At 69.7% G+C, this 54,478-nt stretch carries 58 protein-coding genes and 1 tRNA gene (2 of these 59 only partly in view); 36 read left to right on the forward strand and 23 right to left on the reverse strand.

Going from position 1 to position 54,478, the window contains the following annotated elements:
• The 5 genes in view from cyoA to ASG59_RS19055 are tightly spaced (at most 39 nt apart) and all read left to right on the forward strand, a layout consistent with a single transcriptional unit that may run on beyond the window.
• Nucleotides 1-410, forward strand: the 3' portion of a protein-coding gene (cyoA, locus tag ASG59_RS19035; RefSeq protein WP_056410874.1) for a ubiquinol oxidase subunit II. The gene continues 814 nt to the left of window position 1, outside the view; only the last 410 of its 1,224 coding nucleotides appear in the window; its start codon lies beyond the left edge, outside the window; its stop codon occupies nucleotides 408-410.
• Nucleotides 411-446: 36 nt separating this feature from the next.
• Nucleotides 447-2,450, forward strand: coding sequence for a cytochrome o ubiquinol oxidase subunit I (gene cyoB / locus ASG59_RS19040; protein ID WP_055889759.1), 2,004 nt, complete (start codon nucleotides 447-449; stop codon nucleotides 2,448-2,450).
• Between the two features lie 5 nt (nucleotides 2,451-2,455).
• Entirely contained in the window at nucleotides 2,456-3,088 is a 633-nt protein-coding gene (gene cyoC / locus ASG59_RS19045) for a cytochrome o ubiquinol oxidase subunit III (protein ID WP_056410877.1), read from the forward strand.
• Complete coding sequence (gene cyoD, locus ASG59_RS19050; RefSeq protein WP_055889755.1) at nucleotides 3,085-3,501, forward strand: cytochrome o ubiquinol oxidase subunit IV; 417 nt, start codon at nucleotides 3,085-3,087, stop codon at nucleotides 3,499-3,501. The genes cyoC and cyoD overlap by 4 nt, the downstream gene beginning before the upstream one ends.
• A 39-nt stretch (nucleotides 3,502-3,540) precedes the next feature.
• Nucleotides 3,541-4,266 (forward strand): SURF1 family protein, encoded by a 726-nt coding sequence (locus tag ASG59_RS19055; protein ID WP_056411052.1) that lies wholly within the window; start codon nucleotides 3,541-3,543, stop codon nucleotides 4,264-4,266.
• A 6-nt stretch (nucleotides 4,267-4,272) separates the two neighbouring features.
• On the opposite strand, the gene ASG59_RS19060 is transcribed toward ASG59_RS19055, so the two are convergent.
• From ASG59_RS19060 to ftsE, 3 genes are all read right to left on the reverse strand, one after another.
• Nucleotides 4,273-5,061, reverse strand: a complete 789-nt coding sequence (locus ASG59_RS19060) for a YdcF family protein (RefSeq protein WP_082528857.1) — start codon at nucleotides 5,059-5,061, stop codon at nucleotides 4,273-4,275.
• A gap of 271 nt (nucleotides 5,062-5,332) precedes the next feature.
• The gene (locus ASG59_RS19065; protein WP_056410880.1) at nucleotides 5,333-6,340 is read right to left on the reverse strand and encodes an ABC transporter permease; all 1,008 of its coding nucleotides are present in this window, start codon (nucleotides 6,338-6,340) and stop codon (nucleotides 5,333-5,335) included.
• A complete protein-coding gene (gene ftsE / locus ASG59_RS19070; RefSeq protein ID WP_082494679.1) occupies nucleotides 6,340-7,041 on the reverse strand; it encodes a cell division ATP-binding protein FtsE in 702 nt (233 codons plus the stop codon). The genes ASG59_RS19065 and ftsE overlap by 1 nt, the downstream gene beginning before the upstream one ends.
• Nucleotides 7,042-7,222: 181 nt before the next feature.
• Here ftsE and ASG59_RS19075 point away from each other — a divergent pair, with 181 nt between their 5' ends.
• The 19 genes from ASG59_RS19075 to ASG59_RS19160 all read left to right on the forward strand — a co-directional run bounded on the left by ASG59_RS19075 (nucleotide 7,223) and on the right by ASG59_RS19160 (nucleotide 25,940).
• Entirely contained in the window at nucleotides 7,223-8,062 is an 840-nt protein-coding gene (locus ASG59_RS19075) for a zinc-ribbon domain-containing protein (protein ID WP_056410885.1), read from the forward strand.
• A gap of 13 nt (nucleotides 8,063-8,075) precedes the next feature.
• Nucleotides 8,076-8,648, forward strand: a complete 573-nt coding sequence (gene hpt / locus ASG59_RS19080) for a hypoxanthine phosphoribosyltransferase (protein WP_056411057.1) — start codon at nucleotides 8,076-8,078, stop codon at nucleotides 8,646-8,648.
• 153 nt (nucleotides 8,649-8,801) lie between these two features.
• Nucleotides 8,802-9,167 (forward strand): response regulator, encoded by a 366-nt coding sequence (locus ASG59_RS19085; protein ID WP_055889744.1) that lies wholly within the window; start codon nucleotides 8,802-8,804, stop codon nucleotides 9,165-9,167.
• A gap of 122 nt (nucleotides 9,168-9,289) precedes the next feature.
• Nucleotides 9,290-10,279, forward strand: a complete 990-nt coding sequence (locus ASG59_RS19090) for a GTP-binding protein (RefSeq protein ID WP_056286663.1) — start codon at nucleotides 9,290-9,292, stop codon at nucleotides 10,277-10,279.
• Nucleotides 10,280-10,433: 154 nt separating this feature from the next.
• On the forward strand, nucleotides 10,434-11,600 hold the full coding sequence (locus ASG59_RS19095; RefSeq protein WP_056286659.1) for a putative peptidoglycan glycosyltransferase FtsW: 1,167 nt from the start codon (nucleotides 10,434-10,436) through the stop codon (nucleotides 11,598-11,600).
• Nucleotides 11,597-12,703, forward strand: coding sequence for an undecaprenyldiphospho-muramoylpentapeptide beta-N-acetylglucosaminyltransferase (murG, locus tag ASG59_RS19100; RefSeq protein ID WP_055889736.1), 1,107 nt, complete (start codon nucleotides 11,597-11,599; stop codon nucleotides 12,701-12,703). The genes ASG59_RS19095 and murG overlap by 4 nt, the downstream gene beginning before the upstream one ends.
• Before the next feature lie 55 nt (nucleotides 12,704-12,758).
• A complete protein-coding gene (gene murC, locus ASG59_RS19105; RefSeq protein WP_055889732.1) occupies nucleotides 12,759-14,165 on the forward strand; it encodes a UDP-N-acetylmuramate--L-alanine ligase in 1,407 nt (468 codons plus the stop codon).
• 4 nt (nucleotides 14,166-14,169) lie between these two features.
• Nucleotides 14,170-14,709 carry a DUF559 domain-containing protein gene (locus tag ASG59_RS20160; RefSeq protein WP_082528858.1) on the forward strand — a complete coding sequence of 180 codons (540 nt, stop codon included), beginning with the start codon at nucleotides 14,170-14,172 and terminating at the stop codon, nucleotides 14,707-14,709.
• Nucleotides 14,706-15,638 (forward strand): UDP-N-acetylmuramate dehydrogenase, encoded by a 933-nt coding sequence (murB, locus tag ASG59_RS19110; protein ID WP_056410888.1) that lies wholly within the window; start codon nucleotides 14,706-14,708, stop codon nucleotides 15,636-15,638. The genes ASG59_RS20160 and murB overlap by 4 nt, the downstream gene beginning before the upstream one ends.
• Before the next feature lie 54 nt (nucleotides 15,639-15,692).
• Entirely contained in the window at nucleotides 15,693-15,908 is a 216-nt protein-coding gene (locus ASG59_RS19115) for an AbrB/MazE/SpoVT family DNA-binding domain-containing protein (protein WP_244472465.1), read from the forward strand.
• Nucleotides 15,895-16,269 (forward strand): type II toxin-antitoxin system PemK/MazF family toxin, encoded by a 375-nt coding sequence (locus ASG59_RS19120; RefSeq protein WP_056410897.1) that lies wholly within the window; start codon nucleotides 15,895-15,897, stop codon nucleotides 16,267-16,269. The genes ASG59_RS19115 and ASG59_RS19120 overlap by 14 nt, the downstream gene beginning before the upstream one ends.
• 37 nt (nucleotides 16,270-16,306) lie before the next feature.
• Entirely contained in the window at nucleotides 16,307-17,230 is a 924-nt protein-coding gene (locus ASG59_RS19125) for a D-alanine--D-alanine ligase (RefSeq protein WP_055889717.1), read from the forward strand.
• A complete protein-coding gene (locus ASG59_RS19130; protein WP_056286643.1) occupies nucleotides 17,197-18,165 on the forward strand; it encodes a cell division protein FtsQ/DivIB in 969 nt (322 codons plus the stop codon). Before ASG59_RS19125 ends, ASG59_RS19130 begins: the two co-directional genes overlap by 34 nt.
• Nucleotides 18,166-18,229: 64 nt before the next feature.
• Nucleotides 18,230-19,552 carry a cell division protein FtsA gene (gene ftsA, locus ASG59_RS19135; RefSeq protein WP_055889707.1) on the forward strand — a complete coding sequence of 441 codons (1,323 nt, stop codon included), beginning with the start codon at nucleotides 18,230-18,232 and terminating at the stop codon, nucleotides 19,550-19,552.
• Nucleotides 19,553-19,678: 126 nt separating this feature from the next.
• Entirely contained in the window at nucleotides 19,679-21,421 is a 1,743-nt protein-coding gene (gene ftsZ / locus ASG59_RS19140; protein WP_056410899.1) for a cell division protein FtsZ, read from the forward strand.
• A 314-nt stretch (nucleotides 21,422-21,735) separates the two neighbouring features.
• Nucleotides 21,736-22,683 carry a UDP-3-O-acyl-N-acetylglucosamine deacetylase gene (gene lpxC / locus ASG59_RS19145; protein WP_055889702.1) on the forward strand — a complete coding sequence of 316 codons (948 nt, stop codon included), beginning with the start codon at nucleotides 21,736-21,738 and terminating at the stop codon, nucleotides 22,681-22,683.
• Nucleotides 22,684-22,900: 217 nt separating this feature from the next.
• Nucleotides 22,901-23,779 (forward strand): outer membrane protein assembly factor BamD, encoded by an 879-nt coding sequence (locus tag ASG59_RS19150; protein ID WP_055889925.1) that lies wholly within the window; start codon nucleotides 22,901-22,903, stop codon nucleotides 23,777-23,779.
• 132 nt (nucleotides 23,780-23,911) lie between these two features.
• On the forward strand, nucleotides 23,912-25,585 hold the full coding sequence (gene recN, locus ASG59_RS19155; protein ID WP_056410902.1) for a DNA repair protein RecN: 1,674 nt from the start codon (nucleotides 23,912-23,914) through the stop codon (nucleotides 25,583-25,585).
• A gap of 133 nt (nucleotides 25,586-25,718) precedes the next feature.
• Nucleotides 25,719-25,940, forward strand: coding sequence for a hypothetical protein (locus tag ASG59_RS19160; protein WP_055889698.1), 222 nt, complete (start codon nucleotides 25,719-25,721; stop codon nucleotides 25,938-25,940).
• Nucleotides 25,941-25,952: 12 nt separating this feature from the next.
• Here ASG59_RS19160 and ASG59_RS19165 read toward each other — a convergent pair whose 3' ends face one another.
• Entirely contained in the window at nucleotides 25,953-26,204 is a 252-nt protein-coding gene (locus ASG59_RS19165; RefSeq protein ID WP_200944286.1) for a hypothetical protein, read from the reverse strand.
• A gap of 347 nt (nucleotides 26,205-26,551) precedes the next feature.
• Here ASG59_RS19165 and pstS point away from each other — a divergent pair, with 347 nt between their 5' ends.
• The 6 genes from pstS (at nucleotide 26,552) to phoB (ending at nucleotide 32,066) form a co-directional block, all read left to right on the forward strand.
• Nucleotides 26,552-27,586, forward strand: a complete 1,035-nt coding sequence (pstS, locus tag ASG59_RS19170) for a phosphate ABC transporter substrate-binding protein PstS (RefSeq protein WP_055889695.1) — start codon at nucleotides 26,552-26,554, stop codon at nucleotides 27,584-27,586.
• Between the two features lie 120 nt (nucleotides 27,587-27,706).
• Nucleotides 27,707-28,687, forward strand: a complete 981-nt coding sequence (gene pstC, locus ASG59_RS19175) for a phosphate ABC transporter permease subunit PstC (protein ID WP_055889693.1) — start codon at nucleotides 27,707-27,709, stop codon at nucleotides 28,685-28,687.
• A 19-nt stretch (nucleotides 28,688-28,706) separates the two neighbouring features.
• The gene (gene pstA, locus ASG59_RS19180; protein WP_055889690.1) at nucleotides 28,707-29,612 is read left to right on the forward strand and encodes a phosphate ABC transporter permease PstA; all 906 of its coding nucleotides are present in this window, start codon (nucleotides 28,707-28,709) and stop codon (nucleotides 29,610-29,612) included.
• A gap of 53 nt (nucleotides 29,613-29,665) precedes the next feature.
• A complete protein-coding gene (gene pstB / locus ASG59_RS19185) occupies nucleotides 29,666-30,484 on the forward strand; it encodes a phosphate ABC transporter ATP-binding protein PstB (RefSeq protein WP_055889688.1) in 819 nt (272 codons plus the stop codon).
• A 128-nt stretch (nucleotides 30,485-30,612) separates the two neighbouring features.
• On the forward strand, nucleotides 30,613-31,332 hold the full coding sequence (phoU, locus tag ASG59_RS19190) for a phosphate signaling complex protein PhoU (protein WP_055889685.1): 720 nt from the start codon (nucleotides 30,613-30,615) through the stop codon (nucleotides 31,330-31,332).
• A 32-nt stretch (nucleotides 31,333-31,364) separates the two neighbouring features.
• Entirely contained in the window at nucleotides 31,365-32,066 is a 702-nt protein-coding gene (gene phoB / locus ASG59_RS19195; protein ID WP_056410904.1) for a phosphate regulon transcriptional regulator PhoB, read from the forward strand.
• Nucleotides 32,067-32,136: 70 nt separating this feature from the next.
• On the opposite strand, the gene ASG59_RS19200 is transcribed toward phoB, so the two are convergent.
• A complete protein-coding gene (locus ASG59_RS19200) occupies nucleotides 32,137-32,670 on the reverse strand; it encodes a GcrA family cell cycle regulator (protein WP_056410908.1) in 534 nt (177 codons plus the stop codon).
• Nucleotides 32,671-33,216: 546 nt separating this feature from the next.
• Between ASG59_RS19200 and ASG59_RS19205 the strand changes: the two genes are divergently transcribed.
• Complete coding sequence (locus ASG59_RS19205; RefSeq protein ID WP_056410911.1) at nucleotides 33,217-34,062, forward strand: cell envelope integrity EipB family protein; 846 nt, start codon at nucleotides 33,217-33,219, stop codon at nucleotides 34,060-34,062.
• Nucleotides 34,063-34,098: 36 nt separating this feature from the next.
• On the opposite strand, the gene ASG59_RS19210 is transcribed toward ASG59_RS19205, so the two are convergent.
• Nucleotides 34,099-35,397 carry a DNA polymerase IV gene (locus ASG59_RS19210; RefSeq protein WP_056411060.1) on the reverse strand — a complete coding sequence of 433 codons (1,299 nt, stop codon included), beginning with the start codon at nucleotides 35,395-35,397 and terminating at the stop codon, nucleotides 34,099-34,101.
• A 37-nt stretch (nucleotides 35,398-35,434) separates the two neighbouring features.
• A complete protein-coding gene (locus ASG59_RS19215; protein ID WP_055889917.1) occupies nucleotides 35,435-35,734 on the reverse strand; it encodes a DUF3572 domain-containing protein in 300 nt (99 codons plus the stop codon).
• Between the two features lie 80 nt (nucleotides 35,735-35,814).
• Here ASG59_RS19215 and ASG59_RS19220 point away from each other — a divergent pair, with 80 nt between their 5' ends.
• The gene (locus tag ASG59_RS19220; RefSeq protein ID WP_055889675.1) at nucleotides 35,815-36,195 is read left to right on the forward strand and encodes a response regulator; all 381 of its coding nucleotides are present in this window, start codon (nucleotides 35,815-35,817) and stop codon (nucleotides 36,193-36,195) included.
• A 118-nt stretch (nucleotides 36,196-36,313) separates the two neighbouring features.
• Complete coding sequence (locus ASG59_RS19225) at nucleotides 36,314-37,687, forward strand: PleD family two-component system response regulator (protein ID WP_055889672.1); 1,374 nt, start codon at nucleotides 36,314-36,316, stop codon at nucleotides 37,685-37,687.
• Here ASG59_RS19225 and ASG59_RS19230 read toward each other — a convergent pair.
• The 4 genes from ASG59_RS19230 to ASG59_RS19245 all read right to left on the reverse strand — a co-directional run bounded on the left by ASG59_RS19230 (nucleotide 37,636) and on the right by ASG59_RS19245 (nucleotide 40,927).
• Nucleotides 37,636-38,880 carry an O-antigen ligase family protein gene (locus ASG59_RS19230; protein WP_056410915.1) on the reverse strand — a complete coding sequence of 415 codons (1,245 nt, stop codon included), beginning with the start codon at nucleotides 38,878-38,880 and terminating at the stop codon, nucleotides 37,636-37,638. The two genes, ASG59_RS19225 and ASG59_RS19230, sit on opposite strands and share 52 nt — an antisense overlap.
• Before the next feature lie 4 nt (nucleotides 38,881-38,884).
• The gene (locus tag ASG59_RS19235) at nucleotides 38,885-39,487 is read right to left on the reverse strand and encodes a DUF2059 domain-containing protein (protein WP_082528860.1); all 603 of its coding nucleotides are present in this window, start codon (nucleotides 39,485-39,487) and stop codon (nucleotides 38,885-38,887) included.
• 73 nt (nucleotides 39,488-39,560) lie between these two features.
• On the reverse strand, nucleotides 39,561-40,271 hold the full coding sequence (gene rpiA / locus ASG59_RS19240) for a ribose-5-phosphate isomerase RpiA (protein ID WP_056286632.1): 711 nt from the start codon (nucleotides 40,269-40,271) through the stop codon (nucleotides 39,561-39,563).
• 137 nt (nucleotides 40,272-40,408) lie between these two features.
• Nucleotides 40,409-40,927 (reverse strand): hypothetical protein, encoded by a 519-nt coding sequence (locus tag ASG59_RS19245; protein WP_244475769.1) that lies wholly within the window; start codon nucleotides 40,925-40,927, stop codon nucleotides 40,409-40,411.
• A 144-nt stretch (nucleotides 40,928-41,071) separates the two neighbouring features.
• Here ASG59_RS19245 and gph point away from each other — a divergent pair, with 144 nt between their 5' ends.
• Nucleotides 41,072-41,761: a phosphoglycolate phosphatase gene (gene gph, locus ASG59_RS19250; protein ID WP_056410918.1), complete on the forward strand. Its 690-nt coding sequence runs from the start codon at nucleotides 41,072-41,074 to the stop codon at nucleotides 41,759-41,761.
• Between the two features lie 7 nt (nucleotides 41,762-41,768).
• Here the strand turns inward: gph and ASG59_RS19255 are convergent.
• The 5 genes from ASG59_RS19255 to ASG59_RS19275 form a co-directional block, all read right to left on the reverse strand.
• A tRNA-Val gene (locus tag ASG59_RS19255) sits at nucleotides 41,769-41,843 on the reverse strand.
• Between the two features lie 54 nt (nucleotides 41,844-41,897).
• Complete coding sequence (locus tag ASG59_RS19260; protein WP_056411066.1) at nucleotides 41,898-43,547, reverse strand: iron ABC transporter permease; 1,650 nt, start codon at nucleotides 43,545-43,547, stop codon at nucleotides 41,898-41,900.
• Between the two features lie 80 nt (nucleotides 43,548-43,627).
• Nucleotides 43,628-44,656 (reverse strand): extracellular solute-binding protein, encoded by a 1,029-nt coding sequence (locus ASG59_RS19265; RefSeq protein WP_055889658.1) that lies wholly within the window; start codon nucleotides 44,654-44,656, stop codon nucleotides 43,628-43,630.
• Between the two features lie 160 nt (nucleotides 44,657-44,816).
• The gene (locus ASG59_RS19270) at nucleotides 44,817-45,902 is read right to left on the reverse strand and encodes an ABC transporter ATP-binding protein (RefSeq protein ID WP_244475770.1); all 1,086 of its coding nucleotides are present in this window, start codon (nucleotides 45,900-45,902) and stop codon (nucleotides 44,817-44,819) included.
• Nucleotides 45,884-46,600, reverse strand: a complete 717-nt coding sequence (locus ASG59_RS19275; protein WP_056410919.1) for an alpha/beta hydrolase — start codon at nucleotides 46,598-46,600, stop codon at nucleotides 45,884-45,886. The genes ASG59_RS19270 and ASG59_RS19275 overlap by 19 nt, the downstream gene beginning before the upstream one ends.
• Nucleotides 46,601-46,637: 37 nt before the next feature.
• Here ASG59_RS19275 and ASG59_RS19280 point away from each other — a divergent pair, with 37 nt between their 5' ends.
• Together ASG59_RS19280 and ASG59_RS19285 are read left to right on the forward strand one after the other, a co-directional pair.
• Nucleotides 46,638-48,902 (forward strand): primosomal protein N', encoded by a 2,265-nt coding sequence (locus ASG59_RS19280; RefSeq protein ID WP_277996126.1) that lies wholly within the window; start codon nucleotides 46,638-46,640, stop codon nucleotides 48,900-48,902.
• A 59-nt stretch (nucleotides 48,903-48,961) separates the two neighbouring features.
• Nucleotides 48,962-49,324, forward strand: a complete 363-nt coding sequence (locus tag ASG59_RS19285; RefSeq protein ID WP_055889651.1) for an STAS/SEC14 domain-containing protein — start codon at nucleotides 48,962-48,964, stop codon at nucleotides 49,322-49,324.
• A gap of 27 nt (nucleotides 49,325-49,351) precedes the next feature.
• Here the strand turns inward: ASG59_RS19285 and ASG59_RS19290 are convergent, their stop codons facing one another.
• The 7 genes from ASG59_RS19290 to ASG59_RS19320 all read right to left on the reverse strand — a co-directional run.
• Nucleotides 49,352-49,741, reverse strand: a complete 390-nt coding sequence (locus ASG59_RS19290) for a hypothetical protein (protein WP_056410925.1) — start codon at nucleotides 49,739-49,741, stop codon at nucleotides 49,352-49,354.
• Nucleotides 49,742-50,135: 394 nt separating this feature from the next.
• Nucleotides 50,136-50,342, reverse strand: a complete 207-nt coding sequence (locus ASG59_RS19295; protein ID WP_056286613.1) for a Trm112 family protein — start codon at nucleotides 50,340-50,342, stop codon at nucleotides 50,136-50,138.
• A gap of 26 nt (nucleotides 50,343-50,368) precedes the next feature.
• The gene (locus tag ASG59_RS19300; protein WP_055889641.1) at nucleotides 50,369-51,037 is read right to left on the reverse strand and encodes an LON peptidase substrate-binding domain-containing protein; all 669 of its coding nucleotides are present in this window, start codon (nucleotides 51,035-51,037) and stop codon (nucleotides 50,369-50,371) included.
• A gap of 98 nt (nucleotides 51,038-51,135) precedes the next feature.
• Entirely contained in the window at nucleotides 51,136-52,053 is a 918-nt protein-coding gene (trxA, locus tag ASG59_RS19305) for a thioredoxin (protein ID WP_056410926.1), read from the reverse strand.
• A 263-nt stretch (nucleotides 52,054-52,316) separates the two neighbouring features.
• Nucleotides 52,317-52,799 carry a hypothetical protein gene (locus ASG59_RS19310; RefSeq protein WP_056410929.1) on the reverse strand — a complete coding sequence of 161 codons (483 nt, stop codon included), beginning with the start codon at nucleotides 52,797-52,799 and terminating at the stop codon, nucleotides 52,317-52,319.
• Nucleotides 52,800-52,860: 61 nt separating this feature from the next.
• Nucleotides 52,861-53,838, reverse strand: a complete 978-nt coding sequence (locus ASG59_RS19315; protein ID WP_056410933.1) for a glutathione S-transferase family protein — start codon at nucleotides 53,836-53,838, stop codon at nucleotides 52,861-52,863.
• 129 nt (nucleotides 53,839-53,967) lie between these two features.
• Nucleotides 53,968-54,478: the 3' portion of a hypothetical protein gene (locus tag ASG59_RS19320; RefSeq protein ID WP_055889633.1), read on the reverse strand. 443 nt of this gene lie beyond the right edge of the window; the window shows 511 of its 954 coding nt (coding positions 444-954); its start codon lies beyond the right edge, outside the window; it ends in the stop codon at nucleotides 53,968-53,970.

Genomic DNA, 54,478 nt, shown 5'->3' on the forward strand with positions numbered 1-54,478 from the left:
CCGAGCCGGTCCGCTATTTCGCGTCCGTCGAGGACGGGCTCTACAAGGCTGCGCTCAACATGTGCGTGCTGCCGGGCAAGATGTGCATGCACGAGATGATGCACATCGACGCCATGGGCGGCGCCGGCAAGGACAGCCAGGCCAACCGCGACCGCCTGCGCTACGACAACCGCCACGCCGAGCAGGGCGACGAGGCCGTGGGCGCCACCTTCCCCGCCTCCGGGCGCGAATCGCGCGACGGTCACAAGCCCCAGGGCGTGACCTCGGGCGGCTCGCGCGACGGCTCAGGCAAGGACGAGCCCGGCCAGGACAAGTTGGAAAAGACCAATCCGCATCAGGGTCACTCACCTGGCATGAACCATGGCGGCCACAACCACGGCGGCTCCGCCCCCGCCCAGTTGAACAACTGACCACACGTCGCGGACACCAGCGAGCGAGACGATCGCATGTTCTCCAATCCGGACCTTCAGACGCTCGTCTTCGGGCGACTGACCTGGGACGCCATTCCGCTCCACGACCCGATCTTGATCGTGACCTTCGCCATGGTCGCGCTCGGCGGCGCGGCGCTTCTGGGCATCATGACCTACTTCCGCTGGTGGGGGCCGCTGTGGCGCGACTGGCTGACATCCGTCGACCACAAGAAGATCGGCATCATGTACATCGTGATGGCGCTCGTGATGTTGCTGCGCGGATTCTCCGACGCGCTCCTGATGCGCAGCCAGCAGGCGCTGGCCTCCGGTGGCGGCGAGGGCTACCTGCCGCCGCACCATTACGACCAGATCTTCACGGCCCATGGCGTGATCATGATCTTCTTCGTGGCGATGCCGCTGGTCACGGGCCTGATGAATTACGTCATCCCGCTTCAGATCGGCGCGCGCGACGTCGCCTTCCCCTTCCTCAACAACCTCAGCTTCTGGATGACGGCGAGCGGGGCGGCCACCGTGATGGCCTCGCTGTTCGTGGGTGAATTCGCCCGCACCGGCTGGCTCGCCATGCCGCCGCTGTCGGGGGCCGATTCCAGTCCCGGCGTCGGGGTCGACTACTACATCTGGGCGCTGCAGATCGCCGGCGTCGGGACGCTCCTGTCGGGCATCAACCTGATCGCCACCATCGTGAAGATGCGCGCGCCCGGCATGACCATGATGAAGCTGCCGATCTTCGTGTGGTCCTCGCTCTGCACCAACGTGCTGATCGTGGCCGCCTTCCCGATCCTCACCGCCGTCCTGGCGCTGCTCTCCCTCGACCGCTACGTCGGCACGCACTTCTTCACGAACGATCTCGGCGGCAACCCGATGATGTACGTGAACCTGATCTGGATCTGGGGTCACCCGGAAGTCTACATCCTGATCCTGCCGGCCTTCGGCGTGTTCTCCGAGATCGTTTCGACATATTCGTCCAAGCGCCTGTTCGGCTACGCCTCGATGGTCTACGCGCTGGTGGTCATCACCATCCTCGCCTACCTCGTTTGGTTGCACCACTTCTTCACGATGGGCTCGGGCGCGTCGGTGAATTCGTTCTTCGGCATCACGACGATGATCATCTCGATCCCGACGGGGGCCAAGATCTTCAACTGGCTGTTCACGATGTACCGCGGCCGCATCCGGTTCGAGGTGCCGATGCTGTGGACGCTCGGGTTCATGGTGACCTTCGTCATCGGCGGCATGACCGGCGTGCTGCTGGCGGTGCCTCCGGCCGACTTCGTGCTCCACAACAGCCTGTTCCTGGTGGCGCATTTCCACAACGTCATCATCGGCGGCGTCGTGTTCGGCATGTTCGCCGGTATCACCTACTGGTTCCCCAAGGCATTCGGGTACAAGCTCGATCCGTTCTGGGGGAAGATGTCGTTCTGGTTCTGGCTGACCGGCTTCTACGTTGCCTTCATGCCACTCTACCTGCTGGGCCTGATGGGCGTCACGCGCCGCCTCAACCGGATCGAGGACCCCTCGCTCCAGATCTGGTTCGTGGTCGCGGCGATCGGCTCGGTGCTGATCCTGCTCGGCATCCTCTCGTTCATCGTCCAGCTCGTCGTCAGCTACCGCCGGCGCGACGAACTGCGCGACCTCACCGGCGATCCGTGGGGCGGCCGCACGCTCGAATGGTCGACGGCCTCGCCGCCGCCGGACTACAACTTCGCCTTCACGCCGGTCATCCACGACCACGATGCGTGGTCGGACATGAAGCGGCGCGGCTACAGCCGTCCGCTTACCGGGTTCAAGGCGATCCACATGCCGCGCAACACCGCGACCGGCGTGATCCTCGGCGGCCTCAGCACCGTCTTCTCGTTCGCGATGATCTGGTACATGTGGCCGCTGGCGGCGGTCAGCTTCGTCGCGATCCTCGTGGTCTCCATCGCCCACACCTTCAACTATGACCGCGACTTCGACATCCCCGCCGACGCCGTCGTGCGGGCCGAGGGCGAGCGGACGCGGCTGATGGCAAGACAGGCCTGATCGACATGGCGACCCAGGCCGACACCGCGACCTCCGGCGAGGAGGAAGCCCTCCGGTTCTACGAGACCGAGGACCATCCCCATGCGCCCGCGACCCTGATCGGGTTCTGGCTCTACCTGATGAGCGACTGCCTCATCTTCGCGGTCCTGTTCGCGACGCATGCGGTGTTGGGGCGCAACTACGCCGCCGGCCCGTCGCCGGCGGACCTGTTCGACCTCAAGCTCGTGGCGCTCAACACCGCCATGCTGCTGTTCTCCTCCATCACCTACGGCTTCGCCATGCTGGAGATGCAGAAGGACCGACGGGCCGCGACGCTCCTGTGGCTCGGCCTCACCGGCCTGTTCGCCATCGTCTTCGTCTGTCTCGAGATCTACGAGTTCGCCCACCTGATCCACGAGGGGGCGACGCCCCAGCGCAGCGCCTTCCTGTCCTCCTTCTTCGTGCTGGTCGGGACGCACGGGCTGCACGTCTCCCTCGGCATCGTCTGGCTCGCCGTCCTCATGATCCAGGTCGGGGTGCGCGGGCTCGAGGTCGACAACAAGCGCCGGCTGATGTGCCTGTCGATGTTCTGGCACTTCCTCGACGTGATCTGGATCGGCGTCTTCACCTTTGTCTACCTGATGGGGACCCTGAAATGAGCTCGGCGACGCGCGCGAATTCGGCGGCGGATGCCGCGCAGACCAAGGACGGCCACGGCCACGACAGCGTCGAGGGCGAACCCCACGGCTCGGTCCGGGGCTACGTCACCGGCTTCGTGCTGTCGGCGATCCTGACGGCGATCCCGTTCTGGCTGGTGATGGGCGACGTCATCGGCAACGCGCGCATCACCGGCTTCGTAGTCATGGCCTTCGCCATGGTCCAGGTCGTGGTCCACATGATCTACTTCTTGCACATGGACACTCGCTCGGAGGGTGGCTGGACGGTGCTGGCGCTGATCTTCACCGCGACCCTCGTGGTGATCACCCTGGTCGGGTCGCTGTGGGTGATGCACCACCTCAACGCCAACATGATGCCGATGTCGGCCGAGGATATGAAGCAGCACATGCCCTGACCGGCCGTGGCGGGCATCCCCCACTGTCGCCGCGGTTCGCTGCGAACCCTGGCGACCCTCGGGCTGCTGGCGGCGACGGTGTGCGCGGTCTGCGTCGCGCTGGGAACCTGGCAACTCCAGCGCCGGGTCTGGAAACTGGACCTGATCGCCCGCGTGGAGGCCCGCATCCGGGCCGAGCCGGCGACGGCGCCCGCTCCCGACGACCTGCCTGCGCCGACGCGGGCGAGCGACGAGTACCGCCGCGTTCGCGCCGAGGGTGTGTTCCTCCACGCTCGCGAGACGCTGGTCCAGGCGGTGACGGACCGCGGCCCCGGCTTCTGGGTGGTGACGCCGCTGCGCCGAGCCGACGGGACGACCATCCTGATCAACCGCGGCTTCGTGCCTCCGGACCGGCGCGCGCCGGCGAGCCGGGAGCCGGGACCGGACGAGGCCCGGGTGACCGGTCTCCTGCGCCTGAGCGAACCGGGCGGAGCCTTCCTGCGGGCGAACGATCCGGTGGCCGAGCGCTGGTATTCCCGCGACGTGGCGGCCATCGCCGCCGCTCGTGGGCTCACACTCGTCGCGCCCTATTTCGTCGATGCCGATGCGAAGCCCAATCCCGGTGGGCTGCCGGTGGGAGGGCTGACGGTGGTCGCCTTCCGCAACGACCACCTCGTCTACGCCGTCACCTGGTACGTGCTGGCACTGATGGCGGCGGGGGGAGGGTGGATCGTCCTGCGCGAGGCGCGGCGTAGGCACGAGCGATCGGAGCCGTCGTCCGACTGAAGGACGTCAGTCGTTCTCGCGCATCAGCGTCTCGGACACGACCCGCACGGGCTTGCGCCGGCCGATCAGGACCGCAGCGCGCGAGGTTTCCGGGTCGTGTTCGAAACGGGTGCGGACCCAGGCCACCAGGAACTTCACGTATTCCGAGGCGAGCAGCCGGGTCGAGGCCGGGCTCTGCCACCAATGCGGGCCGACGCCCTCGGCGACGACGGGATGGGGCACCACCCGGTCGCGGCCGGCCAGAGCATGGTCGAGTTCGATCAGCGTGCGGGGCATGTGATAGTTCGAGGTCACCACCGCCACGGTGTTGAAGCGGTGCAGCCGCATCCAGCGCCGGGTCTCGATGGCGTTCCCGATGGTGTTGCGGGCCCGGTAGTCGAGGTCGACGCAGCACTCGATCCAGTGGCGCTGGCTCGGGTTCAGGCGGGTGATCTCGTCGCGGCTGGTGCGCTCGTTGACCCCGGTGATGAGCAGGCGCCGGCCATAGCCGCTGGCCAGGAGATCGATGGCGTCGCCGATGCGTTGGGCGCCGCCGGTGAGGGCGACGATGGCGTCGGGCCGCTCGGAAAGCGCGCGTTCGTCGCGGTCGATGCAGGCGACGAAGCTCAGAAAACCACCCAGCAGCGCCGCGACGCCGATGCCGCCCACGACCGCCACCCCCCTCAGGGCGCGACCCTGGACCGACGGCGGCCGGCTGCGCACGGGCGGCGCTGACAGGGCCGGGCCGCGCGGAGGCGCCTCGTCCCAGGCCCAACCGAAGGCGCCGCGCGGGCTGATGGTGGTGTCGCCAGACATCCGAGTGGTCATTCTCCCGGAGGATAGCCGCGATTGCGGCGTTGCAGAGGCGCCACTCTCTGCCGCAAAAGCTTCACGCCTCGTTAACGCTCACCCGAAGGAAGGGTGTGGGTCAAGGCGTCGGCGCGAGCGGGCGCTCCTGCACCGGATGGGGGATGAGACCCCGCCGCCGGGCCGACGATCGGCGCCTGGCGAGAACTGGGGCTCGCGGACGGGCGCTTCAAGCCAAAACCCGGCTCATGCCAAAACCCGGCTCATGCCAAAACCGGGCTCAGGCCAGGAAGCGACGCACGGTCAGGCGCGAGACCAGCCCGGTGACCACCGAGGCGATGACGCCGATCAGGAGCACGCTGGCATAGCCGCGCCAGCCGACGTGGAACGCACCGAAGAGGGCGTCGAGTTCCTCGCCCGCCGGTCCGGTGCGCCAGGCGCGGGCGACGACGCCGGCGGCCGCGAAAGCCGCGAGGGCGGCGACCGATCCGACGATGCCGCCGCGCAGGCCCAGCCCGAAGAAGCGGCGCTGAAAGGCACGGGCGATGAAGTCGTCGTCGGCGCCTACGAAGTGCAGCACCTCCACCACCTCGCGGTTGCCCGCCATGGCGCCCCGGGTCGCGAAGGCCACCGCGAGCCCGGTGGCGATGAGCACCAGGGCGACGATGCCGACCCCGACCCCGACGAAGGTGTTGGCCATGGTCGAGAGCCGGCGCAGCCACAGGGCATGGTCGTCGAGGCTGGCGACACCCGGCAGCGCCTCGGCCAGGGAAGCCCGGAGCGGCTTGAGGTCGGGGCTCGGTCCCGGCGCCAGGGTGAGGGTGACGAGACGGGGCACCGGCAGGTCCGACAGGTCGAGGCCGCTGCCGAGCCAGGGTTCGAGCAGGCGCTCGGCCTCCGCCTTCGAGAAGACGCGGGTGGTGGCGATCCCCGGCGTCGCCTTGGCCAGGGCCTCGGCCCGGGCGACGTCCGCGTCGATGGCGCGGCCGGGGCTCGGCCTCACCTGGATCGTCACCTCCTGCGCCACCGCGCCTTGCCACTGGTCGGCGCTGGAGGCCACCATCTCGGCGGCCCCCGCGCACAGCGCGGCGAGGAAGGTGAGGATGGCGATCACCGCCGCCAGCGAGCGGCTGGCGGCCGAATCGGTCGGGACCAGGGGCGCGTTGCGCCGCAGGGTCGGCGGCAGCGGCGGCTCGGCCGCGGCGGCGTCGCCCGCACCTGGCCGCGCCCCGGACCGGGTCGCGTCCGTCCTGGCCGTCTTGCGGGAGAGGGGAGCGGTGTCGCCCATCACGGCGTCTCCACGCGCAGCCGGCCCTCGCCCAACACGAGCCGGCGGGCGTCGACGAGGTCCATCAACGCGAAATCGTGGGTGGCGATCAGCACCGAGGTGCCGAGCCGGTTGAGTTCGATGAACAGGCGCAGCAGGCGCCGCCCGAGGCCGGGATCGACGTTGCCGGTGGGTTCGTCGGCCAGGAGCAGTTCGGGCCGCGCGATCAGCGCCCGTGCAATGGCCGCGCGCTGCTTCTCGCCACCCGACAGCAGGGGAGGGAGCACGTGCATGCGCTCGCCGAGGCCGACCCAGCGCAGCAGTTCGACCACCTCGGCCCGGTAGCTCGACTCCGCCCGGCCCTGGACGCGCAGGGGCAGGGCGACGTTCTCGTAGGTGGTGAGGTGGTCGAGCAGCCGGAAATCCTGGAACACGACGCCCATGCGCCGGCGCAGGGAGGTGAGGGTGTCGCTGGCGATGCCGCTGACCTCCTCGCCGAACACCGAGACCAGCCCGCGCGTCGGCCGCACCGACAAGAGGATGAGACGCAAGAGGGTGGTCTTCCCCGCCCCCGAGGGACCGGTGAGGAACTGGAAGGAATGGGGTGCGATCTCGAAGCTCACGTCGCTCAGGACCTCCGGTCCGAGGCCGTAGCGCATCCCGACGTTCTCGAACTGGACCACGGGTCCCTCGGCCCCCGCGAGCAGGCTCTCCCCCCTCACGCGGTCCGCCACGGTTCACCCGTTCCGTCGGCGCCCATGGGCCGGCCTGGTCTGCGATGCCTCAAGGCGTCCGTTCCTCCCGCCCCACCTTCACACGCGGTTAACCGCGTTCCGCGACAACCATGTCTGTCTTTTTGCACGACGCGGCAACCGCCGACCGACCTGGAAGCGCCGATTCGCCATGCAGATCGTCTGCCCCGCCTGCGCCAGCGAATACGAGATTCCCACCGATCGGGTCGGAGCGGAAGGCCGCTCGGTGCGCTGCGCCGCCTGCCGCGAGACCTGGTTCATCGGGCCCGACGACGTCGCCACCGCGCAGATCGCCGAAGCCATGGCGGCGATGGACGACGGCACCCGCAACCGCTCCGAGGACCAAGCCGCCCTCGACGCCTGGGAAGCGGCCCTGGCGGAGGAGGGCATCGCCCCCGACGCCGCCCCGTCGTCCACTCCTTCGGAACCCGCGTCCGTCGAGCCACCGCCACGGAAGGCGGCCAAGCGGCCCTCGCGGCCGGCAAAGCCCGGCCGGTCGTGGTCCGCCTTCGCCACGGCGGCGGGCCTGTGGCTGGCGATCGTCGCGGTGGGGGGTGGCGCCCTCGTCGCCCGCACCACGGTCGTACGGGCGATGCCCCAGAGTGCCGGGCTCTATGCCGCCATCGGCCTGCCCGTGAACCTGCGCGGCATCGACCTGCGCGACGTCGCCGCCTTCCAGGCCGCTGGCGAGGCGGGCCTGACGCAGCTCGTGGTGGAGGGCGATCTCGTTGGCGTCTCGCGGGAGGCCGTCGCCGTGCCGGCCATCGAGATCGAGGTGCGCGACGAGCGGGACCAGCCGCTCTACCGCTGGACCGTTCCCTCCCCGCGCCCGTCCCTGGAGGACCGCGAGACCGCCCGCTTCCGGGCCAGCCTGTCGGCGCCGCCGGCCCAGGGGCGGTCGGTGCAGGTGCGCTTCGCGGGCACCGGGCAGATGCGTGCCGATGCCGCCGCGAGCGAGCCCAAGGCCGATGCCAGCCGGCGGAACCCATGATATGGACTGCGTGATGAACACCACGCCTTCCCGACGCGTCCGCGTCCTGTTCGACGAATCCGCCATCGCCCGGCGCAACGAGGAACTGGCCGGCGAGATCGCGTCGGCCAAGCTCGAAGACCTCCTCGTGGTCGCGGTGCTCAAGGGCAGCTTCATGTTCGCCGCCGACCTGTTGCGCGCGCTGCACCGGTCCGGCCTCGCGCCGCAGGTCGAGTTCGTCCACCTGTCGAGCTACCGCACCGGCACCGTCTCCACCGGTCAGGTCGAGATCCTGCGCGACGTCCAGAGCGAGGTGCGGGGCCGCGACGTGCTCCTCGTCGACGACATCCTCGAATCGGGCCGGACCCTGGTCTTCGCCAAGGATCTGCTGATGGCGCGCGGCGCCAAGCGCGTGATGACGGCGGTGCTGCTCGAGAAGCCCGGCAAGCGCGCCGTGACCATCGACGCGGATTTCGTCGGCTTCCCCTGTCCCGATGCCTTCGTGGTCGGTTACGGCATGGATGCCGCCCACGCCTACCGCCAGTTGCCCTTCGTCGGCCTGGTCGACTTCGAGAGCAGCGAGCCCGACCTCTTCGGCGGCACCTGACCGGCTTCATTCGCTTGGCCACCGGTGGCATTTGCGCGCAGAGATGACAAATTCGTCCGGCCGCTCTGCCATTTTTGCTTGACATGCGATCTTGGCGCTTGCGTCTCTGGCACCGGCGGCGACACGCCCGCGATCACATACGAAACGGTGTTTATGGCTCGCATCCTGCTAGTGGATGACGAAGAGACGATCCGCGGCTTCCTGAAGCGCGGCCTCGAGATCGACGGGCATGCCGTGGTCACCGCCAGCGATGGCAGCGACGGGCTGGACCGGCTGATCGAGGCGGCCGGCGATTTCGACCTGCTGCTCACCGACATCCGCATGCCGTTGATGGACGGCATCGCCCTGGCGCTCGCGGCCAAGCGCGACTTCCCCGACCTGACCATCCTGCTGATGACCGGCTTTGCCGATCAGCGCGAGCGCGCCCGCGGCCTCGACGCCATCGTGACCGACGTCCTGACCAAGCCCTTCTCCCTGGCCGACCTGCGCTCGACGGTGAACCGCGCTTTGGCGGCCTGAGCGGACCGACGCTGGCTCCGGTTCCCGGCGTGCCTTCCATCGCACGCGGGTGACACACTATATCATCGGACGAAGACCAGCGCGGGCCCTCCCGCGCCGCGCGCCCCCATGAGACCGTTCCCATGTCCGACACCTCCGGCAATATCTCCGACTCTGGCAAGATTCCCGTCACCGTGCTCACCGGCTATCTCGGTGCGGGCAAGACGACCCTCCTCAACCGCATCCTCACCGAGAACCACGGCAAGCGCTACGCCGTGATCGTCAACGAGTTCGGCGAGATCGGCATCGACAACGACCTCGTGGTCGGCGCCGACGAGGAGGTGTTCGAGATGAACAACGGCTGCGTCTGCTGCACCGTGCGCGGCGACCTCATCCGCATCATGGACGGGCTCGTGAAGCGGCGCGGCAAGTTCGACGCGATCATCGTCGAAACCACGGGGCTGGCCGACCCCGCCCCCGTCGCCCAGACCTTCTTCGTCGACCAGGACGTGGGCGATGCCGCCCGCCTCGACGCCGTGGTCACGGTGGCCGACGCCAAGTGGCTGTCCGACCGCCTGAAGGACGCCCCCGAGGCCAAGAACCAGATCGCCTTCGCCGACGTCATCCTCCTCAACAAGGCCGATCTCGTGGAGCCGGGCGACCTCGACCGGGTCGAGGGCCAGATCCGCGCGATCAATCCCTACGCCACGATCCACCGCACCAGCCGCTGCGACGTGCCCCTCGATGCGGTGCTCGACCGCAACGCCTTCGACCTCGGCCGCATCCTCGACATCGAGCCGGCGTTCCTGGAGGAGGGCCACCACCATCACCACGACGACGAGATGCAGTCGGTCTCGGCCAGGATCGACGGCCCGGTGGACCCGGAAAAATTCATGCCGTGGATCTCGAACCTGACCCAGGTGCAGGGGCCGGACATCCTGCGCTGCAAGGGCATCGTCGCCTTCCCGAACGAGCCGCAGCGCTTCGTCTTCCAGGGCGTCCACATGATCCTCGACGGCGACCTCCAGGGCCCGTGGAAGGACGACGAGGCCCGGGTCTCGCGGGTGGTGTTCATCGGGCGCAACCTCGACCCGGAGACGATCCGGGCCGGCTTCTTCGACTGCAAGGCATAGGCGCTGCGTTCCTTCCCCCCGCGCGGGGGGAAGGAACTTGGCGAGCCATCGTCTCCGGTGGGACGGGACACGGGTGTCCGCAAGGATTGGTTTACCATTCCGTCCCAGGATCGCGCCGCGCCGCCATCCGCCGGCGCGCGAGAGAGCGCCATCCATGATGTCCCGCGCGGAACGCACGCCCCTCACCGATTGGTGGTGGACGGTCGACAAAGGCCTCCTGGCCGGCCTCGCCGCGCTGATGGTGGCGGGCCTCGTCTTCCTCATGGGCGGCGGCCCGCCGGTGGCCGAAAAGATCGGCCTGCCGACCTTCTACTTCCTCAACCGGCAGGCGCTCTATCTGGCGCCGACGCTGCTGATCATCGTGGCGGTCTCGTTCCTGTCCCTGCGCCACATCCGGCGTGTGGCGCTCGCCACGTGGATCGTCGGCGTGGCCCTGTGCATCCTGGCCGGCAAGTTCGGGCCCGAGATCAAGGGCGCCCACCGCTGGATCCAGTTCGGCGCCTTCGGCCTGCAGCCGTCCGAGTTCGTGAAGCCCGCCTTCGTGGTGGTGGCGGCCTGGGCGTTCTCGGAGGGCGCGCAACGGCGCGACATGCCCGGCGGCCTTCTCGCCATCCTGCTACTGCCCATCACGATCGTGCCGCTGATCCTGCAGCCGGATTTCGGCCAGACCATGCTGATCACCATCGTCTGGTGCTCGCTGTTCTTCGTGGCGGGCCTGCACTGGTTCTGGGTCGCGGGCCTGGGCGTCGGCGGCCTCCTCGGGGTCGCGGTGGCCTATCGTTTCCTGCATCACGTCCGCGAGCGCATCACCCGCTTCATGGACAAGGATTCCGGCGACAGCTTCCAAGAGTTCTGGGCGCGCGAATCGTTCAACTCCGGCGGCTGGCTCGGCACCGGCCCCGGTGAGGGCGTCGCCAAGCGCCACCTGCCCGACGCGCACACCGACTTCATCTTCTCCGTCACCGGGGAGGAGTTCGGTGCGCTCGTCTGCCTCGGCCTCGTCTGCCTGTTCGCCTATATCGTGATGCGCGGCCTCAAGCTGGCGCGCCGCACCGACGACACCTTTTCGCGCCTGGCCATCACGGGATTGACGACGCTGTTCGGATTGCAGGCCTGCATCAACATGGCGGTGAACGTGCGGCTGATGCCGGCCAAGGGCATGACCCTGCCGTTCGTCTCCTACGGCGGTTCGTCCCTGATCTCGCTGGCGCTCGGCATGGGCTTCCTCGTGGCCCTGACCCGCAAGCGGCCGCGCACGGTGATGCTGAGCCAGAAGCCGCCCGGCACCGCGCCGGCGACGGTGGCCGGGGTGATGCGATGACCGTGGCGCAGGCCACCGTCCTCCTCTGTGCCGGCGGCACCGGCGGGCACCTGTTCCCGGCCGAGAGCCTGGCCATCGCGTTGCGCGCCCGCGGCGTGCGGGTGGTGCTCGCCACCGACGCGCGGGTGGATTCCATCGCCACGGGCTTTCCGGCCTCCGAGATCGTCACCATCGCCTCGGCGACACCTTCGGGCCGCTCGCTCGTCCGGCGGGCGAGCGCGCTCCTGACGCTGGGCCGCGGGTTCGGCGCCGCCGCCCGTGAGATCAAGCGGATCGACCCGGCCGCCATCGTCGGGTTCGGCGGCTATCCGACGGTGCCGCCGATGCTCGCGGGACAGATCCTGCGGCGGCCCACCATCCTGCACGAGCAGAACGCGGTGATGGGCCGGGCCAACGCCTTCCTGGCGCGCGGCGCGCGTGCCATCGCCACGGGCTTCGCCGAGGTTCGCGGCATCCCGGAGAAGGCCACCGCACCGCGCACCCACACCGGCAACCCCCTGCGCCCGGCGGTGCTGGCGGCGGCGGCGACCTATCCGCCGCTCGGCGACAGCGACGGCCTCCACCTCCTCGTCTTCGGCGGCAGCCAGGGCGCCGCCGTGATGGGCCAGATCGTGCCCGCGGCCATCGCGCAGCTCCCCGCCGACCTGCGCGCCCGCCTCCACCTCGTGCAGCAGGTCCGCGCCGAGGACCTGACGCAGGTCCAGAACCTCTACCTCGGCCTCGGTCTCGCCGGGCTCGAGACGGCGCCGTTCTTCAAGGACCTGCCCACGCGCATGGCCCAGAGCCACCTCGTCATCGGTCGCTCGGGCGCCTCCACGGTCTCGGAACTGGCCGCCATCGGCCGGCCCGCGATCCTGGTGCCGCTGCCGGGCGCCCTCGATCAGGACCAGGCCGCCAATGCCGCGACGCTGAGCGCCATCGGCGCGGCGCTGACGATTCCGCAAGGCAGCTTCACCCCCGACCGCCTCACCGCGGAACTGGTCGATCTGTTCGGAACGCCGGCAAAATTGACCGCGGCGGCGGCAGCGGCCAAAAGTGCCGGCATCCACGACGCCGCCGAACGGCTCGCCGATGTCGTGATCGCGACGGCGGCGCTCACCTGATCGCGGGGTCGGCGCCGCGGCGCACCCGCTCGAACCGACGAGACTGGCTCACATCATGAAGCTGCCCGACAAGCTCGGCCCCATCCATTTCATCGGCATCGGCGGCATCGGCATGTCCGGCATCGCCGAGGTGATGATGAACCTCGGCTACACGGTGCAGGGGTCGGACGCCAACGACAACGCCAACGTCCGCCGGCTCGCCGAAAAGGGCATCAGGACCTTCGTCGGCCATGCGGCCGGCAACGTCGAGGAGGCGGCCCTCGTGGTGGTCTCCACCGCGATCCGGCGCGACAACCCCGAGCTCGTCGCCGCCCGCGAGCGCCGCCTGCCGGTGGTGCGGCGAGCCGAGATGCTGGCCGAGCTGATGCGCTTCAAGTCCTGCGTCGCCATCGCCGGCACCCACGGCAAGACCACCACCACCTCGCTGGTGGCCGCCCTCCTCGATGCGGGCAACCTCGACCCCACCGTCATCAACGGCGGCATCATCAACGCCTACGGCACCAACGCCCGCATGGGCGAGGGCGAGTGGATGGTGGTGGAGGCCGACGAATCCGACGGCACCTTCCTCAAGCTGCCGGCCGATGTCGCCATCGTCACCAACATCGACCCCGAGCACCTCGACCATTTCGGCTCGTTTGAGGCGGTGAAAGACGCCTTCCGGCGCTTCATCGACAACATCCCCTTCTACGGTTTCGCCGTGATGTGCATCGACCATCCGGTGGTGCAGGACCTCGTCGGCCACATCGAGGACCGCCGCATCATCACCTACGGCGAGAACCCGCAGGCCGACGTGCGCCTGATCGACGTGGACCTGCGCGGCGGCCAGAGCCGGTTCCGCGTGATGATCCGCGACCGTCGTCCCGGCTTTCGCCTCGAGATGGAGAACCTCGTCCTGCCGATGCCGGGCAAGCACAACGCCCTCAACGCCACCGCGGCGCTGGCCGTGGCCCACGAACTCGGCGTCGAGCCGCAGGCGATCCGCAAGGCGCTGGCAGGCTTCGGCGGCGTCAAGCGCCGCTTCACCAAGACCGGCGAATGGAACGGCGCCTTGATCTTCGACGACTACGGGCACCACCCGGTGGAGATCAAAGCGGTGCTCAAGGCCGCCCGCGCCTCGACGGAGTCCAACGTCATCGCCATCGTGCAGCCCCACCGCTACACCCGGCTGGCCTCCCTGTTCGACGATTTCTGCACCTGCTTCAACGACGCCGACACGGTCATCGTCGCCCCGGTCTACGCCGCGGGCGAGGCGCCGATCGAGGGCATGGACCGCGACGGCCTCGTCTCGGGCCTCAAGTCCCGCGGCCACCGCGACGCTCTGGCCCTCGACCGCACCGAGGATCTCGCCGGACTGGTGGCGAGCCGCGCCAAGGCGGGCGACTACGTCGTGTGCCTGGGGGCCGGCAACATCACGCAGTGGGCCTATGCGCTTCCGGCGGAACTGGCGTCGTTGCAGGCCTGAGGCGATGCGCTCGGCGGACGAAGAGCGGACCGAATGTCGGCGCCGGCTTCGCCACGATCACACCGACGTCGAGACGAGATCATGGCGGCGTCTGCGCAATCGCCAGTTCGGCGGGTTCAAGTCCGTCCGTCGGGAAGGGATTGGTCCCTCCGGTGCCGACTTTTGTCGTTGCGAGGTCGAGGTGGTCGTCGAGCGCGACGGAAGTCAGCCTGTCGACAGGTCTCGTGATACGAGCAGAAATGCCTATCTCACCCGGCTCGGCTATCGCGTCCTTCGTTTCCGGAACGCCGGGACCAAGGACGATATCGTCGGTGTTCTCGACACCATCGCGGCGCCGCTTCCCCCCTCTCCCCGCTCGCGGGGAGAGGACGTCGGCCCCCTCGTCGGGGCCGGCGTGAGCCCGAAGGGCGAAGGTGAGGGGGCGATCCCAGAGAAGCCTCATCCGACAGCGCCCCCTCACCCTCGGCTGCCGCCTCGCTTGGCCGACGACGAGGTCGGCCAAGCCCTCTCCCCGCGAGCGGGGAGAGGAGGAGAACCCTCATGACCGCCTTCCCCGACATCACCCCCGACATCCGATCGCGTGCGCCCGCCCTGCGCGGACGCCTCGTCGCGAACCAGTCGCTGGCCGACCTCACCTGGTTTCGGGTCGGCGGACCGGCGCAGGTGCTGTTCAGCCCGGCCGACGAGGAGGATCTGGCGCTGCTGCTGGCCGCCCTCGATCCGGCGATGCCCGTGACGGTGATCGGCCTCGGCTCGAACCTGATCGTGCGGGACGGCGGCATACCGGGGGTGACGGTCCGGCTCGGCGGCAAGGCCTTCGGCTCGGTGGAGATCGACGGCGACACCCTGCGGGCCGGCACCGCCGTCCCCGACATGCGCCTGGCCAAGGCGGCGGCGGAGGCCTCCCTCGACGGGCTCGCCTTCTTCCGCGGCATCCCCGGTTCGATCGGCGGTGCGCTGCGCATGAACGCCGGCGCCCATGGCGGCGAGACCACCGACGTCCTGGTCGAGGCCCGCGGCATCGACAGGCGCGGCGAACTGCGGACGTTCGGCCACGACGCGATGGGCTTTGCCTACCGCCATTCCGCGGCCCCCGAGGACGTGATCTTCACGAGCGCCCTGTTCCGCGCGCGGCCGGGCGAGCGCGAGGCCATCGAAGCGGAGATGGACCGCGTCACCGCGGCCCGCGAGGCGGCCCAGCCGATCCGCGAGCGCACCGGCGGCTCGACCTTCAAGAATCCCGACGGCGGCAAGGCCTGGCAACTCGTCGACGCAGCCGGCTGCCGCGGCCTGCGTGTCGGCGGCGCCCAGGTGTCGCCGATGCACTGCAACTTCCTCATCAACACCGACGGCGCCACGGCGGCCGACATCGAGGCTCTCGGCGAAGAGGTGCGCCGGCGCGTGCGCGAGACCTCGGGCATCGAGCTCCACTGGGAGATCAAGCGCATCGGAGTGTCGACGTCGGGGGCGTAAGCCGGTAAGACGTAAGTCATCCGACGCGAGGGGCCGATGGCGGGACAGGACGTCTTGACGATCTATTCGAAGGTCTCCGTGAAGAGTCAGACCGTGCTGCCGGCAGAAGTGCGCGAACGCCTCGGCATCGGCCCCGGCGACCGCCTCCGTTACGTGATCACGCCGGACGGCATTCGTATCGAAAAGGCCCGGCCCGAGGGTGAAGATCCTTTCGTGACCTTCACGGAATGGGCGGGGGCCGCCGACGAAGACGCCTATGGCAATCTCTGAGGATCCGAGCGAAGTCCCGTTTCCGGCGGGGACCGTGGTGGTCGTGCCGTTTCCCTACTCCGACCGCCTCGCCGAAAAGCGCCGCCCGGCCGTCGTCGTCTCGGGCCAGGCCGTCGCAGAGGCGGGGTTCGTCTGGATCGCCATGATCACCAGCGCGAACAACCCGGCGATGGGGGGCGATCAGGTGATCGACGATCTCGCCGCCGCCGGTCTCTCGGCCCCTTCGGTCGTGAGGCCCGTCAAGCTGGCCTGCATCGAACCGCTCCGTATCCTCAAACGGATCGGCACCTTGTCCCCGGTGGTGGCCGAAGCGGTGTTCGACGCGATCCGCGACCGGATCGGACCACCAAGGCCCGCGTGACGACGAAACCCATTTCGCGAAAGTTTCAGGAGTCCCCATGTCCAAGCACGTCGCCGTCCTCATGGGCGGGTGGTCCTCCGAGCGCGAGGTCTCGCTCAATTCCGGCACCGCCTGCGCCCGGGCGCTCGAAGGGGAGGGGTTCACCGTGACCCAGGTCGATGTCGGGCCGGACATCGCCACCGTGCTGACCGACTTGAAGCCCGACGTCGCCTTCAATGCCCTGCACGGCCCGGCCGGCGAGGACGGCACGATCCAGGGGCTCCTGGAGATCTTGAAGATTCCCTACACGCACTCGGGCGTCCTCGCCTCGGCGCTCGCCATGCATAAGGAACGTGCCAAAACGATCATGAAGGCGGCCGGGGTCAGCGTGCCGGACGGTTGCGTCGTCGATCGCCATGATGCCGCAAAGTCACACGTGCTGCCGCCGCCCTACGTCCTCAAACCGATCGCCGAAGGCTCCTCGATGGGCGTCATCATCGTGCGCGACGGGCGCTCGCATCCGCCCCAGATCCTGGCGTCGGACGAGTGGGTCTATGGCGACCAAGTCCTTGCGGAGACTTACGTTGCGGGCCGCGAGCTCACCTGTGCCGTGATGGGCGACCGGGCGCTCGGAGTCATCGAGATCAAGCCCGCCTCGGGCGAGTGGTACGACTACGATGCCAAGTACGCCGCGGGGGGGTCGATCCACGTCCTGCCGGCCGAACTTAAACCAAATGTTTACCAGCGTGTCCAAGAGTTGTCGTTAACGGCGCATCAAGCACTGGGCTGTCGGGGCGTCAGCCGTGCCGATCTTCGCTACGACGACACACCGGGTGGAACCGGTGCCCTCGTCGTGCTGGAGGTCAACACGCAACCCGGCATGACCCAGACGAGCCTTGTGCCCGAGATCGCGGCCCATGCGGGCCTAACATTCGGTGAGCTCGTCCGATGGATGGTGGAGGACGCAACCTTGGGCCGCTGAGCGGCGCCGGCCCGGCCGGCGACGGCGGGGTCCTCGCGCGCCTCTGCGGCGTGGGCGGGCGCCTCGCGGCGGCACTGCCGGGCGTGGCCCGGCCGTCGTCGTCCCGGCGCCCGCGGATCGGCGCGCCGATCGGGCGGCGGTTTCCGCGCCTCGTCGGTTCCCTCGCCCTCTCCTGCACCTTCGGCACCCTCGCCGTCGCCGGTTTCATCGCGAGCGGCCGCTACGACACCTTCGTCACCGAGAACGGCCGGCCCCTCGACATCCTGGCCCGCATCGCCGGCTTCGGCGTCGAGCGCGTCACCATCGCGGGCATCTCGCGGCTCTACGAGAGCGAAGTGCTGGAGGCGGCGGGCATCGACGCGCGCTCGTCGGTGGTCTTCCTCGACGTCAGGGAGGCGCGCGAGCGCCTGATGCAGGTGCCGCTCATCGCCAGCGTCTCCGTGCGCAAGATCTATCCCAACGAGATCCTCATCACCCAGGTCGAGCGCGAACCCGCCGCCCTGTGGCAGCGCAACGGCGAGCTCTCGGTCATTGCCGCCGACGGCACCGTCATCGACGAGATGCGGGACGACCGCTACGCGACCCTGCCCCTCGTGGTCGGCGAGGACGCCAACCTGCGCCTCAAGGACTACCTCGACCTGATCGAGGCGGCCGGCCCCCTGGCCGAGCGCGTCAAGGCCGGCACCTACGTCTCGGGCCGGCGCTGGACGCTCAAGCTCGACGGCATCGACATCCGCCTGCCCGAGACCGGCGCCAGGGAGGCGTTGTCCCGCCTGGTCCGCCTCGAACGCACCAACCGCCTGCTGGAGAAGGACATCATCGCCATCGACCTGCGCATGCCCGACCGCGTCGTGGTCCGCCTCACCGAGGAAGCCGCCGCCACCCGCCTCGAATCCCAGAAGAAGAAGCCCAAGGGCAAGGGCACCGACACATGAGCCGCACGATTCGCCCCGCGCGCCTCGCGCCCACCCGCCCCGTCAGTCTGGTCCGGTAAGCCTCATGCACGCGCATCACGGACTCACGCCCCGCCTCAAACCGCTCTCGGCGCGACGCAGCGCCACCCTGTCGGTCCTCGACATCGGCACGAGCAAGGTCGTGTGCCTCATCGCCGAGCTCCAGCCGGCCGAGGCGCTCTCGACCCTGCGCGGGCGCACCCATCTCGCCCGCATCATCGGCATCGGCCACCAGCGCTCGCACGGCCTCAAGGGCGGCGCGATCGTCGACCTGGAGGCCGCCGAGGGAGCCATCGCCCAAGCGGTCCACGCCGCCGAGCGGATGGCCAAGGTCGAGGTGCAGTCGGTCATCGTCAACATCTCGGGCGGCCGCATCGGCTCCCAGCATTTCGATGCGCATGTGCCGGTCCGGACCGGCTCCGTCACCGCGGCGGACGTCGAGCGCGCCCTGGAGACGGCCAGCGCCCACGGCGTCAGCCCCGGCCGGGCCGTGCTCCACGCCCTGCCCACCGGCTATTCCCTCGACGGGCAGGGCGCGGTGATCGACCCCTCGGGCATGATCGGCGACGCGCTCGGGGTCGACCTGCACGTCGTTACCAGCGAGGCCGCTGCGGCCCGCAACCTCATGCTGGCGGTGGAACACTGCCACCTCGGCGTCGAGGCGGTGATCGCGACACCCTACGCCGCCGGCCTCTCGGCGCTCGTCGACGACGAGGCCGAGATGGGGGTCTGCGTCGTCGACATGGGCGGCGGCACCACCACCGTCGGCGTCTTCTCGGGCGGCCACCTCGTCCATGTCGACGCCCTCGCGGTGGGCGGTCACCACGTCACCATGGACATCGCCCGCGGTCTCTCGACCCGGGTGGCGGCGGCCGAGCGCCTCAAGACGCTCTACGGCTCGTGCATCTCCACGGCCTCGGACGACCGCGACATGATCGCGGTCCACGGGGTCGGCGAGGACGAGGGCGACGCCCCCACCCACGTGCCGCGCTCGCAACTCGTGCGGATCATCCGTCCCCGCGTCGAGGAAGTGATCGAACTCGTGCGCGACCGGCTCCGCGCCGCGGGTTTCGCCAGCCAGGCCGGCCGCCGCGTGGTGCTGACGGGCGGCGCCAGCCAGCTCGTCGGCCTCCCCGAGCTGACCCGCCGGATCATGCAGGGACAGGTCCGGATCGGCCGCCCCCTCGGGATCCGCGGCCTGCCGGAAGCGGCCAAGGGACCGGCCTTTTCCGCCGCCGTCGGCCTGCTGGTCTACCCGCAGGTGGCGCATGCGGAGCATTTCGAGCCGCGCGGGCAGGGTGCCTTCGCGGCGACGGGAACGGATGGCTACCTCTCGCGCGTCGGACGCTGGCTCCGCGAGAGCTTCTAGGAACGACGGGCCGGCGGCCGGTGCCCTCCCGCGAGGGGCCGCCGCAAGCCCGGCACAAGCAAATCGGCGCTGGTCTTCGTGGCCGGGCGTCAACCGAAACGTGAAAGGCACGAGAGGCTCATCACCATGGCCATCAGTCTGCAGGCGCCGGACATCCGGGAACTGAAGCCCCGCATCACCGTCTTCGGTGTCGGCGGAGCCGGCGGCAACGCCGTCAACAACATGATCGAATCGGGCCTGCTCGGCTGCGAGTTCGTCGTGGCCAACACCGACGCCCAGGCGTTGACCTCGTCCAAGGCCGAGCGCGTCATCCAGATGGGCCTCAACGTCACGCAGGGCCTCGGTGCCGGCTCGCACCCGGAGGTCGGCTCGGCCGCCGCCGACGAGGTCATCGACGAGATCCGCGACCAGCTCTCGGGCGCCCACATGTGCTTCATCACCGCCGGCATGGGCGGCGGCACCGGCACCGGAGCCGCCCCCGTCATCGCCCGGGCGGCGCGCGACATGGGCATCCTCACCGTCGGCGTCGTCACCAAGCCGTTCCAGTTCGAGGGCGTGCGCCGGATGCGCACGGCCGAGGCCGGAATCCAGGAGCTCCAGGCCGCCGTCGACACCCTGATCGTGATCCCGAACCAGAACCTGTTCCGGGTCGCCAACGAGAAGACCACCTTCGCCGACGCCTTCGCCATGGCCGACCAGGTGCTCTACTCGGGCGTCGCCTGCATCACCGACCTGATGGTCAAGGAAGGCCTGATCAACCTCGACTTCGCCGACGTGCGCGCCATCATGCGCGGCATGGGCAAGGCGATGATGGGCACCGGCGAAGCGTCGGGCGAGAACCGCGCCAACCGCGCGGCCGAAGCGGCCATCGCCAACCCGCTCCTCGACGACGTGTCGATGAAGGGTGCGCGCGGCCTGCTCATCTCCATCACCGGCGGCAACGACCTCACCCTGTACGAGCTCGACGAGGCCGCCACCCGCATCCGCGAAGAGGTGGATTCGGACGCCAACATCATCCTCGGCGCCACCTTCGACGAGAGCCTCGACGGCATCATCCGCGTGTCGGTGGTGGCCACGGGTATCGAGCCGGCCCTGATCACCGCCAACGGCGGCCAGAGCAGCACCGAGATCCTGCAGACCGAGCAGCGCATCGCCGAGGTGGCCGAGCGTCTGCGGGCGGAAGCGAGGGCGCGGGCCAGCCAGCCCGCGCCGACCTTTCGCCCCGCCGGACAAGACCTCCCCGTAGCGCCGGTCGCCGTCGCGCCGGCGCCCGTCGAGCAGCCCGTGGCCCCCAAGCCCGAGCCCATCCGCTTCGAGGCGCCGGCTGCCCTCGCCGTGCGCGACGACGTGGTGCTGACCCAGACCCAGCCGCGGGCCGCGGTGGCCTACGAGCCGGCCCCGGCCCCGGCCCCCGAGCCGGCTCCGATGCCGGCCGCCGGCCCCTACATGCCGCCGCGCCCGGCGGTGCCGGTCGCCCGCGCCCCGCGCATGCCGCAGATCCAGGACCTGCCGATGCCGGCCCAGGCCCAGATCCGTGCCAAGCAGGGCGAGGACGCTCACGAGCAGCCCGCCGACAACAAGCGCATGACGCTCCTGCGCCGCCTCGCCACCGTCGGCTTCGGCGGTCGCCGCGAGGAGACCGAGGCGGCACCGCCCGCCCCGGTCCGTGCGCCGGCCGCACCCTCGCAGACCGCCGCCCACGTGGCGGCCCAGGCGGAGCACGCCAGGCGTCTGGCCGCCGCCCAGGTGCCGCAGTATCGGGCTCCCCAGGGCCAGCTCGACCCGCAGGGGCGTGCACTGCCGCAAGGCCGGATGATGGACGACGACCAGCTCGAGATCCCCGCCTTCCTCCGGCGCCAGGCCAACTGACGGTCAGACCCGTCTGCCTTGAGACTTTTCTGCAACAGACCCGGGATCTCAGGATCCCGGGTCTGCCCATGTGTTAAGGCGTTGATAAAGAAACAGGATCAGGATCACGTCGCAAAAGCGTGTCTGTAACAGAGCGTAAGAAACCGTGATTTGGACGCCTTCGGTGCCCCGGCTATAGAAAATTTGGAATGACGAGGGCGCGGCGGTTTCGCCGTCAGCGCTCGCAGGGGCTTCAAGCAGCGGACGGATCGAAGGGCTTCGCCGGCGCCATTTATGTGGCGCTGCGGTAGCCGGTCACGGCCGAGGGCTATGGAATGCGATCGAACCAACAGACGACATTGAAGGCACCGGCATCCCTCAGCGGGATCGGCGTCCATTCCGGGAAACCGGTCGAGATCACCCTCAGGCCCGCCCCGGCCAACCACGGGATCGCCTTCCTGCGGACGGGCGTCGAGACCGGTAACGACCGGTTGATCCAGGCGCATCACGCCTGCGTCTCCGCCACCGAACTCTGCACCGTGATCGGCGACGTCGAGAGCGGGGCGGTCGCCACCATCGAGCACCTGATGTCCGCCCTCTACGGTGTGGGCGTCGACAACGCCCTCGTCGAGATCGACGGGCCCGAGATGCCGATCCTCGACGGGAGCGCGGCGCCTTTCGTCAAGGCGATCGACGCCGTCGGCCTCGTCTCCTGCGGCGCCAAGCGGCGCTGGATCAAGGTACTGCGCACCGTTCGCGTCCAGGTCGACCGCGCCTTCGCCGAGCTGCGCCCCATCGACCGGGGCTTCCGCCTCGACGTCGAGATCGATTTCGAGAGCCCGGTGATCGGCCGCAGCCGCAAGGCCATGGACCTGACCCCCGCCTCCTACCGCCGCGAGATCGCGCCGGCCCGCACCTTCGGCATGATGCGCGACGTCGAGCGCTACTGGAAAGCCGGGTTCGCCCTCGGTGCCTCCCTCGAGAACACCGTGGCCGTCGGCGAGACCACGGTCGTCAATCCCGAGGGACTGCGGTTCGCCGACGAGTTCGTCCGCCACAAGTTCCTCGATGCCGTCGGCGACCTCGCCCTGGCCGGGCTGCCCCTCCAGGGCGGATACCGCTCCTATTGCGGCGGGCACCGCATGAACGTCGCCATCCTCGACGCGCTGTTCTCCGACCGCGCCAACTACGCGATCCTCGAAGCGGCCGGCAGCCGCCGTGAAGCCGCCATCGCCGAATTCGGCACCGGCCTCGGCCTCGCCGCCTTCGCCGGCGACCTGTAGCATTCCGGACACGCCGGGCGCTGCGATCGTAGGCGTCGTACCGCTGCCGCTTTCGCGCCTAATTCTGCCGTCAGACGTTCATCATCTGTGAACGGTTCCGCGATCGCCGGTGACTCGCACCACGATCCGGGCAACATGCCCGCTCCGCTCGAAACGACTCGTGACATGGCTGACGACGCGCGCCGAATACGGCGGGGTCGGTTGGGGGATGACCGGAATGGCCTTGGCTGATCTCAACCGCTCGAAGCTGGCGGCCGTCCTGTTGGCCGTCTGCGGCCTCGGCCTCGGTGGCTGCGACGCCCTCGATTCGATCAATCCCTTCGCCGAGAAGTACAAGCCGGAAGTGATCCCGGATGTTCCCGCCAACACGCTCTACAGCGAAGGCCTGGCGAAGATGGAGGACCGCGACTTCGAGGCGGCCGCCAAGAAGTTCGGCGATCTCGACAAGCAGTATTCGTACTCGGAGTGGTCGCGCAAAGCGCTCCTGATGACGGCCTACGCCAATTACGAGGGCCAGAAGTACGAGGACGCGATCATCGCCTCGCAGCGCTACATCAAGCGTCATCCGGCCAGCAAGGACGCGGCCTACGCCCAGTACCTGATGGCGATGTCGCACTACAAGCAGATCCCCGACGTCTCACGTGACCAGGAGCGCGCCGAGAAGGCGCTCAACGGCCTGCAGGAACTCGTCCAGAAGTATCCGACCTCCGAATACGCGGCCGACGCCAAGGCCAAGATCCAGATTACCCGCGACCAGCTCGCCGGCAAGGAGATGGAAGTCGGTCGCTTCTACCTGGAGCGCCGCAACTTCCCCGCGGCCATCAACCGGTTCCGCGACGTCGTCAGCAAGTACCAGACGACCCGCCACGCGGAAGAGGCCCTCGAGCGTCTCGTGGAGGCCTATATGGCGCTCGGCATCACCGCCGAGGCCCAGACCGCGGCCGCCGTGCTCGGCCACAACTTCCCCGACAGCCCCTGGTACAAGGACGCCTTCGCCCTCCTCCAGAGCGGTGGCCTCGAGCCCCGCGAGGAGAAGTCGTCCTGGCTGAGCAAGGTCTACCGTTCCGTCATCGGCCGGACCGCCGAGGCGCAGTAAGTCCCGAGAGCGAGGGCGCAGTCCTGCGGGCGGCGTCGCCCGTTCATCGGCGCCGCGAACCCGTGTGACACGTCGCGGAATGGGGCTTGGAGACCAGGCCAGACGCCCTCAAGCCAAGGCCCGACACGCGGCATGCTGATCCAGCTTGCGATCCGCGACATCGTCCTGATCGACCGGCTCGAGCTGAGCTTTCGCGAGGGCCTGTCGGTCCTGACCGGCGAAACCGGCGCGGGCAAGTCGATCCTGCTCGATGCCTTCGCCCTGGCGCTGGGCGGGCGCGGCGACGGCCGCCTCGTGCGCCACGGCGAGGGCCAAGGCGGCGTCACCGCCGTGTTCGACGTCGGCCTCGACCACCCCGCCCGGCGCATCGCCGCCGAGGCCGACCTCGATACCGAGGGCGATCTCATCCTGCGTCGTGTGCAGATGGCCGACGGCCGGACCCGCGCCTTCGTCAACGACCAGCCCGTCGGCGTCCAGGTGCTGCGGGCGGTGGGGGCGTCCCTCGTGGAGATCCACGGGCAGCACGACGACCGCGCGCTGGCCGACCCCTCCACCCACCGCACCATCCTCGATGCCTTCGGCGGCCTAACCCCCCAGGTCGGCCGGGTCGCCGACAGGGCCAAGGCCGTCCGGGTGGCGAGGACCGCCCTCACCGAACACCGCGCCCGCATCGATGCCGCCCGCAAGGAGGCGGATTTCCTTCGCCACGCCGTGGGGGAACTGGCCGAGCTCGATCCGCAAGCAGGCGAGGAGGCGCAGCTCGCCGAGCGCCGCACCACGATGCAGCAGAGCGAGAAGGTGGCGCGCGACCTCAACGAGGCCCTGGATGCGGCCGGCGGGCCCCATTCCGGCGTGCCCCACCTGTCCTCGGCCCTGCGCAAGCTCGAACGGCGCGCCTCGCAGCTGCCCGCCCTGGTCGATCCCTGCATCGCCGCCCTCGATGCAGCCCTCGTCGCCCTCGACGAGGCCCGCAACGTCCTCGACGCGGCGGTGCGCGAAGCCGAGTTCGATCCGCGCGAACTCGAACGGGTAGAGGAGCGCCTGTTCGCCCTGCGCGCGGCCTCGCGCAAATACGACGTCCCCGCCGACGACCTCGCCGCCCTGCGCGACCGCTACGAGGCGGACGTGGCCGCCATCGATGCCGGCGAAGAGGCGCTGGGCGGCCTCGAATCGAACCTGGCCAAGGCCGAGGCGGATTACGTGAAGGCGGCCACGGCCTTGAGCGAGGGGCGGCGGCGGGCGGCCAAGCAGCTCGACGCGGCGGTGAAGACCGAACTGCCGCCGCTCAAGCTGGAGCGGGCCCGCTTCATCACCGAGATCGCGACCGATCCCGAATCGCGCGACGCCGGCGGGTTCGACCGGGTCGAGTTCTGGGCCCAGACAAACCCGGGGACGCGGCCCGGGCCAATGATGAAGGTGGCCTCGGGCGGCGAACTTTCGCGTTTCATGCTCGCGCTCAAGGTCGTGCTCGCCGACAAAGGCTCGGCCCCGACCCTGATCTTCGACGAGATCGACACCGGCGTCGGCGGCGCCGTGGCCGATGCCATCGGCGGGCGGCTGTCGCGTCTGGCGGCCCGCGTCCAGGTCGTGGCGGTCACCCATGCGCCGCAGGTGGCGGCGCGGGCGGGCACCCATTTCCTCATCGCCAAGGATGCGGTGAAGGGCAGCGACCGGGTCGCCACCCGCGTCGCCTCCCTGGCCGCACCGGCGCGGCGCGAGGAGATCGCCCGGATGCTGGCGGGTGCCACCGTCACCGACGAGGCCCGCGCCGCCGCCGCCAGCCTGATCGAGGCGGCCGACGCCTGACGCCCGCGCCACTTGAATAGTCCTTCGCCCGCGCGTCGAAAAATTAACGTTTCGTTAACTATGTTCGCGCATAGGCTAGGTCTCCCAGACCGTTCGAGCGATTCGTTCGGAACGGCGGGGTGGATCGAAAGATATGGCCAGCACGACAACCCAGGGACACGACACGAACCAGCCCGAGCTCACGGTGCAGGTCGAATCGCCGCCCACCATGACCGGTCATACCCGCGCCCACCTCGGCGTCGCGCTGCGTACGATCTACGCGGATCTGTGCGAGGCCCAGCCGATCACCGACACGCAGGTCGACCTCCTGCTGCGGCTGCGCCACAAGGAGCGCGACCGCCGCCGCGCGGCCTGATCGTTTTCTTTCCTACCAGCGCCGGGCGCCGGGCTGTCGCCGGTACTCCGCGGCCCGCAGCTGCGTGAGCACCTGGTCGAGCCGCGCCAGGAGGCTCTTCTCGTCGTCCCCGGCCTGCACCACGTCCGCCGTGTCGCTGCCGTAGCGCTGGCGCTGCTGCGCCAGGACGAGATCGCGTTCGACCCTCTCGCGCTCCGCATGAAGGGCCAGGAACGCCGCGTCCTCCGGTGAGCCGTCCGCGGGTACCCCATTCGATCGGTCCACCACGGCCTTCTCCCTCCCTGTCGGACCGGCACGCCGGTCCGCGGCCGCGCGACGCACCGACCCGACGACCAACGCACGAAGCCCGCCAACCGTGCCATCGCACGCCGCCGTCCACCGATGGCGGCCCTGGTCGGAGCCGATTGCCCACCCTTGTCATCCCACCGTCATGGGAACGTCATAGGGCCGGCATTGTCGAGGCGGTACCGGTCCGCCAGCCGCGATGGAGAGCGGCCTCGGTCCTGGCCCTACGCCGCCGAACCGCGCTGCGCCCCGCTTCGGGCGCCGCCGCACGGTTCGGGGATCGTGCCGCATCCGGCATCGGCCGCCGAACGAAGACGGAGAGATCCATGAAACCCGTTACCTATGCGCTCGCCCTCGGGCTCACCGCCGCGCAGCTCGCGACCCCTGCCCTGGCAGCCGACATCACCGGTGCCGGCGCCACCTTCCCTTTCCCGGTCTATTCCAAGTGGGCGGAAGCCTACCGTAAGGACACCGGCACGGGCCTGAACTACCAGTCGATCGGCTCGGGCGGCGGCATCAAGCAGATCCAGGCCAAGACCGTCGATTTCGGCGCCACCGATGCGCCCTTGAAGGGTGAAGTCCTGGCCAAGGACGGCCTCGTGCAGTTCCCCACCGTGATGGGCGGCGTCGTCACCGTCGTGAACATCGCCGGCGTCGAGCCGGGCAAGCTCAAGCTGACCGGCGAGCTCATCGCCGACATCTACGCCAACAAGATCACCAAGTGGAGCGACGCCAAGATCGCCAAGATCAACGAGGGCCTGAAGCTCCCCGACTCGCCGATCACCCCCGTCTACCGCTCGGACGCCTCGGGCACGACCAACATCTTCACGACCTACCTCTCCTCCGCATCCGAGACCTGGAAGAAGGAGTTCGGTACGGCCACGACCATCTCCTGGCCGGCCGGACAGGGCGGCAAGGGCAACGAAGGCGTCACCGCCACCGTCAAGCAGGTCGCCAACTCGATCGGCTACGTGGAATCGGCCTACGCCAAGCAGAACAAGCTCAGCTACGCTCTGATCCAGAACAAGGCCGGCAAGTTCCCCGTGCCGGACGACAAGTCGTTCCAGGCGGCCGCCGCCAGCGCCGACTGGAAGTCGGCGCCCGGCTTCGGCATCGCGCTGACAAACCAGGGCGGCGACGATTCCTGGCCGATCACCGCGGCGACCTTCGTCCTCGTCTACAAGGACCCGGTCGACCCGGCCAAGACCGCCGAAGTGCTCAAGTTCTTCGACTGGGCCTACAAGAACGGCGACAAGCTCGCCGCCGACCTCGACTACGTCCCGCTGCCCGACAACGTGGTCTCCCTCGTCAAGACCGAGTGGAAGGAGATCAAGGGCAAGGACGGCAAGCCGGTCTTCTAAGGCTGCCGCCGACCCAGGGGCCGCCGCCGTGGCGGCCCCATTCTCATCCGCAAGACGAGCCGCCCCTCGCCTCGCACCCTGCCGCACGGTACGAGACCGCGTTGAAGAGAAGACACTCGGATGGCCGCCTTGACTGAACAGATCGCCATGGCCCGCAGCAGCGGGGATGCCCCGGCCCGCAAGACGCCCGGTGGCCTCGGCGACACGATCTTCCGGGTCGCGTCCTACGCCTCCGCCCTGCTCGTGCTCCTCTTCCTCGCCGGCATCCTGGCCTCGATCGCCTACGGCGGCTGGCCGGCCTTCCGCGAGTTCGGCCCCGGCTTCATCACGTCGAGCGCCTGGAACATCGGCCAGGAGCAGTACGGCGCCTTCGTCGCCATCATCGGCACGGTCGCATCGGCCTTTCTCGCCCTGATCATCGGCGTGCCGCTCTCGCTGGGCATCGCGATCTACCTCACCCAGCTCTGCCCCGGCTGGGCGCGCAAGCCCGTCTCGATGACCATCGAGCTCCTGGCCTCGGTGCCGAGCATCATCTACGGCATGTGGGGGCTCTTCATCTTCGCCCCGCTGTTCGCCCAGTTCGTGCAGATTCCGGTGTCGAACGTGGTCGAGGGCATGCCGATCGTCGGCACCCTGTTCTACGCCCGCGTCCCCTCCGGCGTCGGCATCCTCACCGCGGGCATCATCCTGGCCATCATGATCGTGCCGTTCGTGGCCTCGATCACCCGCGACATGCTCGACCAGATCCCCACGGTCCTGCGCGAGAGCGCCTACGGCATCGGCTGCACCACCTGGGAGGTGGTCCGGCACGTGCTGGTGCCGCAGGCCTCGGTCTCGATCATCGGCGCGATCATGCTCGGCCTCGGCCGCGCGCTCGGCGAGACCATGGCGGTGACCTTCGTCATCGGCAACGCCAACCGGCTGTCGGCCTCGATCTTCGATCCGGGCTCGACCATCGCCTCGCGCATCGCCAACGAGTTCAACGAGGCCGACGGCATGCAGCTGAACGCCCTGATGGCGCTGGGCTGCATCCTCTTCGTCGTCACTTTCATCGTCCTGATCATCGCCCGCCTGCTCGTCAGGCGCGTGAAGGTCGCCTGAGAGCAGGGAAACCGCACCCATGGCCTCTGCCACTCACCCCACCGTGCCCCCGCAACGGGCGGCCGCACCGACCACCGGCAGCCGTGTCCGGTCCGGCCGGCGGATCGCCGACAAGGTCCTCATCGTGGCGAGCACCATCGCCACGGGGATCGGGATCGTCGTGCTCGGCTCGATCCTGCTCATGCTCATCGTCGAGGGGGTGAAGGGCTTCTCGCCGCTGCTGTTCACCGAGCCGACCCCCGGACCGGGCTCCGAGGGCGGCGGCATCGCCAACGCCATCCTCGGCAGCCTCGTGCTGACCCTGATCGGCATCGTCATCGCCACGCCGATTGGCGTGCTCGCGGGAACCTACCTGGCGGAGTACGGCCGCAACTCGAAGCTCGCGGACATCATCCGCTTCCTGAACGACATCCTGCTCTCGGCGCCCTCGATCCTGATCGGCCTCTTCGTCTACACGCTGATGGTCAAGCCGATGGGCAGCTACTCGGGCTGGGCCGGCGGCGTGGCGCTCGCCATCATCGCCACCCCGGTCATCGTGCGCACCACCGAGGACATGCTGCGCCTCGTCCCCTCCACCCTGCGCGAGGCGGGCGCGGCGCTGGGCGCTCCGCCCTCCATCGTGATCAAGGCGATCACCTGGCGCGCGGCGAGCGCGGGCATCGTCACCGGCATCATCCTGGCCCTGGCCCGGATCGCGGGCGAGACGGCACCGCTGCTGTTCACGGCGCTGAACAACAACAGCTGGTTTTCGGCCAACCTGATGGGCGGCATCCCCAACCTTCCGGTGATGATCTACCAGTTCGCGCTGTCTCCCTATCCGAACTGGCAGCAGCTGGCCTGGGCCGGGGCGCTCCTCATCACCGTCACGATCCTCGCCCTGTCGATCGTGGCCCGCTTCGTCATCAAGAGCGATCGCGCGCGCTGACAGCGCGTCGATCCGGTCCCTTCCTCTTCCGTCTCGACAAGGACGAACCCACGATGAGCGCCGAGCCCGCGATCCAAGCCGCCCAACTGACCGGGCGCCACAAGGCGGACGAGAACGCCCCGATCCGCATCGCCGTGAAGGATCTCAACTTCTATTACGGCAACTTCCACGGCCTGAAGTCGGTCAACCTCAACTTCCACGACCGGCAGGTGACGGCGCTGATCGGCCCGTCGGGCTGCGGCAAGTCGACGTTGCTGCGCACCTTCAACCGGATCTACAGCCTCTATCCCGAGCAGCGGGCCGAGGGCGAGATCATGCTCGACGGTCGCAACATCCTCGACCCGAAGATCGACCTCAACGAGCTGCGCTCGAAGATCGGCATGGTGTTCCAGAAACCGACGCCGTTCCCGATGTCGATCTACGACAACGTCGCCTTCGGCCTTCGCCTGTACGAGCGCCTGTCCAAGGCCGATCTCGACATCCGCGTCGAGGAATCCCTGCGCAAGGCGGCCCTGTGGGACGAGGCCAAGGACAAGCTCAAGCAGTCCGGCATGGGCCTCTCCGGCGGCCAGCAGCAGCGCCTGTGCATCGCCCGCACCGTCGCCCAGCGCCCGGAGGTGATCCTGTTCGACGAGCCGACCTCGGCGCTGGACCCGATCTCGACGGGACGCATCGAGGAGCTGATCGAGCAGCTGCGCTCCGAGTTCACGATCGTCATCGTGACGCACAACATGCAGCAGGCCGCCCGCATCTCGCAGTTCACGGCGTTCATGTACCTCGGCGAACTCGTGGAATTCGGGCCCACCACCCGGATCTTCATGAACCCCGAGAAACGCCAGACCCAGGACTACATCACCGGCCGCTTCGGCTGAGGCCGTTCGACCGCCGGACGGTCCCCATCAGCCATCGCATCGGACCCGACCTCGTCCGCTGCGAAATACTCTCCCGACCGATCCCGTTCGCCGTTCCCCGCCGGGGCGCCGACCCGAGGAGTGCGATCATGCCCGACCATATCGTCAGTTCCTACGACACCGACCTCGAGGACCTGCGCCGCGCGATCTCCGAGATGGGCGGCATCGCCGAGAAGATGATGAACGAGGCGGGCCACGCCCTCGTGCGGCGCGACGCCACCCTGGCCCAGACGGTCATCGCCGCCGACCAGCGCCTCGACGTACTGCAGCGCGAGATCGAGGAGCGGGCGATTTTGCTCATCGCGCGGCGCCAGCCGATGGCCATCGACCTGCGCGAAACCATCTCGGCGATCCGCGTGTCGAGCGATCTCGAGCGGATCGGCGATCTGGCCAAGAACGTCGCCAAGCGCGTCATCGCCATCGCCGGCGAGATCCAGTCGCAGAAGGTGGTCGTGGGCATGCAGCACATGGGCGACCTCGTCCAAGAGCAGCTCAAGGACGTGCTGGACGCCTATTCCAGCCGCGACATCAAGGCGGCGCACGACGTCTGGGAGCGGGACGGCGCCATCGACGCCCTCTACAATTCGCTGTTCCGCGAGCTCTTGACCTACATGATGGAAGACCCGCGCAACATCTCGTTCTGCACGCACCTGTTGTTCTGCGCCAAGAACATCGAGCGGATCGGCGACCACACTACCAACATCGCCGAGACGATCCATTACCTCGTCACCGGTGAGAACCTTCCCACCGATCGCCCGAAGAACGACGCGTCGAACTACGCCATGGTGGAGCCGCCGACCGGCGCCTGAAGCCCCCGGCAGGGACATCCCAGACAAAGCCCATGAGTACGCGTATCCTGATCGTCGAGGACGAGGAGGCCCTTACCCTCCTCCTCCGCTACAACCTCGAGGCGGAGGGGTTCACCGTCGACGCGGCCGCCCGCGGCGACGAGGCGGACCTGCGCCTGCAGGAACAGCTTCCCGACCTGGTGCTGCTCGACTGGATGCTGCCCGGCCTGTCGGGGATCGAGCTCTGCCGCCGCATCCGTGCGCGCCGCGAGAGCGAGACCCTGCCCGTCATCATGCTCACGGCCCGCGGCGAGGAGGGCGACCGGATCCGCGGTCTCGGCACGGGGGCGGACGATTATATCGTCAAGCCGTTCTCGGTGCCCGAACTGCTGGCGCGGGTGCGGGCGCTGCTGCGGCGCGCCAAGCCGGCGCATGTGGCGAGCCTGCTCATCGCCGGCGACATCGAGCTCGACCGGGTCAGCCACCGCATCCGCCGTCAGGGCCGCGAGATCCACCTCGGGCCCACCGAGTTCAAGCTGCTCGAATTCCTGATGCAGAGCTCCGGCCGGGTGTTCTCGCGCGAACAGCTCCTGGACGGCGTCTGGGGTCACGACGTCTACATCGACGAGCGCACCGTCGACGTCCACGTCGGCCGCCTGCGCAAGGCCATCAACCGCACGACCCAGTCCGATCCCATCCGCACCGTTCGCGGCTCAGGCTATTCGTTCGACGAGACCTTCGCCGTCGACGCGTGAGGCCGCCACGCGCGGTATCGCCGTCCCGACCGCGACATCCGCCGCCCGGCCGCGAGCCGGCCGTGAGGGATCAGCGGAATCCGCCGGCCCGGCGGTCGCGTTTGCGCTCGGTCGCCGGCTGATAGGCGATCTCGGCGTGATGGGTGCAATAGGGCAGGCCGGTGATCGCCCGGTCGCCGCAATAGTAGAAGTCCGTCGAGGTCGGGTCCCCCATCGGCCAGCGGCACATCGCTTCCCGCAGGTCCATGATCGTCACCCGCCGCGAGACCGCCAGGGTGACGGGATCGGCGGGCAGCGCGACGTCGAGTGTGGCGGCAGCGACGACCGCCTCGACGACGATCGGTTCCACCGGCGGCGGGAGCGTCGCCTCCTCGACGATGATCTCGACCTCCGCCTCGCGGGTCCCCTTCTTGCGCCCCGCGATCGCGGTGTCGGCGCTCTTCACGCGTCCCGAAAGCCCCAGGCGGTGGACCTTCCCGATCACGGCGTTGCGGGTCACGCCGGTCAGTTGCGTCGCGATCTGGCTCGCGCTCAGACCCTCTTCCCAGAGGCGGCGCAACAGCGCGACGCGTTCATCCGTCCAGCCCGGGACTGTGTCCATCATCGCCCCCTCAGACATTCGATCATCGCCCCGTCACGACGCAACACCCGCACCCGCCATCTTCGTAACGACCCAGTCGAAAAGGCCATTTCACGATGTCGTCATGACACGGTGTATTGAAAAGAACCGCACGCCTTCCACGGGAACGCTGGTTTCGCCGACGGCAAACCCATCACGACGCGCGCTCTGGTCGTCGTCGAACCGTCGTGTATTGACCGTCGCGCCGGATGCATCGTCAATCAGCGCGACCGTACAGGAGGCGTCGAGCCGTATGCAAGGGAGACCATGCACGCCCTGCGGCTTTCCACTGCCAATGGGTTCCCGCCACTGCCGATGGGCCCCTGCCACTGCCAATGAGGTTCCTGCCACTGCCGATGGGCTCCTGCCATCGCCGAGGGGTCTCCACGGCACGTCGCGGTCCGACCACTCCGAGCCCGCATTGTCGCCTAAGCCGGCGTGACTATGTCTGGGCGGTGCGACCGGACGGGTTTTGGTCGGCTCGCGTTTGAACAGGGAGACACCATGCGGTCGTCACGGCGGTTGGGAGGAATGGCGGCGGGCCTCGTCGTGGCTGCGGGGGCTGCGCAGGCGGCGGAGCCGATCCGCCTCGCCGGGCACCGCGCGGTGTACGAACTGTCCCTGGCCGAGAGCAGCGCCAGCCGTTCGGTGGAGAGTGCGCGCGGTCGCATCGTCCTCGATTTCGGCGGCGACGCCTGCAAGGGCTACACGATGCAGACCCGCCAGGTGACGCAGCTCCAGAGCGGGGAGAGCGGGAGCCGGACGTCCGACCTGCGCAACACGACGTTCGAGAGCGGGGATGGTCGCAACTTCCGCTTCAAGACCGCCACCCTCCTCAACGAGGCGCCGTCCCAGGCGGTGGATGGGACCGCCGAGAGCGGGGCCGAGACCATCAAGGTCAAGCTCAAGGAGCCCAAGCGCGACCAGTTCCAGGCCAGCGGCCCGGTGCTGTTTCCGAGCATCCACATGCGCCGGCTGATCGAGGCCGGGAGGGCGGGGGAGAGCACCCTGTCGGTGAAGGTGTTCGACGGCTCCGACGACGGCCGCAAGGTCTACGACACCCTGGCGGTGATCGGACGCAAGGTCGAGGGTGCGCCCAAGGGCGAGCGCGACAAGGGCGAGCGCGACAAGCCCCTGCGCGAGGGCGAGATGACCACGATGCCGCGCTGGCCTGTCACCTTGAGCTACTACACGCAGGGCGACGGCGAACGCACCCCGATCTACGTGCTCACCTTCGACCTCTACGACAACGGCGTCAGCGGCGCCTTGAAGCTCGACTACGGCAGCTTCGCCATCCTCGGCGATCTGACCCGCCTCGACCTCACCCCGCCGACAAAGGCCGGCGCGGCGGAGACGGCGAAGGAGTGCGCGCCCTGATCGACGCTCCCCCGGGCGAGCCCCTCGTCGCTGGTCCTATCGGCCGCCGCGGGGTGCCTTGGGGTCGCGTACCGTCCCGCTGAAACCGAGCCCGCGCTGGATGCTGGCCTCGCCGAACCGCAGCCGCAGGCTGTCGAGGGCGGATTCGCGTTTGGCGATGCGACCGAGGTCGCCGTCGAGGAGATCGGCCCGGTCGGCGGTCGTCCCCTCGGAGAGGTCGCCGGCGCCGATGCCGATCAGCCGGTAGGGCGTGCCGTCGCAGGCCTCGCGCAGGAGGGCTTCCGCCACCGGGTAGAGCCTGGCGGCGAGCTGCGTCGGCGCCAGGCCGCGGGCGCGGGTGCGAAGGCGAAATCCCGAATCCTTGAGCTTCAGGGTGACGGTGGCCGCCGCGAGGTCGGCGCGCTTGAGACGTTCGGACACCTTTTCGCATTGCCGCCACAGGATCGGCCGCAGGGCCTCGAAGGTGCCGAGGTCGTCGGCCAGGGTGGTCTCCGCCGGCACGCTCTTGGTCTCGCGCCACGGCCGCACCGGGCGATCGTCCTCGCCCCGCGCCAATGCCCGCAGCCGGCCGGCCTCCCGTCCCAGGGCCGCGTGCAGGCGTTCGGGATCGATGCGGGTCAGGTCGGCGATCTTGCGGATGCCGAGCCCGGAGAGACGGGCCTGCCCGGCCGGGCCGATCCCCGGCAGGATCGAGACGGGGCGCCCGGCCAGGAAAGCCTGTGCTTCGCCCCGGCCGAGGATCGAGAAGCCACGCGGCTTGTCGAGGTCTGAGGCGATCTTGGCCAGGAACTTGGTGTCGGAGAGGCCCACCGAGACGCTGATGCCGATCTCGGTCTCCACGCGCCGTGCGAAGCGGACCAGGGTGAGCGCCGGGCTCGTCCCGTGCAGGCGCTCGGTGCCGGAGAGGTCGAGGAAGGCCTCGTCGATGGAGAGCGGTTCCACCATCGGGGTGAGGTCGCGCATCATCTGGCGGACCTCGCGGCCGACCCGGGCGTATTTGGCCATGTCCGGGCGCAGCACCACCGCATCGGGGCATGCCTTCAGGGCGGCGAACATCGGCATCGCCGAATGGACGCCCGAGACCCTGGCGAGGTAGCAGGCGGTGGCGACCACCCCGCGCCGGCCGCCGCCGATGATCAGCGGGCGGTCGCGCAACGCCGGATCGTCGCGCTTCTCCACCGCCGCGTAGAACGCGTCGCAATCCACATGCGCGATGGCGAGGATGTCGCGTTCGGGGTGCGCGAGCAGGCGCGGCGAACCGCAGGCCCGGCAGCGGACGGACCCTTCGTCCTGGCGAGCGCTGCAATCGCGGCAGACGGCGTCGCGGGCCGTCACCGCGGCGGTCGCCGCGTCCGCCACTGCGCCTCCCCCGTCACGCGAAACCGTCGTCCGGTTCGCTCGGGCCCAACCGCCGCCATGCCGCGGCGATGCGTTCGGGCGGTACCTCGAGGCTGGCGGCGCAGGCCATCAGCACCGCTTCGTCGCCCATGACGAAATCGAGGACGCCGGCCAGAAAGCCCGGCTCTGCCGCACTCGCGCGCAGGGTGTCCGGCGTCATGCCGGTGAGGGCCAGGAAGGGAAAAAGCCGGTCTTCGTCGCCGGCGATCCAGCCGAGGACCGCCAGGGCGAGGCGTTCGGCCGAATCAGGCCCTTGATCGGATTTGCGTTTCATCAACATGTACCGGTTAAGTCTGGTTGAAACGGGGCTGGCGTCTTCAAAATGAGCCGCGGACTAGCCGGGAATGACAGGCCATGAAGAAAACCGTGCTCATCGTCGAAGACAACGAACTGAACATGAAGCTCTTCAACGACCTGTTGGAAGCCCATGGCTACGCGACCCTCAAGACCGCCAACGGCATCGAGGCGATCGACCTCGCCCGCACCCATCGCCCCGACCTGATCCTCATGGACATCCAGCTGCCCGAGGTCTCCGGCCTCGAGGTGACGAAGTGGCTCAAGGAAGACGACGACCTCAAGGGCATCCCCGTCATCGCCATCACCGCCTTCGCCATGAAGGGCGACGAAGAACGCATTCGTGAAGGCGGTTGCGAGGCCTATCTCTCCAAGCCCATCTCGGTCGCAAAGTTTCTTTCAACGGTTCGCCTGTACCTTGGCGACGAACGACCCGCCTGAACGGGACGAAGGCTGGACGGGCGGCGCCGAGCCCCACCCGTTGAAGACGATCGCGCCGGCGCCGTCGAGGGGTACCCCCACCGGCCGCCGCGTGGTCCACAAGGAGCGATGAGGAACGATGTCCGCACGGGTCCTGATCGTCGACGACCTCTTCCCCAACGTGAAGTTGCTCGAGACCAAGCTGGCGTTGGAGTATTTCGACGTCATCGCGGCCATGAACGGGCCGGATGCCATCGCCATCTGCGAGAAGGGCCTGTGCGACCTCGTCCTGCTCGACGTGATGATGCCGGGCATGGACGGGTTCGAGGTCTGCCGGCACCTCAAGAACAACCCGGTGACGGCACACCTGCCCATCGTGATGGTCACCGCCCTCGACCAGCCCTCTGACCGCCTGCGCGGCCTCGACGCCGGGGCCGACGATTTCCTGACCAAGCCCATCGACGACACCGCGCTGTTCACGCGGGTGCGCAGCCTGGTGCGTCTCAAGGCCGTCACCGACGAATTGCGCAGCCGGGCCCTGGCCTCGCGCGCCATGGGCATGGGCGACGCCATCGCGCTCGCCACCGCCGAGACGGGCCAGGACGCCCAGATCCTCCTCGTGGACGACCGCCCACGCTCGTCCGAGCGACTGGCGGCGGCGCTGGCCCAGCAGCACACGGTCACCGTCGAGCCCGATCCGCACCGGGCCATGGTCCTGGCCGCCGAGGGCGCCTTCGAGGTCGCCCTGGTCAGCCTCGACCTCGCGGGCTTCGACGGCCTGCGCCTGTGCAGCCAATTGCGCTCCCTCGACCGCACCCGCACCATGCCCGTCATCATGATCGCCGAGGAGCACGACCGCGCCAGGGTGGTGCGCGGCCTCGAATTCGGCGTCCACGACTACCTGATGCGCCCCGTCGACCGGAACGAACTCGTGGCGCGGGTGCGCACGCAGGTCCGCCGCCGCCGGTTCTCCGAGGTGCTTCGCGGGGCGGTCAACGCCTCGATGGAGCTCGCCATCACCGACGGCCTCACCGGGCTGCACAACCGGCGCTACCTCGACAGCCACCTCGGCGGCCTGTTCGAGGAGGCGCGGCTGCGACAGCGGCCGGTCTCGGCGCTGCTGCTCGACATCGACCGCTTCAAGACCATCAACGACACCTACGGTCACGATGCCGGCGACGAGGTGCTGCGGGCCTTCGCCGAGCGCGTCCGCACCCATACCCGCGGGATCGACATCGTGGCGCGCTACGGCGGCGAGGAGATCGTGATCATCCTGCCCGACGCCGACGTCGCCGGCGCCCACATCATCGCCGAGCGCATCCGCGAGCGGATCGAGGCCACGCCCTTCCTCGTCCAGAAGGGAACCCGCACGGTGCCCGTCACGGTCTCCATCGGCGTCTCCGCCCGCCGGGGCGAGGACGACACCGCCGCCGCCATGCTCAAGCGGGCCGACCTCGCCCTCTACCGGGCCAAGGACTCCGGCCGCAACCGCGTCGAGGCCGAGGCGGCCTGACCGGTCCCGGTCTCGCGCAGCCATACGACCGCCGCGCCGAGCCCGGCTGTCCACCACGGCTGCCACGCCCCGTGCTCGACGAAGGCGATGGCGCTGGCCGCCGCGACGAGGGTGAGGGCCGCCGCCATGTCGGGAGGCGGCAGCCCCGCGATCCCTCGCAGCGTCAGGAGGAGGACGGCGCTCGCCAACGCGGCACCGACGATCCCGAGTTCGGCCCAGACCTGCAGGAAGCTGTTGTGGGGATGGCCCACCGCCAGCATCGCCCGCAGGTCCGGCTCCAGGCCTTGCGCCGCCGGCACGTCGGCAAAGCGCGCGGAGGTGCCGAAGCCAGCCCCCGTCCAGGGGTCGGCGGCCACCGCCGCCCCGAAACTGCGGGCGATGGCGACGCGGGCGCGCGAACTGCTCTGGACGAGCCTGTCGTGGGCCGCCTCGGGCATCAGCCTGTGGAGGATCTCGCCCTCGATAGGCGCGAGCGCCACGGCGAGGCAGAGGCCGGCCCCGGCGAGGCTCAGCGCGACCCGCGCGGGTGCCAGCCGCGTCACCGCCAGCATCGCGAGCCCCGCCAGGAGACCGAGGCTGGCCGCGCCGCTCACCGAGCGCAGGATGGCCGTAAGCCCCAGCCCGACCACGGCCAGCGCCCACCATCGCCGCCCCTGCGCCAGGAGGAGGCCCGTCAGGGTGATTCCGACGAGCAGGATCGTCATCGCCGGCCGGTTGTGGACGAAATAGGCGATCCGCCCGCCGAGCAGCCTGCGCAGGGCGAGGTCGCTGGCGAGATCGGCCACGACGACGAGGCAGGCGAGGCCGAACATCCCGGCGGCCAGGGTCGCCGTTCCGGCCGGCAGGCGCCCCGGCGCCAGGCGGGCCACGAGGTAGGCGGCCAGCAGCGTCGGCAGGAACTCGCTCGCGGTGCGAAGCGACAGGGCGGGGAAGGGGCTCCAGGCGAACGAAAGGCCGCACCAGGCCAGGAAGGCGAGGGCGCAGAGCTCGGGCGGCGAGCGCAGCGGCGATGCCACCGCGGCGACGACGGCGCGCCGGTCTTCGATCAGCCCGGCGGCGAGGAACAGGAGGGCGGCGAGCCCGACGACGGCAGGGCTCGACCGATTGGCCAGGACCATCGCCAGCGGCACCGCCGCGAGGACGATCGCGCCGAGGCCGTGAAGGGCCCCGACCGCTCCGGTGGTCCGCGCCATGGCGCTACTGGAGCTGGTGGCCGCGCTTGGCCATCTCGGCCCTCACCCGGACCATGACGTATTCCGAAACGTCTTGGGTCCAGGTCTGCATCGCCTGCACCATCTCGTCGAGCACCTGCGGCTGCGTCTCCACGTAGCGCTTGCCGGCGGGCGAGCGGAAGAACGTCGCGATCTCGGTGAGCTCGGCCTCGGTCAGGCGGCGGGCGTAGATGCGCGCGGCCGTGTCGATCATGCTCTGCTTCTGCAGCTCCATCTCGGGGGCGAGGCCGACCAGAACCTCGTCGAGGTCCTTGCCGAGCTCGGGCCGGGTGACGGCTCCCTGGCGAATCTGCTCGCCGAAGGCCGGGATGATCGAATCGAACGAGCGGGCGATGCCGGAGGACAGCATCACCTCCCGTGCCAGGGCGAGGTGGTTCAAGTTGATCGCCGGGGTCTGCGCGGCGGGGGTCGAGGGCGCGGGCGGGGTCGGCGCGGCAGGCTTTCCGGCGGGCTTGGCGGCCGGTTTGGCCGGCGCCGGAGGTTGCTGCGACAGCGCCGGTGCCGAGAGGGCTCCGGCCAGGATCAGGGCCAGCGCCAGCGGAAGGCGGACGGAGATGCGGGAGGACATGGCGGGCGCTCCGGATGGGGCTGCGATGGGGAGAACGACGAACGACATGGCAGCGGACGACGACAGGCGCGTCTCAGACGCGGCCGAGACAGGTGATCTCGGCCCGCCCGTCGCGGGCATGGGCCAGGATCGCGCCGTCGGCGAGCCCGAGGAACAGGCCGTGCTCGACGACGCCGGGCACCGCCCAGAGCGCCGCGCAGAGGGCCTCCGGGTCGGGGATGCGACCGAGGTGCGCATCGAGGATGAGGTGGCCGCCGTCCGTGAGGAGCGCCGCGCCGTCCGGGGTTCGGCGAATCTCGAGCGACCCGGCGCAGCCGCTGCACGCAATGGCCGCCGCGACGGCCACGCGGGTCGCCCCGAGGCCGAAGGAATTGACCTCGATCGGCAGCGGGAACGCCCCCAGCGTCGCCACATGCTTGGCGGCGTCGGCGATGACCACCATGCGCCGGCTGGCGTGCGCGACGATCTTCTCCCGCAGGAGAGCGCCGCCGCCGCCCTTGATCAGGCGCAGGGTGTCGTCGACCTCGTCGGTGCCGTCGATGGTCAGGTCGAGCTCCGGCGTCTCGTCGAGGGTCGTCAGACGGATGCCGGCGGCCTCGCAGGCATGCCGCGTCGCTTCCGAGGTCGGCACCCCGATGACGTCGAGGCCGGCGCGGACGCGCTCGCCCAGCAGGGCCACGAACACGTTGGCGGTGGAGCCGGTGCCGATCCCGAGGCGCATGCCGTCCTCGACGAGGACGAGCGCCCGCTCGGCCGCAGCGCGGCGCAGGTCCGGGCCGCTCACGACACCGACTCGGCGGCAACGGGCAGGGAGGAAGCGTGCATGGCTCGGCTCGGCTCGTCGTGACGGTCGGCTGGCCCTAGCATGGCTGCGGGACCCGGCAAACGCCCAAGCCCGGCCTCGGGCCTGCGCGGCCGCCTTTAGGGACGTCCCTGAGGCGGGGTCACGCTGGGGACGGAGCGTTGGTTCGCGCCGCCCGCGGCGGGTCCCTCGTCGGCCGCCGGCGGATTGGCCTGGGCGGTGCAGACCACCGCGTCCTTCTGCGTCTGGACGTAGCAGATGCTCATCTCGCCGGTGCGGTAGTTGACGCGGAACACGCCAGCCTCGCGGCTGTGGCGGGTGGCGACGAGGCCGTATTCCGAGGCGACCTGCGCGCTCGCGCCCTCGCCCGCGCCGTAGCAGACCGTGACGCCGACGCTGCCGACCGCGCCTTCGCGCAGGCCGTACTGGCAGGAGGTGACCTCGCCGGTCACCCGGTCGACCCGGTAGACGCGGTTGAGGTCGATCTGGGGGGCTGGCACGAACTCGTAGGAGCCGGCGAGCGCCGGGCCGGCCGCGAGCAGGGCGCAGACCCCCCAGGCGAGGCCGCGCCCCTTGCCGCGCCGCGCCGCGCCGCCGTCACCGCGAGGCCGGCCCCGTTCCGTCGCCCTGTCCATCATCGCCTTGCCCCGAGTGACCCTTTGCGCAACGGCAGGAGCGCTAGCGGCCCCTTGCGGCGCAACCGTGACCCTCCGGTGCGAGCCTTGATCGGTGTCGCCCCCCCCGCTAGCCAAGGGCTTCCTCCACAGACAGCGCGAGACCCCATGACGAGCTTGCCGCCCATCGCCGTGTTCGACCTCGACGGCACCCTGGCCGAGACCGCCGGCGACCTCGTGGGCACCCTCAACGCGATCCTCGCCCGCGAGGGCTTGGGCCAGCTTCCCCTCGACGAGGCCCGCGACATGATCGGGGCGGGGGCCAAGGCCCTGATCCAGCGCGGCTTCTCCGCCGCGGGCCGGGACCTGACGCCCGACCGGCTGGAGGCCCTGTTCGCCGATTTCATCGCGCATTACGGCCGGAACCTGTGCGTCGAGTCGCATCTCTACCCGGGCGTGGTGCAAGCGCTCGATGCCCTGGCGGCGCGGGGCTATCGCCTGGCGGTCTGCACCAACAAGTACGAGCGTCATGCGGTCGAACTCTTGACGCTGCTCGGCGTCGCCGATCGCTTCGCCACCATCTGCGGCCGCGAGACCTTCCCCTATTTCAAGCCCGACCCGCGCCACATCACGCTCACGGTCGCCCGGGCCGGAGGCGATCCCGGACGGGCGTTGATGGTGGGCGATTCCCGCGCCGACATCGATGCGGCCAAGGCGGCCGGAATCCCGGTGGTGGGGGTGACCTTCGGCTACACCGATACGCCGGTCGATGCCCTCGGGGCCGACCGGGTGATCTCGCACTTCGACGATCTGGTGGAGGCGGTCACGGCCCTCGTCCCCCTCGACGAGGCGGCGTGAGGGGAAATGGTGGGCGCGACAGGGATCGAACCTGTGACCCTTCGCGTGTGAAGCGAATGCTCTCCCGCTGAGCTACGCACCCGGACCGTGGCGCCTTCTAGGGCGGGCAAACCCGGCCCGTCAAGGGCGGATCGCGCTACGGATCGACCGAAACGCGGCGTCCGCGTCCGTCGAGGCGCAGCAGCACCGCCACAGGTACCAGCCCGACGAGGACGATGAGGAGGGCGGCCACCGTGCCGTCCTCGTAGGTGCCCCGTGCCGCTTCGCCGTAGAGATGCGTCGCCAGCGTCTCGACGTTGAGCGGGCGCAGGAGCAGCGTCGCGGGCAGTTCCTTGACGCAATCGACGAACACGAGGAGCGCGCCGCTCACCAGCGCCGGCCAGGCGAGGGGCAGCTGCACCTGCCGCACCGTCGCGGCCGGGCCACGCCCGAGCATGCGCGCGGCATCGGGCATGCTGGCGGGCACCCGCGCGAGACCGGCCTCGCAGGTGCCGATGCCGACGCCGAGGAAGCGCACCAGGTAGGCGGTGACGAGGGCGCCGCCCGTGCCGAGGCCGATCAGGGCGGGGCTCGCCCCGAACAGCGCCTCGGTGATGCGCGAGAGGCCGGCATCCATCAGCGCCAGGGGGGTGAGCAATCCCACGGCGAGGATCGTGCCCGGCAGGGCGTAACCGAGGCTGGCGATGCGGATGAGGGCGCCGCCGATGCGCGGCGAGGCGAGGCGGGGGGCCGCCGCCACCAGGAATCCGATCACGGTGGCGATCGCCGTGGCGATGGCGGCATAGAGCACGGTGTTGGCCACTTCGGTCGACAGCGTCGGCGGCAGGCCGACCCTGGTGATGCGCGAGACCGCGCCGGCGGCGAGATAGGCCGCCGGGATCAGGAAGCCGATCGCGACCGGCAACAGCCCGAGGCCGAAGGCGAGGGCGGCGCGGGCGCCCGTGAGCTCCTGCCGCACCATGGACCGGGGCGCGCGCGCCGTGGCGGCGTAGCCCCGGCCGCGCCGGGCCAAGCGCTCGGCCGCCACCAGGGCGAGGACGAGGGCGAGCATCACGAGGGCGATCTGCGCCGCACCCGGCAGGTCGGACCGGTTGATCCAGGTGGCGTAGACCTGGACCGTCAGGGTGCGGACGCCGAGGAATTCCGCCGCGCCGACGTCGTTGAGCGCTTCCATCAGCGCGAGGCTCACCCCCACCGCGATGGCGGGCCGCGCCAGCGGCAGCGCCACGGTGAGGAAGACGGCCGACGGCGCCCGCCCGAGGGAGCGGGCCGCTTCCACGAGGCCGCCGGCCTGCATCAGGAACAGCGCCCGGGTCGGCAGGTAGACGTAGGGGTAGAGGACGAAGGCGAGGAGCACGATGCAGCCGGGCATCGAGCGCAGGTCCGGCAGCACGAGGTCGCCGGGCCGCGCGATGCCGAGGGCGGCCCGCAGGGTCGATTGCACCGGTCCGATCGGGTGCATCAGGTCGAGGTAGGCGAAGGCCACGATGTAGGTCGGCACCGCCAGCGGCAGCAGCAGCCCGGCTTCCAGCCAGCGGCGGCCGGGAAAGGCGTAGGCCGAGACCAGCCAGGCGCTGCCCGCCCCGATGACGACGACGAGGATGCCGACGCCGGCCAGCAGCAGCCCGGTGTCGCGCAGGGCCTGGGGCAGGACATGCGCGGCCAGATGCGGCCAGAGCTCGCCCGTGCCGGCCAGCGCCGAGACGCCCAGCGAGACGATCGGGCTGAGCACCAGCGCGGCCAGCGCCAGGGCCGCGACGATCCAGCCGATCTGCCCGGCGGGCAGGCTCGGCGACCGACGTGCGAGATCGGTCACCGGAGGCGGCGTCAACCCGTGCGGTGCCGCCGCGGTGAGCACGGACCCGGTCAGTTGTCGAACCCGACCTTGTCGACCAGCAGGCTCGCCGCCTTGCGGTTGCGGGCGATGTCGGCGATCGACACGCTATCGATCGTCAACGGCCCCAGTGCCGTAAGCAGCGGCTCGATGGGAGCGCCGGCCTTGACCGGATATTCGAAGTTGCCCTTGGCGTAGATCGCCTGGGCCTCGTCCGAGACCAGGAACTCGAGGAGCTTGACCGCCTCGTCGCGGTTGGGCGCGTTCTTGGCCACCACCGCACCCGATACGTTCACGTGGGTGCCGCCGCCAGCGAAGGTCGGCATCACCACCTTGATGGCCGAGCCCCAGGTCTCCTGCTCGGGGCCGCCTTTGCCCGACCGCATCAGGCCGACGTAGTAGGAGTTTCCGAGCCCGATGGAGCAGGTGCCGGCCAGGATGTCGCGGGCGACGTCGCGGTCGCCGCCGGCCGGCTTGCGGGCGAGATTGGCCTTCACGCCCTTCAGCCAGGCTTCCGTCTTCTCGGAGCCGTGCTTGACGAGGTAATGCGCGATCAGGGCGGTGTTGTAGGGGTGCTGCCCGGAACGCAGGCAGAGCTTGCCCTTCCACTTCGGGTCGGCGAGCTCTTCGTAGGGAACCGCGGTGAGGTCGGTCAGCGCCTTGTCGGCGTAGATGACCCGCGCCCGCATCGAGAGGGCGAACCAGCGCCCGTCGGGGTCGCGCAGGGGCGCCGGGATCGCCGCTTCGAGCACCGGCGAGCGGATGGCCTGGGCGAGGTCGCGGTCCACGAGTTCGATCAGGTTGCCGGCGTCCACGGTCATCAGCACGTCGGCCTTGGCCCGCGCCCCCTCGGCGGCGACACGCTCGGCGAGCCCCTTCTCGACGAAGGAGGTGTTGACGGTGACGCCGCTCTTGGCGGTGTAGGCGTCGATCAAGGGCTTGATGAGGCCCGGCTCGCGGGTGGTGTAGAGGTTGACCTCGGCCGCTTGCGCCGCTGGCGCCGACCACAGGCCGCCGACGACCAGGACACCGACGAGGGGAGAGACGAACCGACCGAGCATCGTGCGAGCCTTCGTAAAAAGACGAGGGCTGCTCACAAGCATCGGGCGCGATGGAGCGCAAGCACGATCTCTTTTACTTAAAACACTTAAAAAGTAGAGTTCGCGACACGACAACGCAGAGATACGGTCTGTGGTGGCGCAAGATTCTATCCCTGCGGGTTTAATCCTGCCCCCGGCGGAATAAAAAGCCGCCGTCGAGGTCCGCCCGAAGGCCGATCGTGTCGCCCGGCACGGTCGCGTCGCCGTGGGGCACCGCGAGGCTGACGGGCACCGGCATGCCCTGCGCCATCGCGACGAGGATGGCCCGGCTGCCCAGGAACCGACGCTCGACGACCGTCGCCCGCAGGCCGCCTCCGTCGTCGGCGAGCCGGATCGCCTCCGGTCTGAGGCACACGAGGACCGCCTCGCCCGCCGCGAACCCAGGTGCCGGCACCGGGCCGAACGGGGTCTCGACGACGCCGTCACGGCAGCGGCCGTCGATCTCGACAAGGTCGGTGAAGAAGCGTGCGGCGAAATGCGTGGCCGGTCGCCGGTAGAGATCCTCGCCGCTCCCGACCTGCACGATCCGCCCGGCCCTCATCAGGGCGATCCGGTCGCACAAGGCCAGGGCCTCGTCCGCATCGTGGGTGACGAGCAGGGTGGTGGTCCCGCTCGCCCGCAGCACCGAGAGGGTGTCGGCCCGGACGTGGTCGCGGGTGCGTCGATCGAGGTTCGAGAACGGCTCGTCGAGGAGCAGGATGCGCGGGCCCGGTGCCAGCGCGCGGGCGAGCGCCACCCGCTGGCTCTCGCCGCCCGACAGCGTGCCGGGATAGCTCTCGGCCCGGGCGGCGAGGCCGACCTGGTCGAGGCGCGCCTGCGCGATCGCCTGCGCCTGCGCCGCCGGCCGCCGGTGGAGCCCGAAGCGGACGTTTTCGGCCACGGTGAGATGCGGGAACAGGGCGTAGTCCTGGAACATCAGCCCGACGCCGCGCCCCTCGGCGGGCACGCCGCCGCGCCCGTTCACGACCACCCCGTCGAGGCTGACCGTCCCGGAGTCCGGCTGTTCGAGCCCGGCGACGACGCGCAGGAGCGTGCTCTTGCCGCAGCCGGAATCGCCGAGCAGCGCGACGATCTCGCCGGCTTCCACGGTCAGGTCGACGGCGTCGAGGACGCGGGTCCGTCCGAAGCTGAGGCAGACCGCGTCGAGGTGCAGCCGCACCTGCGCCGCCGCCCCGGTCCGCTCCGCGATCATCCCGTCCTCGACCATGTCCGCCGGCCACTCCCCGTCGGCCCATGCGCCGCCCGTGTCGCAAAACTCCCTACCCGGACGAAATGCAAGGCCTGCGCGACCACCGTCGCGTTGTTCATCATCAGGCTATGGGTGGCGTGGAGGGTGACGTGATCGGTCATTCCGGCGACTTTCGTGCGCGCCACGGTGACCCGCCCGTCGTCGGGTCCGGGCAGCATCAGCCAGGATTCGAGGGGCGACAGACTCCTGTCCCCGGCGATGATTCCGAGGGGATACTCGACCCGCCCCAGCAATGCGCGCAGGGCCGCATCGGGCGTCGTCGTCAGCTGCGCCCCGGCCGGTCCGAAGAACAGCCGGTAGGGGGCGAGCCGCCAGAGCCGGTCGGCGATCTCGCTGCCGCCGTTGGGCGGACCGAGCATGACGACCCGGCCGAGATTGGCCGGCCGGTGCCGGGTGACGAGCGCGCGCGCGAGCAGGCCGCCCATGGAATGCGTCGCCATGTGCAGGGCGGCGACCGAGCCGGCGAAGGCCGCCACCTCCGGTGCGATCCGCTCGACGAGGTCTTCGAGGGGCGCCTTGCGCGCCGGGTAGTCGAGGTTGAGCGTCGCGTATCCCGCGGCGCGGAAGGCGCGCTCCAGCCCGGCGAGGGATGCGGCGCGGCGGGCGATGCCGTGAAGGAGGAGCACGCCTTCCCGCGCTGGGTCTGTGGACGTCATCGGGCTCCCGGTCCCGCGAGCCGGACGCTCGCCGTTCGTGACGCCTCGGCACGATGATCGCGCTGGGGTTGGCGGTCGCAGTCAGCCTTCACCACGCCTATATCCCCAGCATGTCACCAGAACCGCCTCCATGCCCAGCGTCGCCGAGATCCTGATCCCGCTGGCGCTGGACACCGCCTACAGCTACGCCGTCCCAGAGGGGCTGGCGCTGGCGCCCGGCGACGTGGTGCGGATTCCGCTGGGGCCGCGCGAGACCGTGGGCGTGGTCTGGGCCGTCGACAAGACCCGCGCCGGCTCGAATCTGCGGCCGGTGACGGGGCGGATCGAGGCGCCCGCACTGTCCGGCCCCTTGCGCGAACTGGTCGACTGGCTCGCCCGCTACACCCTGGCGCCGAAGGGCTCGGCACTGGCCATGGCCCTGCGGCTGCCCGACGAGGCGGCCCGTACCGAGACGGTGCGCGTCGGCGTGCGCACTACCGGCAAGCCGCCGTCCCGGCCCACGACCGCGCGCGCCAAGGTTCTCGCGGTCGCCGCCGACGGCGTCATGCGGGGCAAGGGGGCCCTGGCCAAGGAGGCGCAGGTGTCGCTCAGCGTCGTCGACGGCCTCGTTGACGACGGTGCCCTGGAGGCGGTGGCGCTGGCGCCCGAGCCGGTGGCGCTGCCGCCCGATCCCGACCATGCCCGGGTGCCCCTGTCGCAGGCGCAAGGTCAGGCCGCCGAGGATCTGATCGGGCTCCTGAATCCCGCCGACGGGACCCCGCCGACGGTGCTGCTCGAAGGCGTCACCGGCTCGGGTAAGACGGAGGTCTATTTCGAGGCCGTCGCCGATTGCGTGCGGCGCGGGCGCCAGGCCCTGATCCTGATGCCGGAGATCGCGCTGACGGCGCAGTTCCTCGACCGCTTCGCCGAGCGGTTCGGTGTCCGCCCGGCGACGTGGCATTCCGGCATCGGCGGCAAGCGCCGCGAGCGCCTGCGCGCCGGGGTGGCGGCCGGCGAGGTCGCGGTGGTGGTGGGGGCGCGCTCGGCGCTGTTCCTGCCCTTCGCCGAACTCGGCCTCATCGTGGTCGATGAGGAGCACGAGACCGCCTACAAGCAGGAGGACGGCGTCCACTACCACGCCCGCGACATGGCCGTGGTCCGGGGCCGGCTCGAGGATTGCGGCGTAGTCCTCGCCTCGGCCACGCCCTCCATCGAGACGCGGGTCAACGCGATGCGCGGGCGCTACCGCCGCGTCGTGCTGCCGGAGCGCTTCGGCGGACGGCGCCTGCCGCAGATCGCGGCCATCGACATGCGCCTCGACAAGCCCGAGCGCGGCAGCTTCCTGGCGCCGGCCCTGGTGAGCGCGGTGCGCGAGACGGTGACCGCGGGCGAGCAGGCGCTGCTGTTCCTCAACCGCCGGGGCTATGCGCCGCTGACCCTCTGCCGGGCCTGCGGCCACCGCTACCAGTGCCGGCAATGCTCAACCTGGCTGGTGGAGCACCGCTTCCGCCGGGCCCTCGTCTGCCATCAATGCGGCTACACCGAGCGCCGGCCGGACTCGTGCAGCGCCTGCGGCACCTTCGACAACCTCACCCCCTGTGGCCCGGGCGTCGAGCGCATCGCCGAGGAGGTGGCGGCGCTGTTCCCGGAGGCGCGCACCATCGTGCTGTCGAGCGACTTCCCGGGCGGAGCCGAGCGCCTGCGGGCCGAACTCCAGACGGTGGCGGAGGGCGGCTGCGACATCGTCGTGGGCACGCAGCTCGTGGCCAAGGGCCACAACTTCCCGCACCTGACGCTGGTGGGCGTGCTCGACGCCGACATCGGCCTCACCTCCGGCGATCCGCGGGCGGCCGAGCGCACCTTCCAACTCCTGCAGCAGGTGACGGGCAGGGCCGGGCGTGGCGAGCGGCCGGGCCGAGCCCTGGTCCAGACCTTCCAGCCCGAGCACCCCGTGATCGCCGCCCTGCTTTCCGGCGACGGCGAGCGCTTCTACGCCGAGGAGATCGCCGCCCGCGAGGAGGCGGGCCTGCCGCCGTTCGGGCGGCTCGCCGCCCTCGTCGTCTCGGCCAACGAGCGGGAGGCGGCCGAGGCCCACGGCCAGGCGCTCGCCCGTGCCGCCGAGCCGCCCGCCGGCGTGATGGTCCTCGGTCCGGCCGAAGCGCCCCTCGCGCTGATCCGCGGTCGCTACCGGTTCCGCCTGCTCGTGAAGACGGCCCGCGCCATCGACCTGCAGACCTATCTGCGCGACTGGCTCGCGCGTGCGCCCAAGGCCCGTGGCAACGTCCGGGTTACGGTCGACGTCGACCCGCAGAGTTTCCTATAAGGACGCGTCCCCCGCGCCATCCGGCGCGCGACGGGCGGAACGCAAGGGAGTGCGCCAGCGTGCTGAGCTATCAGAAGAAGCCGGAATCCAACGTCGCCGAGATCATCGTGGACGGCAAGATCACCGACGCCGAGATGGATGCCGTCGTCGCCGCCATGAAGGCCGATTTCGAGTCCGGGACGAAGCTGCGCCTGTTGCAGGACATCCGCGCCTTCGAGGGCATGGAGCCGGCCGCCTTCTTCAAGGACGTCCGCTTCGGCCTCGCCCTCCTGAAGGGGGTCAGCCACGTGGCGGTCGTCTCCGACGCGCAGTGGATGCGCATCATGGCCGAGACCGCCGGACGGCTGTCGCCGGCCCAGATCAAGGTGTTCGAGCGCTCGCAACTCGAGGACGCCCGCACCTGGCTCTCCACCGCGACCTGATCCCCGAGACCTCGACCCCGGGCCGGATCATTCGGCCTGGGCGGTGCGCGTATCGCTGCGCGTGGCGGTCCAGCGACCCGAGCACAAGGCGGAGACCTTCCAGGTGCCGCCGCCGGAGCGGGCCTGCAGGCGGCCGGTGACGGCACCGCTCGCGGACCCGTTCGAAACGCTGAGCCCGACCGTGCCGTCGGTGTCGACGCGGCCCGACAGGCGCGCCTTGTCGGAGGCGGAGACGAGCCGCACCGATCCCTCGTTCACCGAGACGGCGTAACGGGCACGGCTGTCGCACAGGCCGCTTTCGGTCACGAGTTCGACGGACCAGGTTCCGTTGAAATGACTCCCGGCCTTAGTCGACGCGGCCAGGCTCGGCCCGGCCATCACGGCACTCATCATCACGACGGCACAGAACTTCGACATATCCATCCTTGACAGTTGGCCAATAGATCCCGCGCACGATCTGCCGTGAGGCAGCGTTTCGAGCGATATCTCACGATCGCGCGGTGGGGATTGATCAGATGATCATAGCACAAACGGCAGGATGATGACACCGCCCGATGCCGAGGCTCCATCGGTCAGCCGGATTGGGTCTATCGTGCAGGATTAGCCTATGGCTGAGCTTCGCGGACGGGATGTGATGCCGGAGCTGGTTTTCGACGCACGTTCGTCTACGGGGGAGCTGCCGTTTACGGGGGAGCTGCCACCCGCGGATTTCGCGATGACCCATCACCAGACGATGAAACGGACGGTCTCGACCGGGACCGGCCGGATCTTCTCGCCCGGTCGTCCCTCGGTGGCACGGCGTCTTGGACCGTCAGTCGGTGAGCGTCCGCGCTTCCTCGGGCAGCATGATCGGGATGCCGTCGCGGATCGGATAGGCGAGCTTGGCCGAGCGGCTGATCAGTTCCTGGCGATCGGCGTCGTAGTCGAGGGACTGCTTGGTGAGCGGGCAGACCAGGAGTTCGAGCAGCTTGGGGTCGACACGGGTCGCTTCGACCGCGGGGATCGGATCGGTGGCCATCGGCGAAGTCCTTTGAACGCGTGGGATCACTGCAGGGTCGAGTCGGCCCCGGCGCCGCGTACCAACTCCATCTCGGTCACCGCGATCAAGACCTCGGCCCGCGATTTCAGATCGGGGGCTTCGAGCATCGCCTGCTTCTCGCGGGCCCCGAACGGGCTCATCATGCACAGGGCGTTCACCAGCGCCTCGTTCGGCGCCTCGTCGATGCCGGCCCAATCGACCTTGAGGTCGTTGCTTTCGACGAAGTCCTTGAGCGCCTTGAGCACGCCCTCGCGGTCGACCGCGTCTTCTCCGGCCCGTGGCTCGAAGTCGCTCGCGAAATCCGTGTAGGACACCTGGCAGCGCCGGTAGCGCGAGGTGGTGGCCATCTCGCTCTCCACGCGGAACCGGGCGATGCCGGTGAGCGAGATCAGGTAGCGGCCATCGCCGGTCTCGGCGAACTGGGTGATGCGCCCGGCGCAGCCGACCCGGTACAGCCGCGGCGTCATCGGCGAGGCGCCGGCGTCGACGTCGGGCTGGATCATGCCGATGATGCGGTCGCCGCGCAGGGCGTCGTCCACCATGGCCAGGTAGCGCGGCTCGAAGATGTTGAGCGGCACCTGCCCACGCGGCAGCAGGAGCGCGCCGGGAAGCGGAAACACCGGGATGACCCCCGGACAATCGTCCGGCCCCTTGTAGACCGAATGCGTGCTCATCGTTTCTCCTCGGGAACCCGTGCCGTCACGGGAACGGCGCCGGCATCAGGTTCGGCCTTCGTCGGCAGACCGTCTCGCCACCCATCAGATGGGCGCGATTACGCAAAGACCAGTGTCGACAATCGCCGCCGCCCGCGGATCGAAGCCTTGTCCATCAGGCCCCAGGCCTCGAAGAACGTGAGGAGCTGCTTGCGCGCCGCACCCTCGTTCCAGGTTCCGTCCCGACGCACGATCTCGATGAGGTGGTCGACCGCCTCGTCTCGCTTGTTGAGGCCGTTGAGCCCCAGCGCGAGGTCGAAGCGCGCCCGGTAGTCGGCCGGATCGGCGTCGATCCGACGCTGGAAGGCGGACAGATCGCCGAGGGAGGCGGCCTGTTCGGCGAGCGCGATGGCGGCGGTCAGGCTCGCCACCGCCGGATCGGTCGCCTTGGCCTCGGGCACCATCGCCAGGATGCCGCGCGCCTGATCGAGCTCACCGAGATCGAGCTGGATCTTGGCGAGCCCCGTGAGCGCGACGATGTTCTCGGGCTCCTCGGCCAGGACCGCCGCGTAGAGCTCGGACGCACCGGCGACGTCGCCATCTTCCAAGGCAAGGGCCGCCTCGCCGAGGACGTCCTCGACCGGGGTCGGCCCGACCGGGCCGACCAGCGTCTCGATGAAGGTCTTGATCTGCGCTTCCGGCACGGCTCCCATGAAGCCGTCCACCGGCTGGCCGCGCTGGAAGGCGATGACGGCCGGGATCGACTGGATCCCGAGCTGTCCGGCCACGGAGGGATGCTCGTCGATGTTCATCTTGACCAGGGCGACCTTGCCGCCGGCGGCCGCCACGGCCTTCTCGAGCACCGGCGCGAGCTGCTTGCAGGGACCGCACCAGGGCGCCCAGAAATCCACCAGCACCGGTCGATTCATCGACTCGGCGATGACATCCTGGCGGAAGCTCGCGGTGGTGACGTCCTTGGTCGGAGCGCCCGTGGCGCCGGCCGGTTGCGCGCCGGGCGCGATAGCGTCGTTAAGCATGGAACCCTCGAAGTCGTCGCGTGTCGACGTCCGAACCGACCGGCGGACACCCGATCAACGGATAGATGGGCCTTGGCGGCTCGGTGACCAGAGCGCGCCCTACAACCATGACGCAGGCCGGTGCAATGGCTGCGGCCCACGGCTTGCTCGCTGCGACTCCTGGCGTTCGGAGACGCAGCGAGTGGTCACCGCCCCTCGGGACGCCTGGAACACCGATGGACCGGCCGGTCCGCGACCCCGGTTCTTTGCCGCTTCTGAGGGCCTTAATTCTTGGCCGGCGCTGCTGCGTCCTTCGACGCGTCCTTGGCGTCGGTCACGAACGTGCCCTCGAACCGTCCGGCCGCGCTCGTGGCCTCGCAGACGATGGCGGTCTTGCCCGCCTCAGGCGTCTTGAAGCTGCATGCGCCGACCGCCACGGTGGGATTGCGGACGATCCCATCGGCCCCCTTCTCGCCCGGGATGATCATGTTGATCGGCTGCAGGGGATCAGTCTCCTCGGTACGCTCCTGTTGGGCGCCGTTGCCCGAGAAGCTCAGCGAGCGACCGTCCTTGGTGGTGAATTCGAAGCTCGCCCGGTTGCGCGCGACCCCGTTCGTCAGCGTGTCCTGGCAGGACTCGCTCAGATCCTTGTCGGCGATGACCAATCTCTCGCAGCGACCGTCGAGCTTGATGGTGGCCTGCGCATGGACGTGGCCCGACATCGCGAGAACGGCGCCGAGGGCGAGGAGAGCTGTGCGTATCGTCATGGGCGTTGAGATATGGCCGAACCACGTTTCGTCGAGGGCGGGAGGGACGGTTGCCCCCGCGTCAAATCGGAAACCGCAATGCCCGGTCGTTGGGCGCATCGAGGCCGAGGTCGGGACCGAGCGGCACTATTCCGGTCGGGTTGATGGTCGGATGGCTCTCGTAATAGTGCCGCTTGATATGGGTCAGGTTCACCGTCTCGGCGACACCCGGCAGGGCGTAGAGATCGCGCAGGTAATTGGAAAGGTTGGGGTAATCGGCGATCCGCCGGCGGTTGCACTTGAAATGCCCGACGTAGACGGCATCGAACCGCACCAGGGTGGTGAACAGCCTGACGTCGGCCTCGGTCAGGGCTGATCCGCACAGGTATCGCCCCCGGTCGAGCCGTGCCTCGAGGGCGTCGAGTTCGGAGAACAGCGCCTCGAAGGCCTCTTCGTAAGCGTCCTGCTTCGTCGCGAAACCGGCCTTGTAGACCCCGTTGTTCACCGCGTCGTAGACGCGGGCGTTGATCGCGTCGATCTCCGGTCGCAGCGCCTCCGGGTACAGCGACGGTCCCTCGGCATCGAATGCGGCATCGAGCATGCGGACGATCTCGGCCGATTCGTTCGAGACGATGGTGACGCGGGTCCTGTCCCACAACACCGGCACGGTCACCCGCCCGGTGAATGCCGGATCGGCCTTCAGGTAGACCTCGTAGAGCCGGCTCGCACCGTTGACCGTGTCGGGGGTGGCGCCGGGCGAGGTACCGAACACCCAGCCCTCCGAGCCCATGTGCGGATCGACCACCGACACCGAGATCGCCTCGTCCAGGCCTTTCAGCGCCCGCACGATCAGGGTGCGATGCGCCCAGGGGCAAGCCAGGGAAACGTAGAGGTGGTAGCGCCCGTGCTCGCCGGGAAACCCGCCCTCGCCCGAGGGTCCCGGCGAGCCGTCGGCGGTCACCCAGTTGCGGAACTTGGCGTCCGTGCGCTTGAAGCGACCGCCCGTGGAGGCGGTGTCGTACCATGCGTCCCGCCAGACGCCGTCCACGAGAAGTCCCATCGCTCAGTCGACCTCGTTCGCCCGTGCGCGCCGCCGTCGGCGGGCGCCATCGTAGCAGAGCCATGCCGACAGACATGGGCGCCGTGTGCCGAGCGGGAAGGGGGCGCCGGCGCGCTGGCGCCGCGCCGGTCACACGATCTCGGAGGCCGGGAAGGGCGGCAGGCTGTCGAGATGGGCCGGATCTTCCGGGCCGCTGCGGTCGAGGAGGTCGTAGGCGTCGTCGGGCAGGCGGACCATGAAGCGTTCCGCCATCTCGGTGACGAGGAGGTCGGGCCGCACCTGCTCGATGTGGCGCCAGTCCAGGCTCGACGACCAGATGAAATGCACTTCGCGAAAGCTCTCCGCGAGCAGCCCGGTGAGCATGATCGGGGCGAAATGCGCATAGGAATCGCCGAACAGCATCAGGGTGCGCGGATCGGCGGCCGGGTTCTCGTTGCGGTACACCACATGGGCGCCGCCGTGCAGGTACGGCGCCCGGTCGGCCGCCTCGTAGGATTCCACCAGCGGGCTGGCGTAGCTGCGCGCCGCATCCCGCGCGATGCAGCACAGGCTGGCCCTTTCCACCGGCCGGTCCGGCAGCTTCTCGCCGAGGTCGCGCACCCGCTCGGTGTCGAAGCGCGGCCGATCGGCGATATCGGGC

Origin of the sequence: Methylobacterium sp. Leaf466 (genome assembly GCF_001425565.1) — a bacterium.
Classification (GTDB): Bacteria; Pseudomonadota; Alphaproteobacteria; order Rhizobiales; family Beijerinckiaceae; genus Methylobacterium.

Bases quoted from the DNA above. Each gene is read 5' to 3' on its own strand.
- ASG59_RS19300 (WP_055889641.1), bottom strand. From the start codon at position 51,037: ATGAGCACGCATTCGGTCTACAAGGGGCCGGACGATTGTCCGGGGGTC.
- ASG59_RS19235 (WP_082528860.1), bottom strand. From the start codon at position 39,487: ATGTCCTCCCGCATCTCCGTCCGCCTTCCGCTGGCGCTGGCCCTGATC.
- pstC (WP_055889693.1), top strand. From the start codon at position 27,707: ATGGCCGCCTTGACTGAACAGATCGCCATGGCCCGCAGCAGCGGGGAT.
- ASG59_RS19120 (WP_056410897.1), top strand. From the start codon at position 15,895: ATGGCAATCTCTGAGGATCCGAGCGAAGTCCCGTTTCCGGCGGGGACC.
- murC (WP_055889732.1), top strand. From the start codon at position 12,759: ATGAAGCTGCCCGACAAGCTCGGCCCCATCCATTTCATCGGCATCGGC.
- ASG59_RS19160 (WP_055889698.1), top strand. From the start codon at position 25,719: ATGGCCAGCACGACAACCCAGGGACACGACACGAACCAGCCCGAGCTC.
- recN (WP_056410902.1), top strand. From the start codon at position 23,912: ATGCTGATCCAGCTTGCGATCCGCGACATCGTCCTGATCGACCGGCTC.
- ASG59_RS19230 (WP_056410915.1), bottom strand. From the start codon at position 38,880: ATGGCGCGGACCACCGGAGCGGTCGGGGCCCTTCACGGCCTCGGCGCG.
- ASG59_RS19225 (WP_055889672.1), top strand. From the start codon at position 36,314: ATGTCCGCACGGGTCCTGATCGTCGACGACCTCTTCCCCAACGTGAAG.
- cyoD (WP_055889755.1), top strand. From the start codon at position 3,085: ATGAGCTCGGCGACGCGCGCGAATTCGGCGGCGGATGCCGCGCAGACC.
- ASG59_RS19095 (WP_056286659.1), top strand. From the start codon at position 10,434: ATGATGTCCCGCGCGGAACGCACGCCCCTCACCGATTGGTGGTGGACG.
- trxA (WP_056410926.1), bottom strand. From the start codon at position 52,053: ATGCTTAACGACGCTATCGCGCCCGGCGCGCAACCGGCCGGCGCCACG.
- ASG59_RS19125 (WP_055889717.1), top strand. From the start codon at position 16,307: ATGTCCAAGCACGTCGCCGTCCTCATGGGCGGGTGGTCCTCCGAGCGC.
- ASG59_RS19065 (WP_056410880.1), bottom strand. From the start codon at position 6,340: ATGGGCGACACCGCTCCCCTCTCCCGCAAGACGGCCAGGACGGACGCG.
- gph (WP_056410918.1), top strand. From the start codon at position 41,072: ATGACGAGCTTGCCGCCCATCGCCGTGTTCGACCTCGACGGCACCCTG.
- ftsZ (WP_056410899.1), top strand. From the start codon at position 19,679: ATGGCCATCAGTCTGCAGGCGCCGGACATCCGGGAACTGAAGCCCCGC.
- ASG59_RS20160 (WP_082528858.1), top strand. From the start codon at position 14,170: ATGCGCTCGGCGGACGAAGAGCGGACCGAATGTCGGCGCCGGCTTCGC.
- pstB (WP_055889688.1), top strand. From the start codon at position 29,666: ATGAGCGCCGAGCCCGCGATCCAAGCCGCCCAACTGACCGGGCGCCAC.
- cyoB (WP_055889759.1), top strand. From the start codon at position 447: ATGTTCTCCAATCCGGACCTTCAGACGCTCGTCTTCGGGCGACTGACC.
- ASG59_RS19315 (WP_056410933.1), bottom strand. From the start codon at position 53,838: ATGGGACTTCTCGTGGACGGCGTCTGGCGGGACGCATGGTACGACACC.
- ftsA (WP_055889707.1), top strand. From the start codon at position 18,230: ATGCACGCGCATCACGGACTCACGCCCCGCCTCAAACCGCTCTCGGCG.
- ASG59_RS19295 (WP_056286613.1), bottom strand. From the start codon at position 50,342: ATGGCCACCGATCCGATCCCCGCGGTCGAAGCGACCCGTGTCGACCCC.
- ASG59_RS19245 (WP_244475769.1), bottom strand. From the start codon at position 40,927: ATGATGGACAGGGCGACGGAACGGGGCCGGCCTCGCGGTGACGGCGGC.
- ASG59_RS19075 (WP_056410885.1), top strand. From the start codon at position 7,223: ATGCAGATCGTCTGCCCCGCCTGCGCCAGCGAATACGAGATTCCCACC.
- ASG59_RS19310 (WP_056410929.1), bottom strand. From the start codon at position 52,799: ATGACGATACGCACAGCTCTCCTCGCCCTCGGCGCCGTTCTCGCGATG.
- murG (WP_055889736.1), top strand. From the start codon at position 11,597: ATGACCGTGGCGCAGGCCACCGTCCTCCTCTGTGCCGGCGGCACCGGC.
- phoB (WP_056410904.1), top strand. From the start codon at position 31,365: ATGAGTACGCGTATCCTGATCGTCGAGGACGAGGAGGCCCTTACCCTC.
- ASG59_RS19220 (WP_055889675.1), top strand. From the start codon at position 35,815: ATGAAGAAAACCGTGCTCATCGTCGAAGACAACGAACTGAACATGAAG.
- ASG59_RS19060 (WP_082528857.1), bottom strand. From the start codon at position 5,061: ATGTCTGGCGACACCACCATCAGCCCGCGCGGCGCCTTCGGTTGGGCC.
- phoU (WP_055889685.1), top strand. From the start codon at position 30,613: ATGCCCGACCATATCGTCAGTTCCTACGACACCGACCTCGAGGACCTG.
- ASG59_RS19130 (WP_056286643.1), top strand. From the start codon at position 17,197: ATGGATGGTGGAGGACGCAACCTTGGGCCGCTGAGCGGCGCCGGCCCG.
- hpt (WP_056411057.1), top strand. From the start codon at position 8,076: ATGAACACCACGCCTTCCCGACGCGTCCGCGTCCTGTTCGACGAATCC.
- ASG59_RS19265 (WP_055889658.1), bottom strand. From the start codon at position 44,656: ATGCTCGGTCGGTTCGTCTCTCCCCTCGTCGGTGTCCTGGTCGTCGGC.
- pstA (WP_055889690.1), top strand. From the start codon at position 28,707: ATGGCCTCTGCCACTCACCCCACCGTGCCCCCGCAACGGGCGGCCGCA.
- lpxC (WP_055889702.1), top strand. From the start codon at position 21,736: ATGCGATCGAACCAACAGACGACATTGAAGGCACCGGCATCCCTCAGC.
- ASG59_RS19205 (WP_056410911.1), top strand. From the start codon at position 33,217: ATGGCGGCGGGCCTCGTCGTGGCTGCGGGGGCTGCGCAGGCGGCGGAG.
- ASG59_RS19150 (WP_055889925.1), top strand. From the start codon at position 22,901: ATGGCCTTGGCTGATCTCAACCGCTCGAAGCTGGCGGCCGTCCTGTTG.
- ASG59_RS19290 (WP_056410925.1), bottom strand. From the start codon at position 49,741: ATGTCGAAGTTCTGTGCCGTCGTGATGATGAGTGCCGTGATGGCCGGG.
- ASG59_RS19275 (WP_056410919.1), bottom strand. From the start codon at position 46,600: ATGACGTCCACAGACCCAGCGCGGGAAGGCGTGCTCCTCCTTCACGGC.
- cyoC (WP_056410877.1), top strand. From the start codon at position 2,456: ATGGCGACCCAGGCCGACACCGCGACCTCCGGCGAGGAGGAAGCCCTC.
- ASG59_RS19200 (WP_056410908.1), bottom strand. From the start codon at position 32,670: ATGATGGACACAGTCCCGGGCTGGACGGATGAACGCGTCGCGCTGTTG.
- pstS (WP_055889695.1), top strand. From the start codon at position 26,552: ATGAAACCCGTTACCTATGCGCTCGCCCTCGGGCTCACCGCCGCGCAG.
- ASG59_RS19090 (WP_056286663.1), top strand. From the start codon at position 9,290: ATGTCCGACACCTCCGGCAATATCTCCGACTCTGGCAAGATTCCCGTC.
- ASG59_RS19215 (WP_055889917.1), bottom strand. From the start codon at position 35,734: ATGAAACGCAAATCCGATCAAGGGCCTGATTCGGCCGAACGCCTCGCC.
- ASG59_RS19085 (WP_055889744.1), top strand. From the start codon at position 8,802: ATGGCTCGCATCCTGCTAGTGGATGACGAAGAGACGATCCGCGGCTTC.
- ASG59_RS19270 (WP_244475770.1), bottom strand. From the start codon at position 45,902: ATGGTCGAGGACGGGATGATCGCGGAGCGGACCGGGGCGGCGGCGCAG.
- murB (WP_056410888.1), top strand. From the start codon at position 14,706: ATGACCGCCTTCCCCGACATCACCCCCGACATCCGATCGCGTGCGCCC.